Annotated in this window: 54 protein-coding genes (1 of these 54 only partly in view); 24 read left to right on the top strand and 30 right to left on the bottom strand. The window is 62.9% G+C overall.

The window, feature by feature from the left end:
- The 8 genes from ACFX5Q_RS18510 to ACFX5Q_RS18475 all read left to right on the top strand — a co-directional run.
- Positions 1-638, top strand: partial view of an ABC transporter permease gene (locus ACFX5Q_RS18510; RefSeq protein ID WP_404280384.1) — the 3' portion only. 364 nt of this gene lie to the left of the window's left edge; 638 of the gene's 1,002 nt are visible here — the last part of the coding sequence; its start codon lies beyond the left edge, outside the window; it ends in the stop codon at positions 636-638.
- A complete protein-coding gene (locus ACFX5Q_RS18505) occupies positions 638-1,456 on the top strand; it encodes an ATP-binding cassette domain-containing protein (protein ID WP_404280379.1) in 819 nt (272 codons plus the stop codon). The genes ACFX5Q_RS18510 and ACFX5Q_RS18505 overlap by 1 nt, the downstream gene beginning before the upstream one ends.
- A 110-nt stretch (positions 1,457-1,566) precedes the next feature.
- Positions 1,567-1,878 carry a MocE family 2Fe-2S type ferredoxin gene (locus ACFX5Q_RS18500; protein ID WP_006202552.1) on the top strand — a complete coding sequence of 104 codons (312 nt, stop codon included), beginning with the start codon at positions 1,567-1,569 and terminating at the stop codon, positions 1,876-1,878.
- 1 nt (position 1,879) lies between these two features.
- Entirely contained in the window at positions 1,880-2,662 is a 783-nt protein-coding gene (locus ACFX5Q_RS18495; RefSeq protein WP_404280376.1) for a TIM barrel protein, read from the top strand.
- A 10-nt stretch (positions 2,663-2,672) separates the two neighbouring features.
- On the top strand, positions 2,673-3,503 hold the full coding sequence (locus ACFX5Q_RS18490) for a 3-methyl-2-oxobutanoate hydroxymethyltransferase (RefSeq protein ID WP_404280374.1): 831 nt from the start codon (positions 2,673-2,675) through the stop codon (positions 3,501-3,503).
- 128 nt (positions 3,504-3,631) lie between these two features.
- Entirely contained in the window at positions 3,632-4,633 is a 1,002-nt protein-coding gene (iolG, locus tag ACFX5Q_RS18485) for an inositol 2-dehydrogenase (protein WP_404280372.1), read from the top strand.
- Positions 4,634-4,804: 171 nt separating this feature from the next.
- Entirely contained in the window at positions 4,805-5,689 is an 885-nt protein-coding gene (gene purU, locus ACFX5Q_RS18480) for a formyltetrahydrofolate deformylase (protein WP_404280370.1), read from the top strand.
- A 223-nt stretch (positions 5,690-5,912) separates the two neighbouring features.
- Entirely contained in the window at positions 5,913-6,119 is a 207-nt protein-coding gene (locus ACFX5Q_RS18475) for a transcriptional regulator (RefSeq protein WP_404280368.1), read from the top strand.
- Between the two features lie 325 nt (positions 6,120-6,444).
- On the opposite strand, the gene ACFX5Q_RS18470 is transcribed toward ACFX5Q_RS18475, so the two are convergent.
- The gene (locus ACFX5Q_RS18470; protein ID WP_404280366.1) at positions 6,445-7,674 is read right to left on the bottom strand and encodes an MFS transporter; all 1,230 of its coding nucleotides are present in this window, start codon (positions 7,672-7,674) and stop codon (positions 6,445-6,447) included.
- Positions 7,675-7,804: 130 nt separating this feature from the next.
- On the opposite strand from ACFX5Q_RS18470, the gene ACFX5Q_RS18465 reads away from it, so the two are divergent.
- Positions 7,805-8,689, top strand: coding sequence for an AraC family transcriptional regulator (locus ACFX5Q_RS18465; RefSeq protein ID WP_404280364.1), 885 nt, complete (start codon positions 7,805-7,807; stop codon positions 8,687-8,689).
- Here ACFX5Q_RS18465 and ACFX5Q_RS18460 read toward each other — a convergent pair.
- The 7 genes from ACFX5Q_RS18460 to ACFX5Q_RS18430 all read right to left on the bottom strand — a co-directional run bounded on the left by ACFX5Q_RS18460 (position 8,686) and on the right by ACFX5Q_RS18430 (position 14,766).
- Positions 8,686-9,621, bottom strand: coding sequence for a ribose-phosphate pyrophosphokinase (locus tag ACFX5Q_RS18460; protein ID WP_006202540.1), 936 nt, complete (start codon positions 9,619-9,621; stop codon positions 8,686-8,688). The genes ACFX5Q_RS18465 and ACFX5Q_RS18460 overlap by 4 nt on opposite strands.
- 156 nt (positions 9,622-9,777) lie before the next feature.
- On the bottom strand, positions 9,778-10,404 hold the full coding sequence (locus ACFX5Q_RS18455) for a hypothetical protein (protein WP_404280362.1): 627 nt from the start codon (positions 10,402-10,404) through the stop codon (positions 9,778-9,780).
- A gap of 61 nt (positions 10,405-10,465) precedes the next feature.
- Entirely contained in the window at positions 10,466-11,617 is a 1,152-nt protein-coding gene (locus tag ACFX5Q_RS18450; RefSeq protein WP_404280360.1) for a M24 family metallopeptidase, read from the bottom strand.
- A complete protein-coding gene (gene pgeF, locus ACFX5Q_RS18445; RefSeq protein WP_404280358.1) occupies positions 11,617-12,411 on the bottom strand; it encodes a peptidoglycan editing factor PgeF in 795 nt (264 codons plus the stop codon). The genes ACFX5Q_RS18450 and pgeF overlap by 1 nt, the downstream gene beginning before the upstream one ends.
- Positions 12,412-12,502: 91 nt before the next feature.
- On the bottom strand, positions 12,503-13,570 hold the full coding sequence (locus ACFX5Q_RS18440) for a class I SAM-dependent methyltransferase (RefSeq protein WP_404280355.1): 1,068 nt from the start codon (positions 13,568-13,570) through the stop codon (positions 12,503-12,505).
- Positions 13,567-14,421 carry a prolipoprotein diacylglyceryl transferase gene (gene lgt, locus ACFX5Q_RS18435; RefSeq protein WP_404280353.1) on the bottom strand — a complete coding sequence of 285 codons (855 nt, stop codon included), beginning with the start codon at positions 14,419-14,421 and terminating at the stop codon, positions 13,567-13,569. The genes ACFX5Q_RS18440 and lgt overlap by 4 nt, the downstream gene beginning before the upstream one ends.
- 105 nt (positions 14,422-14,526) lie before the next feature.
- A complete protein-coding gene (locus tag ACFX5Q_RS18430; RefSeq protein WP_404280351.1) occupies positions 14,527-14,766 on the bottom strand; it encodes a BrnA antitoxin family protein in 240 nt (79 codons plus the stop codon).
- A gap of 184 nt (positions 14,767-14,950) precedes the next feature.
- On the opposite strand from ACFX5Q_RS18430, the gene ACFX5Q_RS18425 reads away from it, so the two are divergent.
- The 3 genes from ACFX5Q_RS18425 to ACFX5Q_RS18415 all read left to right on the top strand — a co-directional run bounded on the left by ACFX5Q_RS18425 (position 14,951) and on the right by ACFX5Q_RS18415 (position 16,442).
- Entirely contained in the window at positions 14,951-15,253 is a 303-nt protein-coding gene (locus ACFX5Q_RS18425; protein WP_404280349.1) for an accessory factor UbiK family protein, read from the top strand.
- A 323-nt stretch (positions 15,254-15,576) separates the two neighbouring features.
- Complete coding sequence (locus ACFX5Q_RS18420; RefSeq protein WP_006202532.1) at positions 15,577-16,077, top strand: YbjN domain-containing protein; 501 nt, start codon at positions 15,577-15,579, stop codon at positions 16,075-16,077.
- A 5-nt stretch (positions 16,078-16,082) separates the two neighbouring features.
- The gene (locus ACFX5Q_RS18415) at positions 16,083-16,442 is read left to right on the top strand and encodes a tRNA-binding protein (protein ID WP_404280346.1); all 360 of its coding nucleotides are present in this window, start codon (positions 16,083-16,085) and stop codon (positions 16,440-16,442) included.
- Here the strand turns inward: ACFX5Q_RS18415 and ACFX5Q_RS18410 are convergent.
- The 4 genes from ACFX5Q_RS18410 to ACFX5Q_RS18395 form a co-directional block, all read right to left on the bottom strand.
- A complete protein-coding gene (locus tag ACFX5Q_RS18410; RefSeq protein ID WP_192183807.1) occupies positions 16,439-17,461 on the bottom strand; it encodes a glycosyltransferase family 1 protein in 1,023 nt (340 codons plus the stop codon). The two genes, ACFX5Q_RS18415 and ACFX5Q_RS18410, sit on opposite strands and share 4 nt — an antisense overlap.
- 207 nt (positions 17,462-17,668) lie before the next feature.
- Positions 17,669-19,084: an ATP-binding protein gene (locus ACFX5Q_RS18405; protein WP_404280343.1), complete on the bottom strand. Its 1,416-nt coding sequence runs from the start codon at positions 19,082-19,084 to the stop codon at positions 17,669-17,671.
- 46 nt (positions 19,085-19,130) lie between these two features.
- Positions 19,131-19,850, bottom strand: coding sequence for a response regulator (locus tag ACFX5Q_RS18400; protein WP_006202527.1), 720 nt, complete (start codon positions 19,848-19,850; stop codon positions 19,131-19,133).
- Complete coding sequence (locus tag ACFX5Q_RS18395; RefSeq protein ID WP_006202526.1) at positions 19,837-20,370, bottom strand: MarR family winged helix-turn-helix transcriptional regulator; 534 nt, start codon at positions 20,368-20,370, stop codon at positions 19,837-19,839. The genes ACFX5Q_RS18400 and ACFX5Q_RS18395 overlap by 14 nt, the downstream gene beginning before the upstream one ends.
- A gap of 247 nt (positions 20,371-20,617) precedes the next feature.
- Between ACFX5Q_RS18395 and ACFX5Q_RS18390 the strand changes: the two genes are divergently transcribed.
- The 3 genes from ACFX5Q_RS18390 (at position 20,618) to ACFX5Q_RS18380 (ending at position 22,798) form a co-directional block, all read left to right on the top strand.
- Positions 20,618-21,511: a branched-chain amino acid aminotransferase gene (locus ACFX5Q_RS18390; protein ID WP_120014682.1), complete on the top strand. Its 894-nt coding sequence runs from the start codon at positions 20,618-20,620 to the stop codon at positions 21,509-21,511.
- A gap of 145 nt (positions 21,512-21,656) precedes the next feature.
- Positions 21,657-21,971 (top strand): hypothetical protein, encoded by a 315-nt coding sequence (locus tag ACFX5Q_RS18385; protein WP_404280497.1) that lies wholly within the window; start codon positions 21,657-21,659, stop codon positions 21,969-21,971.
- Positions 21,972-22,156: 185 nt separating this feature from the next.
- Positions 22,157-22,798, top strand: a complete 642-nt coding sequence (locus tag ACFX5Q_RS18380) for an MBL fold metallo-hydrolase (protein WP_404280340.1) — start codon at positions 22,157-22,159, stop codon at positions 22,796-22,798.
- Between the two features lie 76 nt (positions 22,799-22,874).
- On the opposite strand, the gene ACFX5Q_RS18375 is transcribed toward ACFX5Q_RS18380, so the two are convergent.
- From ACFX5Q_RS18375 to ACFX5Q_RS18365, 3 genes are all read right to left on the bottom strand, one after another.
- Complete coding sequence (locus tag ACFX5Q_RS18375; protein ID WP_404280338.1) at positions 22,875-23,294, bottom strand: BA14K family protein; 420 nt, start codon at positions 23,292-23,294, stop codon at positions 22,875-22,877.
- Positions 23,295-23,488: 194 nt separating this feature from the next.
- Positions 23,489-23,701, bottom strand: a complete 213-nt coding sequence (locus ACFX5Q_RS18370; RefSeq protein ID WP_006202521.1) for a cold-shock protein — start codon at positions 23,699-23,701, stop codon at positions 23,489-23,491.
- A gap of 246 nt (positions 23,702-23,947) precedes the next feature.
- The gene (locus ACFX5Q_RS18365; RefSeq protein WP_006202520.1) at positions 23,948-24,160 is read right to left on the bottom strand and encodes a cold-shock protein; all 213 of its coding nucleotides are present in this window, start codon (positions 24,158-24,160) and stop codon (positions 23,948-23,950) included.
- Between the two features lie 537 nt (positions 24,161-24,697).
- Here ACFX5Q_RS18365 and ACFX5Q_RS18360 point away from each other — a divergent pair.
- Both ACFX5Q_RS18360 and ACFX5Q_RS18355 read left to right on the top strand, forming a co-directional pair.
- Positions 24,698-25,105, top strand: coding sequence for a Kazal-type serine protease inhibitor family protein (locus tag ACFX5Q_RS18360; RefSeq protein ID WP_404280320.1), 408 nt, complete (start codon positions 24,698-24,700; stop codon positions 25,103-25,105).
- 267 nt (positions 25,106-25,372) lie between these two features.
- On the top strand, positions 25,373-27,007 hold the full coding sequence (locus ACFX5Q_RS18355; protein ID WP_404280496.1) for a tetratricopeptide repeat-containing sulfotransferase family protein: 1,635 nt from the start codon (positions 25,373-25,375) through the stop codon (positions 27,005-27,007).
- A gap of 35 nt (positions 27,008-27,042) precedes the next feature.
- Here the strand turns inward: ACFX5Q_RS18355 and ACFX5Q_RS18350 are convergent, their stop codons facing one another.
- The 6 genes from ACFX5Q_RS18350 to ACFX5Q_RS18325 form a co-directional block, all read right to left on the bottom strand.
- Positions 27,043-27,396 carry a DUF1428 domain-containing protein gene (locus tag ACFX5Q_RS18350; protein WP_404280318.1) on the bottom strand — a complete coding sequence of 118 codons (354 nt, stop codon included), beginning with the start codon at positions 27,394-27,396 and terminating at the stop codon, positions 27,043-27,045.
- A gap of 74 nt (positions 27,397-27,470) precedes the next feature.
- Positions 27,471-27,896, bottom strand: coding sequence for a VOC family protein (locus ACFX5Q_RS18345; protein ID WP_404280316.1), 426 nt, complete (start codon positions 27,894-27,896; stop codon positions 27,471-27,473).
- Positions 27,897-28,089: 193 nt separating this feature from the next.
- A complete protein-coding gene (locus ACFX5Q_RS18340) occupies positions 28,090-28,263 on the bottom strand; it encodes a hypothetical protein (protein ID WP_404280314.1) in 174 nt (57 codons plus the stop codon).
- 128 nt (positions 28,264-28,391) lie between these two features.
- The gene (locus tag ACFX5Q_RS18335) at positions 28,392-29,918 is read right to left on the bottom strand and encodes an ABC-F family ATP-binding cassette domain-containing protein (protein WP_404280312.1); all 1,527 of its coding nucleotides are present in this window, start codon (positions 29,916-29,918) and stop codon (positions 28,392-28,394) included.
- Between the two features lie 396 nt (positions 29,919-30,314).
- Positions 30,315-33,455, bottom strand: a complete 3,141-nt coding sequence (gene uvrB / locus ACFX5Q_RS18330) for an excinuclease ABC subunit UvrB (protein WP_404280310.1) — start codon at positions 33,453-33,455, stop codon at positions 30,315-30,317.
- A 119-nt stretch (positions 33,456-33,574) separates the two neighbouring features.
- Positions 33,575-34,825, bottom strand: a complete 1,251-nt coding sequence (locus ACFX5Q_RS18325; RefSeq protein WP_404280308.1) for a hypothetical protein — start codon at positions 34,823-34,825, stop codon at positions 33,575-33,577.
- Positions 34,826-34,990: 165 nt separating this feature from the next.
- Here ACFX5Q_RS18325 and ACFX5Q_RS18320 point away from each other — a divergent pair, with 165 nt between their 5' ends.
- On the top strand, positions 34,991-36,046 hold the full coding sequence (locus ACFX5Q_RS18320; protein WP_404280306.1) for a CapA family protein: 1,056 nt from the start codon (positions 34,991-34,993) through the stop codon (positions 36,044-36,046).
- A 73-nt stretch (positions 36,047-36,119) separates the two neighbouring features.
- Positions 36,120-37,091, top strand: coding sequence for a hypothetical protein (locus ACFX5Q_RS18315; RefSeq protein WP_404280304.1), 972 nt, complete (start codon positions 36,120-36,122; stop codon positions 37,089-37,091).
- Here the strand turns inward: ACFX5Q_RS18315 and ACFX5Q_RS18310 are convergent.
- On the bottom strand, positions 37,088-37,387 hold the full coding sequence (locus tag ACFX5Q_RS18310) for a SemiSWEET family sugar transporter (RefSeq protein WP_404280301.1): 300 nt from the start codon (positions 37,385-37,387) through the stop codon (positions 37,088-37,090). The two genes, ACFX5Q_RS18315 and ACFX5Q_RS18310, sit on opposite strands and share 4 nt — an antisense overlap.
- Positions 37,388-37,656: 269 nt before the next feature.
- Here ACFX5Q_RS18310 and ACFX5Q_RS18305 point away from each other — a divergent pair, with 269 nt between their 5' ends.
- Positions 37,657-38,283: a hypothetical protein gene (locus ACFX5Q_RS18305; RefSeq protein ID WP_404280299.1), complete on the top strand. Its 627-nt coding sequence runs from the start codon at positions 37,657-37,659 to the stop codon at positions 38,281-38,283.
- On the opposite strand, the gene ACFX5Q_RS18300 is transcribed toward ACFX5Q_RS18305, so the two are convergent.
- Entirely contained in the window at positions 38,273-38,806 is a 534-nt protein-coding gene (locus ACFX5Q_RS18300) for a hypothetical protein (RefSeq protein ID WP_404280297.1), read from the bottom strand. The genes ACFX5Q_RS18305 and ACFX5Q_RS18300 overlap by 11 nt on opposite strands.
- Positions 38,807-39,699: 893 nt before the next feature.
- Between ACFX5Q_RS18300 and ACFX5Q_RS18295 the strand changes: the two genes are divergently transcribed.
- Positions 39,700-40,638: a diacylglycerol/lipid kinase family protein gene (locus ACFX5Q_RS18295; RefSeq protein ID WP_404280295.1), complete on the top strand. Its 939-nt coding sequence runs from the start codon at positions 39,700-39,702 to the stop codon at positions 40,636-40,638.
- A gap of 92 nt (positions 40,639-40,730) precedes the next feature.
- Here ACFX5Q_RS18295 and ACFX5Q_RS18290 read toward each other — a convergent pair whose 3' ends face one another.
- Genes ACFX5Q_RS18290 through ACFX5Q_RS18280 form a run of 3 tightly spaced genes read right to left on the bottom strand, consistent with a single transcriptional unit; the run spans position 40,731 to position 44,469 of the window.
- On the bottom strand, positions 40,731-41,648 hold the full coding sequence (locus ACFX5Q_RS18290) for an NAD(P)-dependent oxidoreductase (protein ID WP_404280293.1): 918 nt from the start codon (positions 41,646-41,648) through the stop codon (positions 40,731-40,733).
- Complete coding sequence (locus ACFX5Q_RS18285) at positions 41,645-42,856, bottom strand: mandelate racemase/muconate lactonizing enzyme family protein (RefSeq protein WP_404280291.1); 1,212 nt, start codon at positions 42,854-42,856, stop codon at positions 41,645-41,647. The genes ACFX5Q_RS18290 and ACFX5Q_RS18285 overlap by 4 nt, the downstream gene beginning before the upstream one ends.
- A complete protein-coding gene (locus ACFX5Q_RS18280) occupies positions 42,853-44,469 on the bottom strand; it encodes a GMC family oxidoreductase (protein ID WP_404280289.1) in 1,617 nt (538 codons plus the stop codon). The genes ACFX5Q_RS18285 and ACFX5Q_RS18280 overlap by 4 nt, the downstream gene beginning before the upstream one ends.
- A gap of 211 nt (positions 44,470-44,680) precedes the next feature.
- Here ACFX5Q_RS18280 and ACFX5Q_RS18275 point away from each other — a divergent pair, with 211 nt between their 5' ends.
- Entirely contained in the window at positions 44,681-45,076 is a 396-nt protein-coding gene (locus ACFX5Q_RS18275; protein WP_404280287.1) for an acyl-CoA thioesterase, read from the top strand.
- Positions 45,077-45,577: 501 nt separating this feature from the next.
- On the opposite strand, the gene ACFX5Q_RS18270 is transcribed toward ACFX5Q_RS18275, so the two are convergent.
- A complete protein-coding gene (locus ACFX5Q_RS18270; RefSeq protein WP_404280285.1) occupies positions 45,578-45,946 on the bottom strand; it encodes a winged helix-turn-helix transcriptional regulator in 369 nt (122 codons plus the stop codon).
- A gap of 93 nt (positions 45,947-46,039) precedes the next feature.
- Here ACFX5Q_RS18270 and ACFX5Q_RS18265 point away from each other — a divergent pair, with 93 nt between their 5' ends.
- Positions 46,040-46,645 carry an NADPH-dependent FMN reductase gene (locus tag ACFX5Q_RS18265; RefSeq protein WP_404280282.1) on the top strand — a complete coding sequence of 202 codons (606 nt, stop codon included), beginning with the start codon at positions 46,040-46,042 and terminating at the stop codon, positions 46,643-46,645.
- 54 nt (positions 46,646-46,699) lie between these two features.
- Here ACFX5Q_RS18265 and ACFX5Q_RS18260 read toward each other — a convergent pair whose 3' ends face one another.
- Positions 46,700-47,101: a winged helix-turn-helix transcriptional regulator gene (locus ACFX5Q_RS18260; RefSeq protein ID WP_404280279.1), complete on the bottom strand. Its 402-nt coding sequence runs from the start codon at positions 47,099-47,101 to the stop codon at positions 46,700-46,702.
- A gap of 92 nt (positions 47,102-47,193) precedes the next feature.
- Between ACFX5Q_RS18260 and ACFX5Q_RS18255 the strand changes: the two genes are divergently transcribed.
- Positions 47,194-48,174, top strand: coding sequence for a zinc-binding alcohol dehydrogenase family protein (locus tag ACFX5Q_RS18255; RefSeq protein WP_404280277.1), 981 nt, complete (start codon positions 47,194-47,196; stop codon positions 48,172-48,174).
- Between the two features lie 69 nt (positions 48,175-48,243).
- On the opposite strand, the gene ACFX5Q_RS18250 is transcribed toward ACFX5Q_RS18255, so the two are convergent.
- Entirely contained in the window at positions 48,244-49,545 is a 1,302-nt protein-coding gene (locus ACFX5Q_RS18250; RefSeq protein WP_404280275.1) for a glucoamylase family protein, read from the bottom strand.
- A 541-nt stretch (positions 49,546-50,086) separates the two neighbouring features.
- Entirely contained in the window at positions 50,087-54,688 is a 4,602-nt protein-coding gene (locus ACFX5Q_RS18245) for an AAA family ATPase (protein ID WP_404280273.1), read from the bottom strand.
- Positions 54,689-55,233 lie beyond the last annotated feature (545 nt).

Genomic DNA, 55,233 nt, shown 5'->3' with positions numbered 1-55,233 from the left:
TCGTCGTCACCCTGGCAACGCTGTTCGCGCTGGCCGGCCTGACGCTCGGGCTTTCGATCATCCTGTCCGGCAGCACGAGTGTCGCGCTAAAGGGCGGACCGATCGCCAAGCTTGTGTTCGGCGACTATCTCGGCGGCAAGTTCCAGGTGACCCTGTTCTGGTGGATCGCGATCGTCCTGATCGTCGGCTTCATCCTGAATTTCTCCCGCTTCGGCAACTGGATCCTGGCCATGGGCGGCGACGCCGTCAGCGCCCGCAATGCCGGCATCCCGACGGACCGCGTCACCATCGCACTGTTCATGAGCAGCAGCCTGTGCGCAGCCTTCGTCGGCATGTCGCAGGCGATCCTCTACAACAGCGCCCAGGTGGCCGCCGGGCAGTCCTTCATCTTCAACTCGATCATTGCGGTGGTCATCGGCGGCGTGCTGCTCACCGGCGGATATGGTTCGGTGGTCGGCATCGTGTTGGGCACGCTGACCTTCGCAATCGTCAACCAGGGTATCTTCTACACCGGCTTCGACGCCAACTGGGCGAGCCTGATCATCGGCGTCCTGCTGCTCGCCGCCGTGCTGATGAACAACACCTTCCGCACCATGGCGCTGACCTACGCGCCGCGCACCAAGACGAGGGCCCGCTGATGACAACGCCCTTGCTCAGACTGACTGGGATCAACAAGTCGTTCGGTCCCATCGACGTGCTCCATGACATTTCCCTCGAGGTCAACAGAGGCGAGGTGCTGTGCCTGCTCGGCGACAATGGCGCGGGAAAATCCACGCTGATCAAGATCCTCTCCGGCGTCCACAAGCCGACATCGGGCAGGTTGGAAATGGACGGCAAGGCCGTTGAGTTCGGCAGCCCGCGCGACGCCAGCGATCATGGCATCGCGACGGTCCACCAATTCGGCGGGACGTTCCCGCTGATGAGCATCGGCCGCTCCTTCTTCGTCGGCGCCGAGCCGACGCGGCGATGGGGGCCGCTCACCATCTACGACCGCAAGCGGGCCAACGAGATCGCCGTCACCGAGATGCGCCAGCTCGGCATCACCCGCATCGACGACGGCGACCGCCTCGTCGGCGGACTGTCCGGGGGCGAGCGTCAGGCGCTGGCGATCGCCCGTGCCGTCCATTTCGGCGCCAGCGTGCTGATCCTCGACGAGCCGACGGCCGCGCTCGGCGTCAAGGAGGCGGCGCACGTCCTGCGCATCGTCCTGCAGGCGCGCCGCAAGGGCATCGCGGTCATCTTCATCACCCACAATGTCGTCCATGCGCTGACCGTCGGAGACCACTTCGCCGTCCTTATCAGAGGCTCCAAGGCCGCCGATTTCCGCAAGGGTGAGAAGAGCCGCGAGGCGATCACCGACCTGATGGCCGGCGGCGAGCAGATGGCCGAGCTCGAAGCCGAGATCGAGAGCTTCTCCGCGACCAACGATGCGCCGCGCGACGGAGCACATGCGTAACCCAGTGAGGATGCCTTCCACACGGGCATCTTCCCTCCCGGGGCGGCCGGCGGACATGTGTTCCGCCGGCCGACTTTTCGACCAACCGAGGACCAGGCTGCAGGAAGACAATGGCAAAGTGGATTGATGCATGTGCGACGGATGATATCGATGAAGAGGACGTCATCCGCTTCGATCACGAAGGCCGGACATTCGCCATCTATCGGAGTCCCGACGATGCGTTCTTCTGTACCGACGGCCTGTGCACGCATGAGAAGGTGCATCTGAGCGACGGGCTGGTCATGGAATACAGGATCGAATGCCCGAAGCACAACGGCGTCTTCGATTACCGGACCGGCGAAGCGGTGCGCGCACCGGTCTGCGTGAATCTCAAAGCCTACAAGACAAAGGTCGAAGACGGCCGCGTGTACATCGAGGTCTGACATGTCCGATACCTTCACCCTTGCGGCCTGCGCCGAGATGCTGTGGCGCGACCGGCCGATGGAATTCCGCGTCAAGCGCCTGACCGAAATGGGTTTTCAGGTCGGCCTCTGGAACTGGCCCGAGCATGACCTCGCAATGCTGGAGAAATCCGGCGCCACCTTCTCGATCATGAACGGCTATCTGCGGGGCCGGCTTGCCGATGACGAGGGTGCCGCCGAACTTTTGAAGACGGCGAAGGAGACGGCGGACGTCGGCAAGCGCCTCGGCGTGGCGCGGCTCAATCTACACGGGACGGGACTGGGCGAGGGCGGCCTGCCGGTCACGCCTTGCGGGACCGTCACCGGTGCGATGTGGCTCAAGGCGCGCGACACGCTGAACCGCATTGCGGACCTCGCCGAGGCGGAGGGCGTGACCTTCACGCTGGAGAATTTGAACCTGCCGGTCGATCATCCCGGCGTGCCGTTCGCGCGCGCCGAGGACACGCTTGCGCTGGTTTCCAGCGTGAACCGGCCGGGGCTGCGCCTCAACCTCGATCTCTACCATGCGCAAATCGGCGAGGGGAATTTGATCGAGCTCTGCCGCGCCTGCCTGCCGTGGATCGGCGAGGTCCAGGTGGCCAACGTGCCTGGTCGAATGGAGCCCGGCACCGGCGAGATCAACTACAAGGGCATCGCCCGTGCGCTGAAGGACATGGGCTACCGCGGGCCGGTCGGCATGGAGGCGTTCGCCTCCGGCGATCCCGAGGCGGCACTGCAGGCCTTCCGCGACGCTTTCACTGTCTGAGGGAACAAGAATGGTCACGAAAAACACCCGGCCCACCGTCGCAGACATTCGCGCCATGAAGAGCCGCGGACAAAAGATTTCCATGCTCTACGTCACCACGCTCGAAGAGGCGGCGGCAGCGGACGCGGCCGGTGTCGACATGCTGTCGATCGAGGGCCGCTTCTTCTCGCCCGAGATGCGCGAGGCGGCCGGCAGATGCTTCGTCCAGGTCGGGCTGCCTTATGGCGGTTGGGGAACCTTTGAGGGCCGGCCTCTCGCAACTGCCGAGGATTATCTGCGGGCAGCTTTCCATTTCGCAGCGATGGGAGGTGACTGCTTCTATTGCGCTGCCTCTTATGACATCCAAAAGACATTATGCGACAACCACGTGCCAATCGTCGCGCATGTCGGCCTCATTCCTTCCTACATCACCTGGACAGGCTTTCGCGCGGTGGGCAAGACCGGGCAGGAAGCCCTGAAAGTCTGGCAGCAGGTGAAGCGGCTTGAGGCCATCGGCTGCTTCGGAGCCGAGCTCGAAGTTGTCCCTGACAAAGTCGGTGCATTCATTTCGAAGAACACTTCGATGATCATGCTCGGCATGGGAGCCGGGCCGGGTGCTGACGCCCAGTATCTCTTCGCCGAAGACGTATTGGGCCATACCCAGGGTCACAAGCCACGGCATGCGCGTACCTATCGCAATTTTGCAATCGAATACGAGCGGCTCCAGAACGAGCGGGTTGCGGCCTTCAAGGAGTTCATCGCCGACGTCAATTCTGGCGCCTATCCGGCGCCGGAACACAACGTTCCGATCGCCGACGAGGAATTCGCTCGCTTCGTCAATCAAGCCGAAGCCGGATCCTAGACCTCGGCGGATGGGCCACCACGATGTACGGCGCAAGAAAGAACACGAACGCCTGCGGATGTGGATCGTCTCAGAGCAGCGAAAGCTGACCCCTATCAATTCAATGTCGTACGGAGCTTTGGAAACTGATGCTTAATGTTGGACTTCTCGGGGCCGGGCGGATTGCCGGCGTTCATGCGACGGCGATCGCGTCGCACCCTGGCAGCAAACTCGTCGCCGTGTCGGACATCAATACGGCGGCCGCCGAAAAGCTCGCTGCCCAATACCGGGCTGAGGTACGAACTACAGAAGCCGTCCTAAATGATCCCGCCATCGATGCGGTTTTGATTGCCACCTCGACAGACACTCATTCTGATTTGATCGAGCGGGCGACAGCTGCTGGCAAAGCTGTTCTTTGCGAGAAGCCGGTGGACCTCAGTCTTGCGCGCGCGCTGGAATGCCGCAAGGCAGTTGCCGCCACGAAGCGTCCGGTAATGATCGGCTTCAACCGCCGCTTCGACCCAAATTTCGCGGCGCTGAAGGCTGCTGCCGACAGAGGCGAGATCGGCAAGACCGAACTCCTGTCAATCACATCCTTCGACCCCGCGCCGCCGCCCGTTGCCTACATCAAGGTCTCGGGTGGACTGTTCCGCGACATGATGATCCACGACTTCGACATGGCGAATTTCATCATGGGTGCCGCACCCATGGCGGTGACCGCCGTCGGATCCTCGATCGTCGATCCTGAAATCGGCGCAGCGGGCGATGTCGACACTGCTGTGGTCACGCTCACCTACGATGATGGCCGGATTGCTGTCATCAAGAACAGCCGGCGCGCGGTTTATGGCTATGACCAGCGGTTGGAACTGCTGGGTTCGCAAGGGCTACTGCAGGCGCGGAACATGCTGGAAAACTCGGTGGTGAAGTCCACCACCACCGGCGTGACGGGGGCCAAGCCGACCTACTTCTTCCTGGAGCGCTACATGCCGGCCTATGCCGCCGAATGGGCCGGTTTTGTCGAGGCAGTTAATGGCGGTAAGGCGGTTCCCGTCACCCTGGACGATGGCATTGCCGCGCTGGCGATGGCAGAGGCAGCATCGGTGTCGGCGAAGACCGGGGCTCCTGTGAGACTCGCCAGCGTGCTTGGCTGACGGTCCTTGCGAGCAGGCGCCAAGCGCCTGGCCGCATAGTGTTGCAATTGACGGAAACCAGAAACGGCCTGGTCACAGGGCGGGCGGTTATTGTGTGTGCGCCGCCAAACTTTGCGACATGCCCATCGTTTTGGCTCACGAAGCATTTCGAAAGACCAACGGAAGAAATTCATGTCCAGCTTCGCCCTCAGAGTCAAATGCCGCTCAACCAGGGGAATTGTTGCAGCGATCTCGACCTTCCTTGCAGATCAGACCTGCAACATTGCCGATAGCGCACAATTCGATGACGCCGACACCGGCAACTTCTTCATGCGGATAAGCTTCCGCTCCGAGGGCGGCTGTGACCTCGAGCAACTACGTGCAGGTTTCGGTGCGATCGCCACGCGTTTTGGCATGGAGGCCGAGTTTTTCGACGAAGCGGTGAAGCGCAAGGTGATCATCATGGTCTCACGCTTCGGACACTGCCTCAACGATCTCCTGTACCGCTGGCAGATCGGCGCGCTTCCGATCGACATCGTCGCCGTGATTTCCAATCATATGGATTATCAGAAGGTTGTGGTGAACCACGACATCCCGTTTTACGGGATCACGGTGACGAAGGAGAACAAGGTCAAAGCTGAAGCGCAGCAGATGCGCATTGTGGAGGAGACCGGGGCCGAGCTGATCGTGCTGGCACGCTACATGCAGGTGTTGTCCGACGAGATATGCCGGACGATGTCAGGGCGCATCATCAATATCCACCATTCATTTCTGCCGTCTTTCAAGGGTGCCAACCCCTACAAACAGGCCTACGAGCGCGGCGTAAAACTGATTGGTGCAACATCCCACTACGTGACTGGCGATTTGGACGAAGGCCCAATTATCGAGCAGGACACGATCCGTGTGACGCATGCGCAATCAGCTGAGGACTATGTCAGCCTCGGTCGCGATGTCGAGGCGCAGGTCTTAGCCCGCGCCATCCATGCGCACATTTACGGACGGGTTTTCTTGAACGGAAACAAGACGGTTGTTTTTCCTGCGTCGCCGGGCTCCTACGCATCGGAACGAATGGGATGATCTCACAAATCAAGCGGCCGTTGGAGGATCCGGCTCCATGTAGTCCGATGATCGCAATCCGATTTCAAAGCTCAAGCGACTTAGCCGAATTTGCAACATGACAGTCATGGTGTCGAACGTCTTCTTCGCATTCTTCAAGAGCTAGAACGATGAACAAACCTCGAACTCTCGATGAAATCAAAGTAGCTATCGCCAAACGCGAGCTGGTCTTGCCAAGGGCGATGTGGCGCGACAAATTCTTGAGAAGCCCGAGATTGCCGCTTTCGATAGTACATCTGTTGTCGCTTGCCGCTGCCAAGTGGGAACCTCGACGGTTTCCCGGCTTGCTCGTCACTTGGGGTTCGCGAATTATCGGGAACTCAGACGGGTGTTCCAAGATCATCTTCGAACTCGGTCCCAGACGTCAAACGTGCGCATGCCTGCATTTTGAGATAGGTCGACGTTCGTGGCGACACTGGTGACCTTACACACCATCGCGCAGCTGCCGGCTACTGGCTTGTAGATCGGTCTTTGACGCGGAAAAGCGGGCCGTTCGAAAATCTCCCGGGCACTCAGGACGGCTTTCCTGCAGTCGCCGACGACGGCAACCACGATCCGTCGAAAGCTCGAGCCTTCGGCGCTATAGCGGACTAGCGCTCTGCAAATATTTCTGCCGTGCTCCCGGGCCGATCGAGCTTCCAGACACGTGCTATGCAGCGGCGCATCATGCAAGCGTGTTGCTGCGCACTTTTCCTGGAATTGCTCGCGGCCTCCGTCTAGACCCTTCTCGCTTCCTTCGTGTTGGGCAAAAACACGGTCAGCAGGCCGAGCAGCGGCAGGTAGGAACAGATCTGGTAGACGAAGTCGATGCCCTTCATGTCGGCGACGACGCCGAGCACGGCTGCGGCGATGCCGCCCATGCCGAAGGCGAAGCCGAAGAAGATGCCGGCGATCATGCCGACCCGGCCCGGCACCAGCTCCTGCGCGAAGACGACGATGTTGGAAAAGGCCGAGGACAGGATCAGGCCGATCAGCACGGTGAGCACCATCGTCCATTCGAAATTGGCATAGGGCAAAGCCAGCGTGAAGGGCAGCACGCCAACGATCGAGAACCAGATCATCGCCTTCTGTCCGTAGCGGTCGCCAAACGGGCCGCCGAGCAGGATGCCCAGCGCCGAGGCGCCGAGGAACAGGAACAGCATGACCTGCGACATCTGCACCGAAACACCGAATTTATGGATGGCGTAGAAGGTGTAGTAGCTGGAGATCGAGGCGATGTAAGCGTTCTTGGTCAGCACCAGCAGGGTCAGCACCGCCAGCGCCCCCATCACCTTGCGGCGCGGGAAGGGCGAGACGAAGCTTGCCGCCTTGCGGTTGGCGAGCGTGGCGCGCAGCCGGCTGTACCAGCCGCCGACCCGCCACAGAACGATGATGCCGATCAGCGAGCCGACGGCGAACCAGGAAATGCTGGTCTGGCCGAACGGCACGACGATGAAAGCGGCGAGCAGCGGCCCCATTGCCTGGCCGAAATTGCCGCCGACCTGGAACAGCGATTGCGCAAGGCCGAAGCGGCCGCCAGAGGCGAAGCGGGCGATGCGGGAGGATTCCGGATGGAAGATGGCCGAGCCGATGCCGATCAGCGAGGCGCCAATCAGCAGCAGCCAGTAGTGGCCGGCATGGGCGAGCACGATCAGGCCGATCAGCGACGAGGCCATGCCGTAGGGCAGCGAATAGGGCATCGGCCGCTTGTCGGTGACCGCGCCGATCATCGGCTGCAGCAAGGATGCCGTCACCTGGAAGGTGAAGGTCAAAAGGCCGATCTGCCAGAAATCGAGACCGTAATTCTCCTTCAGCAACGGATAGATGGCCGACAGCAGCGACTGCATGATGTCGTTGATGCAGTGGCAGAAGCTTACCGCAAGGATGACGGTGAAGGCCGTCGCTTGCGCCGAAGTGTGGCTGGCCGTCGCAGGTGTGGCGACGGCGGTGGCTGTCGTGTCGGTCAAGGCATGCTCCGTGGTCTTCCAGCGGGCTCACCCGCAAAGGCGGCCCCATAGGTCGGTTGCCTTATAATCCGGTTGATCGGCGACTTCTTTCGTGGTTTGGTCCAATAGTTTCGCAAGTGGGCCATAGCCGATGCCGCATGGCAGGGAGATATTCAGGGGCGACGCCGCCGAATTGGGGCGCCTGCACCAGAGCCGCTGGCAGTGGCTGGAGCAGGCCGTCGGGCCGGCGGTGGCGCTGCCGACCGAGTATCCCGACGGCTACCACGTGCCGCAGCATTCCCACAGCCGCAGCCAGCTCTTGCATGCGCTGGTCGGCGTCGTGCTGGTGACGACCAGGCATGGGCGCTGGATGGTGCCGCCCGACCATGCCATGTGGATCCCGGCCGGCATCGAGCATTCCGTCGAGATGCTGGGCGATGTCTCGATGCGCTCGGTCTATGTCATGCCCGACGCGATAGCCGGGCTGCCGGATGGACTGCGCGTCGTCGGCATCACCGATCTGATGCACAGCCTGATCGTGGAATCCGAAAAGCTGCCGCAAGGTGCTGAGCTGGAAGGGCGCGGCGGGCTGATCATGGGCCTGTTGCTGCACGAGATCCCCAACCTGCCGGAACGGCCGCTCGGCTTGCCTTTTCCGTCGGACCCGAAGCTGGCCGCACTGTGCCGGCGTTTCGTCGCGGCACCCTCGCCACACGCGACGATCGACGAATGGGCCGACATCGTCGGCATGAGCCGGCGCTCCTTTACCCGCGCCTTCCATCGCCAAACCGGGCTGTCGCTGTCGACCTGGCGCCAGCAGGCCTGCCTGTTCGCGGCGTTGCCGCGGCTCGCCGACGGCGAGCCGATCACCAGGGTGGCGCTCGATCTCGGCTATGACAGCGTGCCGGCCTTCATCACCATGTTCAAGCGCATGCTGGGCGCCTCGCCGCGCGGCTACATGCGCGGCGCGCGCGATGCCGGCGAAGGTATGAAGCGGCTAAGCGGTCCCGCCAGGCCGGAGAGTGCGACGGTTTAGTCGAACAGGCTCGATACCGATTCCTCGGTCGCCGTGCGCGAGATCGCTTCGCCCATCAGGTCGGCGATCGAGATGACGCGGATGTTGGGAGCGTCGAGCACGCCTTGCGTCGGCTGGATGGAATCGGTGATCACCAGTTCCTGCAGTTTCGAGCCGCTGATGCGGGCGACGGCGCCGCCGGACAAGACGCCGTGGGTGATGTAGGCGGTGACGCTGGTGGCGCCATTGGCAAGCAGCGCATCGGCTGCATTGCACAGCGTGCCGCCGGAATCGACGATGTCGTCGATCAACAGGCAATCCTTGCCGGCGACCGCGCCGATGATGTTCATGACCTCGGATTCGCCGGGACGTTCGCGGCGCTTGTCGACGATGGCGAGCTGGGCGTCGAAACGCTTGGCCAGCGCGCGGGCCCGCACCACGCCGCCGATATCGGGCGACACGACGACGACATTGGCGAGCTGCTTGTATTTCGCCTTCACGTCGCGGGCCATCACCGGCACCGAGAACAGATTGTCGGTCGGGATATCGAAGAAGCCCTGGATCTGGCCGGCATGAAGATCGAGCGTCAGCACGCGGTCGACGCCGGCGCGGGTGATCATGTTGGCGACCAGCTTGGCCGAGATCGGCGTGCGGCCGGAGGCGCGGCGGTCCTGCCTGGCGTAGCCGAAATAGGGGATGACCGCCGTGATGCGCTTGGCCGAGGAGCGCATGAAGGCGTCGATCATGATGAGTAGTTCCATCAAATGATCGTTGGTCGGGAAGGAGGTCGACTGCAGGATGAAGACATCCTCGCCGCGCACGTTCTCCTGGATCTCGACGAAGATTTCCTGATCGGCGAAGCGCCTGACGCTGGCCTTGCCCAGCGGGATGTTGAGATAGCGAGCGACCGCTTCGGCCAGCACCCTGTTGGAATTGCCCGCGAAGAGCTTCATGCACCGTTCCTGGCGAAGGATGGAGAGACCCGACAGACTCTCATGAGCCTCTTAAGCGGGCTTTTAGCGGCCCGTGCCGGTATTGCAAGTCTCGTGATCGGGAATCCGCCGGCTAATCTCAAGAAAGACCTGCCCCCGAGGAAAGCCTGCAACAGCTCACCCGGCTTGTCCGCCGAGCCACGCGGCAAACTGGTCGATCGTCTGGTCGGCGATCCCCTGCATGGTCGCCGGAGCCACCGCCGCCCAGCCTTCGCCACCCTTGATCGAGGGCGCCTTCTGCTGGCCGTTGATGCGATGCAGCCGGTTGCCGGCGGGATCATAGACGTCCCAGACATAGATGACGGTGGTGTCGCTGCCTTCCGACATTGTCGAGAAGTAGCCCTTCAACACATGCGTGGCGGTCTGGTCGGTGCTGCCGGCGAGTGTGATGCCGCGCTGCCTGGCGCGCGCCTGAAGCTCCGCCGTCAGCGGCGTCGCGGCCTCGACGGAGGCGCCGACGATTGGTGCGACCTGTAGCCGCGTCTTCGACAGGGCGGCGCTCTGGGCCGGCGAGACAGGCGACGATCCAGCCGGAGCAGCCGGAGTTGACGAAGGTGGTGCCGGGGCAGGGGCGGCGGCCGTGGTGCTGCCCGATGTGGCCGGCCCCGATGTGCCTGGCAGCGTCTGCGCCGATGTCGTCGGTGGGGTGATGGCCGAGGGTTCGAGCACGTCCTTGGCATTGGTGCAGGCAGACAGCGCCAACGCCAAAAGCAATGACACGGTCGTCACATGCGATCGTCTCATTTGCCTGACAACTCCTTGGCGACGTTTAACCTGATGAACGCGCCTCCCTCTCATTATGGATTCACTGCACGATCAAGTCGAGATCATGGCGGGAGAGCGGCTTTGGCTGGGATTCGGTGGTTAGGTAGGTGCGGCCAAGCGTCATCGCCGTCTCGGTTTCGGAGTCCATGATGATGATGTGGGAAAACAGCGTCATGTTGGGCGCGATCGGCTCGGGATTGCCCTGGTAGAACATCGGCATGTCCATCCAGGACGGGGTGAAGCGCGCGCCGACGGAGTAGCCGCAGGCGTTCAACCGGTGCTTGGTCAGATTGTGCGCCTCGAGCGTGCGGGCGTGCGCGTCGAAGACGTCGCCGAAGCTGTTGCCGGGCGTCATTGCCTTCTCCACCGCCAGAAGTGCGGCATGCGCGGCATCGAACAGCTCCTGATGGCGCTTCGACACCTTGCCGGTCAGCACTGTGCGCATCATCGGGGCATGGTAGTGGTGGAAGACGCCGGCCCATTCGAGCGTCAGCTGGTCGTTCTTGGTCAGCTTGCGGCGCCCGGACTTGTAGCGGCAGAGCAGGGCGTCGATACCCGAGCCGATGATGAACTCATTGGCCGGATAATCACCACCGCCGGCAAAGATCGCGCCTTGCATGGCGGCGAGGATTAGCGCCTCGTCGCCGCCCTGCTTGATCAGCGGCAGGGCCGCATCGAGCGCGTCGTCAGACAGGTTCGCGGCCTTTTCCGCCTTGGCGATTTCGGCCGGGCTCTTGAACAGGCGCAACCGGCTGACGATGCCCGAGGCATCGGCGATCTGGCCGAAGGTCTGCAGCTGCTCGTCGAGGCGCCGGCCATTGTAGGCGGTCAGGCCATGAGTATCGTATTCGACGCCGATGCGGGCGCCGAGCAGGTCGAGTTCGTTGAGCAGGTTGCGCAGGTCGATCGCCGGATTGGCGCCGTCGCGGTCGGTCCATAGCACGATGTTGTCTATGATCGAGGTGTGGCGCGCCTGGCGCAGGTCGGCCGAGCGGGTGAGCAACACCATCGAGCCGTCGGCCTTCACCACCAGGCACTGGAAGAAGCAGAAACCGAACGTGTCGTAGCCGGTGAGCCAGTACATGCTCTCCTGCGCGAACAGGAGCACGGCGTCGAGCTTCTTCTCGGCGAGCTCGATCATCAGCCGGTCACGCCGGGCGTCAAATTCCGAGCGTTCGAAATGCAACGCCATCACTCATTCTCCAAGACAATTGCTGAAACCTGTCGTCCGTAATCCGCTTCCTTGCGGTGCGTGGTGCGCCGGTAGGAGTAGAAAAGGTCTTCCTCGGCGTAAGTGCAGCGGCCGAGCCCCTCGGCCTGCACGCCGGCCTTGCCCAGCCGGTCGACCGTGTAGAGGTTGAGGTCGAACATCGCATGGCCAGTCTTTGCCGAAGGTGCGAAATAGCGCGCATTGCCGACGTCTGCGTCGACGAAGCGGGCGACGAATTCCGGCCCGACCTCGTAGTTTTCCGGACCGATGGAGGGGCCGAGGACAGCGACGATGCGTTCGCGGCGAGCCCCTAAGCCCTCCATCGCGGAAATCGTGTTTTCGAGCACGCCGGTGAAGGCGCCTTTCCAGCCGGCATGCGCGGCGCCGATAATTCTTGCCTCGGCGTCGGCGAACAGGATCGGTCCGCAGTCCGCCGTCGAGGCGCCGACGGCGATGCCCGGCCGGTCGGTGACGACGGCATCGGCCTTGGGCCGCTCGCCGGGGAAGGGCTCCCTGGCGATGACGACATCGGGCGAGTGGATTTGATGCGCGGTCAACAGATGGTTCGCCGGCACGCCCATCCAGTCGGCGACGCGACGGCGGTTTTCACGCACCAGCGCCTGGTCGTCGTTCGAACCCGTGCCGATGTTGAGGCCGCGGTAGATGCCGCTAGAGACACCGCCAATGCGGGTGAAATAGCCGTGGCGGATGCCTTGCGCTTTCGCCTCGTCCAGCAAGGGCGACCGAACGGGATCCGGTTTGGTCTGATTCAGCATGGATGGGTTTGTTGTCCGCGCGGGCGATTTCGTCAAGGCGAAGTTCGGACAGGTGGCATGACCCAGATGCCGGCTATGAGCCGTATCCTGGTCAGCAAGCGCTCGTTTTCGGCTGAATTTTCAACACTTTGAACAGCCCGCCCATCGCGTCCGGTCCGGCCAGGCGTTCGACGGCGTCGGAAATCGCCTGCCGCGCCTGCTCATCGGCGTTGGCGCCAAGCTGGCCGGCGCGCTCGACAAGGCCCATGCCGAGCAGGAAGTCGCCCTGCGTCGTCATCTGCGCATCGAGGCCGTGCGCCCGAACCGTCGCGGCAAGGGCGGCGAAGTCGACATGGGCGGTGAGGTCAGCCTCGCCCGGATTGGCCAGCACATTGTCGTGATCATGCTTGCGCAAGGCCTGCAGCGTGTCGCCGACGCCGGGTCTGAGATGGCCATAGTCGATGAACAGGCCGGCGCCGCCCTGTCCGGCGATTCTTTCGGCGATGGCCGCCATCAGCGCGATGCGGGCCGGCGCCACCTCGACAACAGATCCTTCCGGCGCATCGGCGGCGTCACCCGGCAGCAAGGACGGGTCGATGGAGCCGGCGCCGGCGAAGAAGCGCAAAACATCCGCCTCGTCGAGGCCAACCATCCGTTCGCGCCAGCCTGCGCCGGCGCGGATGAATTGCCGGATGGGAACGGCATCGAACAGTTCATTGCCGACGATGAGCAGGGGCGCCTTCGGCAGCGTATCGATGGTTTCGTGCCAACCCAGCCTCACCGATTGGCCTGAAAGTGTCTGTTTCTGGATGCCGGTCAGGCGCGGGCTGGTTTCGATCATGGCGAAGGAGGCGTCGGCTACGAGTGCCGCATCGAGTCGCGAAAAGGCCCGCAGCATGTCCTTCATCAGCGTGCCGCGGCCGGGGCCGATTTCAGCGATGGTGACCGGCATTGGCCGGCCGGTCGCCTGCCAGGCCTGGTAGAGCCAGACAGCGACCAGTTCGCCGAACATCTGGCTGATTTCCGGCGCGGTGACGAAGTCGCCGCCCGCACCGAAAGGTTCGCGTGTCGTGTAGTAGCCGTCCGCAGGGTCGAACAGGCAAAGCGCCATGTATTCGTTGACGGGGATCGGCCCCAGCGCGCCGATCAGGTCGACGATGCGGGCCTTCAGCCGCGTCATGCCGGCTGCGGCTGCGTGACCGGCTTTGCGGTTACCATCGCCCAGATGCCAGCCAACACCATGGGCGTGGAAAGGATCATGCCCATGGTCAGCCAGTTGGTGCCCAAGAGATAGCCGAGCTGCTGGTCGGGTTCGCGGAAGAATTCGACGAAGATGCGCGACAGGCCGTAACCGCAGATGAAAGCGCCACCGACGAAGCGCGGCGTCTTCAGTTTGAGCCTGGAATGGGTGAGGATGCGCAGAACGAGGAACAGCACCAGGCCTTCGAGCAGCGCTTCGTAGAGCTGACTAGGATGGCGCGAAAACGGCCCGCCATTGGGAAATTCGACCGCCCACGGCACGTCTGTCGGCCGGCCCCAGAGTTCGGAGTTGATGAAGTTTGCGACGCGCACCAGGCCGAGGCCGACCGGCACGCCGGCCGCCACGACGTCGAACAGCGACCAGGTGCGGATGCCGCGCTTGAGCGAAAACAGGGTCATGGCGAGGATGACGCCGAGCAGGCCGCCATGGAACGACATGCCGCCTTGCCAAACCGCAAAGATGTCGAGCGGGTGGGCGATGTAGCGCGCCAGGTCGTAAAACAGCACATAGCCGGTACGGCCGCCAAGCACCACGCCGATGGCTGCCCAGACAATGAAATCGTCGAGATCTTCGGGCTTCATCGGCAAGACGCCGTCCGGCCACAATCTGGCATTGGTGGCCAGCCGCTTAGCGTACCACCAGGCGAAGAGAATGCCGACGATATAGCCGACGCCATACCAATGCACCGCCAGCGGCCCGATCTGGACGATGACCGGGTTGATGTTGGGAAAGGGCAGGGAGGCCAGCGGCAGCAGGAAATATTCGCTCAACAGGGTCTCCAAGGGTGTGGTCACGTTTGGGCGCGGACCATGCGGCAGGGTTTTGGCAGGGTCAAGGCAAGGTGGAGGTTGCCCTAGTCGTCGCCGATGGCGGACTCAACCCTGCGGCTTGCCGGCGACCATTTGCCTGAGGGCGTCATTGATCCTGTCCTGCCACCCGGGACCATCTTCCTGAAAATGGTCGAGCACGGCTCGATCGATCCTGATCGAAACAAGCTCCCTGACGTTCGGTGCAGCCGCGGGCTCGCGAATTGGCGGCGTCGGCTTTTTGATCGGCTTGAAGGCGGCCTCTGCGGCTGCCATCGGATTTGTCGGTCGGCGCGGAGGCGTTGCCATTGGTTGAACCCTGATTGAGAGCGACTCGTTGCTTGACGCAAGTCGACTTGAAAGAACTACAATAGGCGACGTGGCGCCATCACGTACAGGCCAGCCTATCGAGGTGCAATGCCGCACCAGCTTCAACGTCCTTGCATTCCACGCGCGGCGCCACTACGTCAAACCAAGCAAGCGAGGATTTGCCATGTCGACCGGACCGAACCGCATTCTCGATGAATTCGCCAAGCTGATGACGGACGCCGCCGGCGCCGCTCAAGGGGTTCGACGCGAAGTGGAGACCGCCTTCAAGGGGCAGGCCGAGCGCATCCTGAACTCGATGGACGTGGTGCAACGCGAGGAATTCGAAGCCGCGCGCGAGATGGCTGCAAAGGCGCGGGAAGAGAACACCCGCCTTGCTGCGCGCATCGAAGCACTGGAGGCGAAGCTTGCCGAATTGACCGGACATGCCGCACCGGCGGCGGCGGCAAAGCCCAGATCAAAAAAATAATCTTAAACTTTTCCACAAAGCACAATCCGAAAAAGCGCTTTGCCGTGAATCGCTTACCGGCATTGCATGAATCTTTGTGACAGCGCCTTTCCACATGCGAATGACGCAGTGCGAAAAATTGGGCTGTTCACGCGACTCCCGATCAATAGACTGAATTTGTTGCATGATTCGGAGCAGGGTCATGCGCCGGGCGGTGGGGTCCGGTCTGGGGTCTTTGCGTTTGAGACAGTCCTGGCCGTCCGAGTTCTAGACAAGATTGTTCGTTGTGTGTGCCTCTCCCGCGGAGCGTGTGGTGGCGCTCCCAGAACGACAGGAAGCATTCCATGGAACTTCTCGAACTCGAATTTTCCCGCGAAATCCACCCGGTGGACGTCATCGAACAGGTGGCGCATAACAATGACTGGTCGTTCGAGCGGGCAGGCGACGACGAGATTTCGATTTCGGTAGCCGGCAGCTGGACCGACTATCATGTTTCATTCTCCTGGATGGAGGATTTCGAGGCGCTGCATCTGGCCTGCGCCTTCGATATCAAGGTGCCGGAGGCACGCGCGCTCGAAGTGATGCGGCTGTTGTCGCTGATCAACGAGCAGATGCTGTTCGGCCATTTCGACCTCTGGGAGCAGGAAGGCGCGATCATGTTCCGCCAGTCGCTGCTGCTGGCCGGCGGAGTCGAGCCGTCGAGCCAGCAGGTCGAAGTGCTTTTGTCGTCGGCGCTGGAAGCCTGCGAATGCTATTTCCAGGCGTTCCAGTTCGTCGTCTGGTCGGGAACCTCGGCCAAGGACGCGCTCGCTGGCGTGTTGTTCGAGACCTACGGAAACGCCTGAGCCGAATGAGTTCGAGCAACGCACGCAAGCCCGAGATCAGTTTTGCCGATTTCGACCGTGTCGACATCCGCGCCGGCACGATCATCGAGGCCGAGCCGTTTCCCGAAGCACGCAAGCCGGCGTTCAAGCTGAAGATCGATTTCGGTCCGGCGATCGGGGTGAAGAAATCCTCGGCGCAGATTACCAAATACTATACGCCGGAAACGCTGATCGGCCGGCAGGTGTTCGCGGTGGTCAATTTCCCACCGCGCCAGATCGGCCCGTTCATGTCGGAAGTCCTGACGCTCGGCTTTCCCGACGAAGAGGGAGCCGTGGTACTCGGTGCGATCGAGCGCAAGGTGCCGGACGGCGGCAGGTTGTTTTAGGCGGCCAGCTTCCGCGTCGTCCCCAGTGCTTCCTCGACCGTATCGAGAAACATTTCCGCGCAGGCCTTCCAACTGTAACGCATGGCGCGTTCGCGCGCTTCGGCGCGGTCGACATTGAGGGCGGCGAGTGACGCCTCGCGCAGGTCGTTCGACACCGCGCCGCCGACGCCGTCGCCGACGATGTCGATTGGCCCGGTAACCGGATAGGCGGCGACCGGCGTGCCGCTGGCTAAAGCTTCGATGATGACGTTGCCGAACGTGTCGGTGCGGCTCGGAAAGACGAAGACATCGGCCGAGGCATAGATCTCGGCCAGTTCGTCATTCGGGCGGTGGCCGAGGAAATGCGCGTTCGGATAGCGCGCCTTGAGCTTGGCCAGTTCCGGCCCCTCGCCGACGACGACCTTGCTGCCGGGCAGTTCGAGGTCGAGGAAGGCGGTCAGGTTCTTTTCGATCGCGACGCGGCCGACGCAGAGGAACACCGGACCGGGAAAGCCCAGATCCTTGCGCTTTTCCGGCCGGAAATGATCGGTGTCGACGCCGCGCGTCCAGGGCCTCAGCTTGTTGAAGCCGCGTGCCGCCAGATCATCGGCAAGCGACTGGGTGGCGACCAGGGTGCCTTGTCCTGAATTGTGGAAATCGCGCAGCCAGCGATAGGTCCAGCTTTCCGGGACAGGCAAGCGCGCGCTGAGATATTCGGGAAAGCGCGTGTGATAGCTGGTGGTGAAGGGACGGCCGGCATTGCGGCAATAGCGGCGGGCCATGATGCCCAGCGGACCTTCGGTGACGATGTGGATGTGGTCGGCCTTGCGGGCCTCGATCAGGCGCGCGACATGGCCGGGAGTCGTCAGCGCCAGCCTTATGTCGGGATAGGTCGGCAGCGGCAAGGTGCGGAAGATGTTCGGCGTCAGGAAGCCGACCTCGACGTCGAAGGATTTCAACGTTTCGGTGAGCCGCTCCAGCGTGTGGACGACGCCGTTGACTTGCGGGCGCCAGGCGTCGGTGACCATCAATATGCGCATGGTGGCCCTTTGCTGGAAAGGTCGTCTTTTGCCTTGACACGATGCCGGAACGGCGACCATGCGGCAGCCCTCACTTCGCTCCAGCGCACCCGGGCGGGCACGGCGTCGAAGTGAGGCGTCAGAGCCGAATCAAATGAAATCGCGCGCTTCATGCGCGCTCTTCAGCATGGTTTCATGACGGGCGGATGAAGCCCCCTTGCCTGCAGATCATGCGGGAACCGTTATGATGGCGCGCAGACCGCCGAGCGGACTGTCTTCCAGCGTGATGTCGCCGCCATGGCTGCGGGCGATGTCGCGGGCGATGGAAAGACCGAGGCCGGTGCCGCTGGCGTCGAGGTTGCGCGCCTGGTCAAGCCGCACGAAAGGCTTGAACACGTCCTCGCGCTTGCCCGGCGGAATGCCCGGCCCATTGTCGTCGATGGTGACGACCAGCGAGCCGCGGCCATGGTTGGCATTGATCTCGACGGTTTTGGCGTAGCGGAAGGCATTGCCAATGACGTTGGACAGCAAGCGGGCAAAGGCATTGGGCCGTACATGCACGTCGGGATCGCCGACAAGCGTGGTCGACAGCTTGCATTTGCGCAGCGCGGCCTCCTCGCCGAGCTTCTGGAAATAGGCATCGAGATCGAAACGGCCGGGGTCTTCCGAGGCCTCGCCGCGGGCAAAGGCGAGATAGCCTTCGAGCATCGACTGCATGTCGTCGATGTCCTGGTCGAGGGCTGCCTTGGTTTCAGTCTTGCCGCCGGCCAGCGCCAGTTGCAGCTTGAAGCGGGTGAGGATGGTCCTGAGATCGTGGCTGACGCCGGTCAGCATGGCGGTGCGTTGCTCGATCTGGCGTTCGATGCGCTCGCGCATCTGGATGAAGGCAAAGCCGGCGCGGCGGACTTCTTCGGCGCCACGGGGGCGGAAGTCGCGCGGCATCGGCCGGCCCTTGCCGAAGCTTTCCGCGGCCTCGGCGAGTGTCAGGATCGGCCGGATCTGGTTGCGCAGGAAGGGAATGGCGATCATCAGCAGCACCAGCGAGGTGCCGACCATCCAGATCAGGAAAATGTGGGTGTTCGAGGCGTAGGCCTGGCTGCGACGCACGAAGACACGCAGCACCTTGCCCTCGAGCTGGATGCGCACCTCGACGATGTTGGAATTGCCGACGGTGTCGATCCAGTACGGACGGTTGATCTGCCTTGTGATCTCGGCCGAGAGGATCTCGTCGAGGATCGAGAAGAACGGTTTCGGGCCAGGGGGCGGCAGCGGATCTGGCGGCAGCAGGTCGACCTTCAGCTGCATCCTGTCCTGGGCGATGCGGATGATGTTGGCGTAGTCGGCATCGTGCGGATAGGTCTCCATCATGTCGATGATGGCGGCGATGTCGCGCACGGTCGCCTGCGACAGGCGCTGCGTCACGGTCTGCCAGTGGCGCTCCATGAAGACGAAGGCGACCACCGATTGCAGGAGGATCATCGGCGCAATGACGATGATCAGCGAGCGGGCATAGAGCCGCTTCGGCATGTACAGCGCAACCAGGCGCCAGAACCTGTTCCAGGCGCGCGGCATGGCTTTCAGTTTTCGCATCAAGCGATCACTCAAGCCGCCATTTCCCGGCCTGTCCAGCTGCGTAGTCGCCATTCGCCCTTTTCACTCGTCCGCAGCCATTCGGGCCGCTGGCGGCACTCTATTCCACGCTGAGCCGATACCCAATACCGCGCACCGTCTGCAGCCAGACCGGGTTGGACGGGTCGCGCTCGATCTTGCGGCGCAGGCGGTTGATCTGGACGTCGATGGTGCGCTCGCCGACTTCCGAATCGTCGCCGACCAGTTCATGGCGCGGGATCGTCTCGCCGGCCCGCGCCGCGAAGATCGCCAGGATCTCCTGCTCGCGGTCGGTCAGTTTCAGCGCCTCGCCGCCACGCTTCAATTCGCGCCTGGCGATCTGGAACGTATAGGGGCCGAACACCAGTTGCTCGACCTTGGGCGTCGTCGCCGGGCCGCCGCGGCGCAGGATGTTGTTGATGCGCAGGATCAGCTCGCGCGGGTCGAACGGCTTCGGCAGATAATCGTCGGCGCCGGCCTCGAGCCCGGTGATGCGGCTGTCGGTCTCGGACAGCGCGGTGAGCATGAGGATCGGCACGTTTTTTTCCGCCCGCAGCGCCTTGGTGAGATCGACGCCGGTTTCGCCCGGCATCATGACGTCGAGCACAAGCAGGTCGAAATCGAGACCGGCAAGCTTTCGCCTGGCCTCGCCGGAGTTTCCGGCGACGGTGACGCGAAAGCCGTTCTCGGACAGGTACTGCTTCAGCAGGTTGCGGATACGGGTGTCGTCATCGACCACAAGCAGATGCGGTGCGTCATCGTCCGGTGCAGTCGGATGATCAACCCTCTCAATGGTCTCCATGGCTCTTCCCCGATATTTTCGCAGGCACAATGTCAATCTGCGCTCTTAATTCCGGATTGACCATCGCTTCCAGGAAGCGTTCGATCGAGGCGCGTTCGTTGGTTCCGGAATCCTCCAATGCAGCACGGATGCGGCGTGACTGTGGCCGCGCCAGCGCCAGCGCCAGCGCGCGGCCCTTGGCCGTCGGGTAGAGTTCGCGCTGGCGGCGGTCGCGAGGGCCCTGCAACTGGACGATGTGGTCGGTGTCGATCAGCTGCTTGAGCACGCGCGCCAGGCTCTGCTTGGTGATCTTCAGCACGTCGAGAAGCTCGGCCACCGTCAGGCCCGGCCTGCGGTTGACGAAGTGCAGGACGCGGTGATGGGCGCGGCCAAAGCCATAGTCGGCCAGGATCTGATCAGGATCGGAGGTAAAGTCGCGATAGGCAAAGAAAAACAGTTCGATGATAGCGAAGTCAATACCGTCCTCGTCGGTGATCGCCGTCCTGATCGGTTTTCCGGCTGCGGGGCTTCGATCCGTCATCTCGTCTCCATGCGAAGGGGAATTATGTCAGTACTATTGACGCAATTTCCCGGCAATGGTAATTTTTGACAAGCTTTTCGGCGGATTGCGAACGAAAAGGCAAGAGGATGCCGTTTTTCCGGAACTTCCTGAGTTTGCCAGAGCTTAAATATCCGCTTACGCTTTGAGAACCCGGTCGCCCGGTGCGGCTGACACGAAACATACAACGATACAACGATATGCGGGGTGGCACCCGCGGGAGGTTATCATGGCATCCGTTCCTTTTGACCAGCTGGACGGCTTCATCTGGATGAACGGCGAGTTCGTCAAGTGGGCCGACGCCAAGGTCCATGTGCTGACCCATGGCCTGCATTATGCCAGCGCCGTTTTCGAGGGCGAGCGCGCCTATGGCGGCGAGATCTTCAAGCTTACCGAACATACCGAGCGCCTGCATGAATCGGCGCGTCTGCTCGGCTTCAAGATACCCTATTCGGTCGCCGAACTCGACGACGCGTGCCGCACGCTCTTGAAGAAGCAAGGATTCCAGGACGCCTATGTGCGCCCGATCGCCTGGCGCGGCAGCGAGCAGATGGGCGTCTCGGCGCAGAACAACCGCATCAACTGCGCCATCGCCATCTGGCAGTGGCCGAGCTATTTCGACCCGGCGCAGAAGCTGAAGGGCATCCGCCTCGACATGGCGGAATGGCGCCGCCCCGACCCGCGCACCGCGCCGTCGAAATCGAAGGCCTCCGGCCTGTACATGATCTGCACCATGTCCAAGCATGCAGCCGAGGCCAAGGGCTATGCCGACGCCATGATGCTCGACTGGCGCGGCCAGGTCGCCGAAGCAACCGGCGCCAACATCTTCTTCGTCAAGGACGGCAAGATCCACACGCCGAAGCCCGATTGCTTCCTCGACGGCATCACCCGGCGCACGGTCATCGGCCTTGCCAAGGATCGTGGGATCGAGGTGATCGAGCGCGTCATCATGCCGGAAGAACTCGAAGGCTTCGAGCAGTGCTTCCTCACCGGGACGGCGGCTGAAGTAACGCCCGTGGCGGAGATCGGACCCTACCGATTCGAGGTCGGCGAGATCGCCAAGTCATTGATGAATGACTATTCTGCTGCAGTGCAACCAAAGCATGCGATTGCTGCAGAATAACGAAAGTCACAGCTTTTTTGTCAAGCAGGGGCGGTTTTCGAGCCGCCCCTTTTATTTCAGCATCTCTGCATTTGACTTTCACCCAATTCAGCGTCTCATGATGGCGTCGGCCCGGGAGGCTGGCAGTCATGGAGGGACTGGAAATATGGACATGAACACGCTTCTTCCGATCATTGTTCAGGTGATTACGGGTATCATCGGTGGTCAGGCGGTGGGCGCGGCGCTCAAGCAAGCGGCGTTGGGTCAGCTTCCCAAAATCCTGGGCGGCGCCATTGGCGGTGTCGGCGGCGCGGCCATCCTCGGCAGCCTGCTGGGCGGCGGTACGGTCGATCCGGCAACGGCGGCGGCAGCGGGTGGATTGGGCAGCGCGTTGAACCTGGAGAACATCGTCGGCGGCGCTGGCGGCGGCGCCATCCTGACCGGCATCATCGGCGCGGTCATGAATGCGATGAAGAAGTAAGCATCGAGACATCAGGCTTTTCGCATGGGCGGCTTCGGCCGCCCATTTGTTTTTCGGCCAATCGAGATGGCCGCCGGCGGTGGACGCGGTTCGCATGTGGCTCTACATCAGAGCCGGTTTCACAAAGCTGGAGCTTGTTGCGCGTCCGAGAGGACGCCGCGCTCCAATGCAGCGAAAGGACAGACATGGGTCAGCTCAATGCCGGTATCGTGCCGGTGACGCCCTTCCAGCAGAACTGCACGATCCTGTTCGACATGGACGACAAACAAGGTGTCGTCGTCGACCCGGGCGGCGACATCGACAAGGTGTTGGCGGTTTTGCAGGACAATGCGATCACCGCTGCTGCGATCTGGATCACGCACGGCCATATCGATCACGCCGGCGGTGCGATGGAGCTGAAGGAGGCGCTCGGCGTCGACATCATCGGCCCACATGAGGCCGACCGGCCGCTGCTCGCCAATCTGGAGAACCAGGCAAAGCGCTTCGGCATCACCGATGCCGTGCGCAATTGCATTCCCGACCGTTTCCTCACCGAAGGCGAGACCGTGTCATTCGGAGCGCATTCGTTCGAAGTCCTACACTGTCCGGGTCATGCGCCGGGGCACGTCGTCTACTACAACCGGGCGGCCAAGTTCGCCCATGTCGGCGACGTGTTGTTTCGCGGCTCGGTCGGGCGCACCGATCTGCCCGGCGGCGACCATGCGGCGCTGATCGCCTCGATCAAGGAGAAGCTTCTGCCGCTCGGCGACGACATCGGCTTCATCTGCGGCCATGGTCCGGGTGGCCGCTTCGGCGAGGAGCGGCGGACCAATCCGTTCCTGACCTGACGGCAGATACCATCGCCGTTGAACAAAAAAGCGCCACCCCATGGGCGGCGCTTTGGTACGAAACAGAAAATCCGCCTCAGTTGGCGACGCAGAAATGCTGATCGCCGTCATTGCCGATGAAGGTGCCCGTGCGGGCATTGAAGGTCCGGTAACGGTCCGAGCAGTATTCGTACCAGGCGCGGGTCCACGGTTCCGCGTAGCGGTCGGCATAGACGACACGCGGCTGCTCCACATAGTAGCGACGAACCGGCGCCGGCCGCACATAACGATAGTCATAATCGTCGTCGTAGTAGCTGTAGCGGGGCTGCGGATTGCTCAGCGCGCCCGCGATCAGGGCGCCGGCCGCAAGGCCGACAACGCCGGCGGCGAGGGCGTCGCCATGGTTATGGTGATGACGGCGCCAGCGCCAGTCATCGGCATTGGCCGCAGGCAAGGTGGCCAAAGTGGTCGCGGCGATGCCCGCGGACAGGATGGCGGTCTTGAGAATTCGGTTCATTTCGGTCTCCTTCGTGCCGGCCCGGGTAATTTCAGGGGATGCGGACCGGTTTTAGCGAAGATTAGTAGAAGACCGTGGCTGAACGGGGGCTGAACGAAAATTCGCCGGATGGATCAAAACGCACGCGTCAAACCACATGTCGGGCGGGACTGGACCCGCCTCATCAGCCTCCGTCCGATCTGTCCTGAGCCGGCTTAGCCGATCGACAGATTGACGGCCTTCGGACCCTTGCCGCGCTTGTCCGGCTCGGTGTCGAATGTCACTTTCTGCCCATCCTCCAGACCGGGAAGACCCGACGCCTGCACGGCCGAAATATGGACGAAGACATCCTTCGCGCCATCGTCCGGCGTGATGAAGCCGAAGCCTTTGGCATGATTGAAGAATTTGACGGTGCCGGTCTGCGGCATGGGAAGCTCCCTTTGATCCCATAAACTCCAGTCTCGGGCCGGCAAATGCCCGAATGGAAATTTGTCCTTTATTTTAGCGCTATCGGCAAGAGAAAGTTTTTGCACGCGCCGGCAAGCATTTAGCGGCATGGAAAAGGCGCGACGGGTGACCGTCGCGCCTTCAAAAACTCAATCCCGGCCTGGAAGCCGGTTCATGACCTTGCAGCTTGCTTCGCTGGTCCGCGTGGACGAACGCGGTCAGACGGATCAGGCAGCGCGGAGATTGACCGCCTTCGGGCCCTTGCCCATGCGGTCGGGCTCGACGTCGAAAGTGACCTTCTGGCCGTCGACCAGCGTGCGCAGGCCCGAAGCCTCGATCGCCGAAATGTGGACGAACACGTCCTTGGCGCCGCCATCGGGCGTGATGAAGCCGAAGCCTTTGGTCGCGTTGAAGAATTTAACGGTGCCGGTCTGGGCCATTGGGGAAACTCCTTCACCCGTGTCAGTCTTGTGGTTTGCCCGCCGCCTGGCGCCGTGGGCAAGTCCCGGTGGTTGCTTCGGCAGTCATGCATTGGCGCATAGTCAAACCCCCCGCCGAAAACGGGGCCGTCAGAGATTCACAGTATCGGGGAAAGGTCGTCCAAAACGTTCCGCTCTCCGGGTCGCAAATGCCCGAACACAAAATTTATCGCACGGAAACGTGATGGTTGCAAGATAGGGGCCGCGAGGCACCCCGATGGGCGCATCGCAACGCAAGGCTTCGATAGACCTGGCCTCCGGTCCGGTCATCGGCCAGAGCTTGTTCGCGCATGGTCCAGCGCGAGCGCCATGGTGCCTGGGGCTCCACGAACGACGCTCCATGCGTTCGCGACTTCCGACAAACGGGGGTTGCATTTGGCAGGGGAATGACGAGGATCGGCAGGCGTGTTTTGCGTCGTGACGGGGGCTTTGGGACTCTGATTTTGCACATGATGCTTTCCGAACCTCCGGTTCGGGGGCATGCGCCGGGAGATATTCATGAAATTTCTTGCGACATTGTTCTCGCGACACGGTTTTGCTCTCCTGTTCCTGTCGGCACTTCTGGCGGCCTGCACCGTGGTGGTGGACGAGGGGCCTGGTCCGCGCCCGCGCCCACCAAGGCCGGAGCCGCAATTCTGCACCAGGGAATATGAGCCGGTCTGCGCCCGTCGTGGCGGCGACCGCCAGACCTTCGCCAATGCCTGCCTTGCCGATCGGGCCGGATACCGCATCGTGCGAGATGGCCCATGCCGCGACGGCGGCGGCGGCGGTGGTGACGAGCAGACATTCTGCACCCGCGAATACGCTCCGGTCTGTGCCCGCCGCCGTGGCGAACTGCGTACCTTCCCGAACGAATGCGAGGCTCGCGCGGCGGACTATCGCATCGTCGGCGACGGCCCGTGCTGAACGACGCAGGATCTCGCCATCCTGCAAGCGTCCACAAACAGGCGTCCCCATCTCTCCGTTTGGCGGGAGATGGGCGCGACGTGCCCGCCAGGTGTCATGACCCGCGCGGCAATGTCCGTGCGTCTTGAAACTGACGGCCGTATGGCTTAGGTCCGGCTGGCGGACAAACACGGCAGGTTTCCCATTAACAGAGATCAGAGAAGAGCGGCGGGGGCGGGCGCCAGATCGGGTTCCGGAGGGCAGCCGCCCACGGTGCTCGACCGGTATGTGCAGCAGGCGCTGCAACTGCACCAGACCGGGCGCCGGCAAGAGGCCGAGACGCTCTATCGGCAGGTGCTGGCGCAGAAGCCGAACCATGCCGCCGCGCTGCATTTCCTCGGGCTTTTGCTGCATCAGATCGGGCGAAGCGAGGAAGGGCTCGATCTCATCGAGCAGTCGGTGACCCTGCAGCCGAAGAATGCCGACTTCCTCAACAATTTCGGCACGGTCATGCGCGACCTTGGCCGTGTCGCTGCTGCCGTCGATTTCTTCCGTGGCGCAGTGGACATCCGGCCGGACCAGCTTGCGGCGCGCGACAATCTCGGCTCGGCGCTGAAGCAGCTCGGCCAGTTCGAGGGCGCGGAGGAGATCTATCGCGGCACAATCGGCCGCAACCCGTTCCATGTCCGTGCCCGCATCGGGCTTGCCGAAACGCTGCAGGAAGCGGGCCGGCTGGACGGGGCGCTCGCCGTCTTCCGCGAGGCGCTGACGTTCCGGCCGAAGGATGCCGAACTTCTGTATGGGCTGGGCGTCGGCATGATGGAAAAAGGCAAGCTTGGCGAGTCTGCCGATCTCGCCCGGCAGGCGCTGGCGATCGATCCCGGCATGGCGAAGGCCTGGCTGCTGCTGACGCAGGTCAAGCGTCAGCAGGAGCGCGACGCCGAGCTTGCCGGCATGGAGGCCCAGCATACCAAGGCGCCGGCAGGCAGCCTGGCGCGCATGCAGCTTTCGTTCGGCCTCGGCAAGGCGAATGACGATCTGAAGGATTATGGCCGCGCCTTCGATTATTTCGCCGAAGGCAACGCCATCCGACGCCAAGGCATCGCCTACGATGCGGCGAGGACGCGCGACGAATTCGAAGCGATGAAGGCGGTCTTCGACAAGGCCTTCTTCGACAAGCATAAGCCAAGCGAAATCGCCGGCGATACGCCGATCTTCGTCGTCGGCATGCCGCGCTCAGGCACCACGCTGGTCGAGCAGATCATCGCCAGCCACCCCCAGGTCTATGGCGCCGGCGAGCTCAGCATCCTGAAGACGGCGGTCGGCAAGCAGTTTCCGATGAGCATGCAAGGCGGCTTTCCATGGGGGATCGCCGACATGCCCGACAAGGCCTTCGCCGAGGCGGGCCAAGCCTATCTCGATATGCTGCACGCCCGCTATCCCGGCTTCCGGCACGTCACCGACAAGATGCCAGGCAACTTCCTGCTGGTCGGCTTCATCCATCTGATGCTGCCCAAGGCGAAGATCATCCATTGCGCGCGAGATGCTGCGGCGACCTGCCTGTCGATCTACAAGGTGCATTTCCGCGGCGACAGCCATCGCTATGGCTACGACCTTGGCGAGCTTGCCGACTTCCACAATCTCTACACCGACATCATGGCGCATTGGCGCACCGTGCTGCCGGGCGTCGTGCATGATGTGCGCTACGAGGATTTCGTCGCCGACCAGGAAGGCCAGACGCGGGCGCTGATCGCCCATCTCGGCCTGCCTTGGGACGATGCGGTGCTGTCGTTCCACGAGACCGACCGTCCCGTGCGCACGGCCTCTGCAGCGCAGGTGCGCCAGCCGATGTACCAGGGGTCAGTCGACCTGTGGAAGCGCTATGGCGACAGGCTGAAGCCGCTGCTGGACAAACTCAATTAGGGTGCTTCGATCTCGACCCACCCTAATTGAGACGCCTACAGCTCTATGAAGGGCTGGAAGCCACCGAAGATCATGCGCTTGACGTCGAAGGGCATAGTGGACCAGTCACCCTTCAGTCGCTCATCAGCCATCACCTTTGCCATCACTGCGTCGCGGCTCTGCCTGGATTCATAGACGACCCATGCGAAGATGACGATTTCGTCGTCCGTAGCCTGCACGGCGCGCGGGAACGAAGTAAGTTCGCCATAGGGCACGTCGTCGCCGGCGCATTCGACATAGGCAAGCGCGCCATGCTCCTTCCAGACGACACCGGCGGTGTTGGCCAGCTTCTTGTAGTCGTCGAGTCTTGCCTTGGGTACGGCAAGCAAGAAACCATCGACATAGGACATGGGGGTCTCCTTGATTGGTGCTTCGAGGCCGGCGGCAAAATCGCCGCCGGACGGGTGCTACCGGTGAAGAAGCCTCAGGCTTTCACGGGCGCGTTCATCGCCCATTCGACGCCGAAGGGATCGCGCATATTGCCCCAGCGATCGCCCCAGAACATCACTTGCAACGGCATGACAACTTCGCAGCCGGCATCGACGGCGCGCTGCCACCAGGCTTCGATTTCGTCGCTGCCGAGATGGAGCTGCATGGTGTAGCCCTGCGGTTTGACCGAGGACATGCCGTGCTCGGGATAGAAATCGGAAATCATCAGCGTCGAGCCGTTGATGTGAAGGTGGATGTGCATGGTGCGGCCCTGCTCATCCGGCGGATAGAAGAAGACCTGCTCGGCGCCGAAGGCCTTCTGGTAGAATTCGGCGGCCTTGAAGGCGCCGTCCAGCTGAAGGTAGGGCGTCAATCCGCCGAGGACTTTCGCGGCAGGCTGGGTTTGCGGCTGATCGTTCATCTTTTGCTCCTCTTTGCATTTGATTGGCCTTGCGAACCGTAGGACGAATGAAGTGGCGGCGATCCTACATGGCCGACGGGATTTTTTCAGTGCCGCGACCGAGGCGCCGGCCGTCGGCGGTTGAAGTGGCCCTGGAGCCTGTCAATGGCACGCCTGCCGCAATGGGCCGGGCAGCCGCTTTCATCTCGCTCGCTCAGGGAGCCCTGCAAATCCGAGGGCCGTTTTGCGGGTCGACGATGATTTCCGGCCAGCCGATATCCTTGCGCAATTCGATCGGCAGTGAAAGGAGCGCGCGCTCGCTGCGGTAACGGGCGCGGTTCGCCGCGTAGCGGGCCGCCATGCGGCCTATGGATGACAGAATGGACATGATGCTTTCTCCTCGATTGAAGCCGGCATCATCGTGTCGGCATCCCAAGGACGTGGCAGGCAAATGCGATCCTACAGATCGTCGAAAATTTTGGCCTGCCCACGACAGGCCGGCCCCTGGGCCTGTCGTCAGCTGACTGTCTCGGCCACCGAACGAAAGAAATCCTCGGGGCTGTCGACCTCCGTCAGCCGGCGCTTCTCGATCAGCCAGAAGCGGTTGCCGATGGCGCGGATGAAGGAGCGGTCGTGCGAGGCAAGCATGCAGCTTGCCTGATGAGCCAGCAGTTCCGCTTCCAGTGCTTCCTGGCCATCGATGTCGAGATGGTTGGTCGGCTCGTCGAGCAGATAGAAGTTGGGATTGGCAAGCCGAAGCGCCAGCATCATCAGCCGCGCCTTCTGGCCGCCGGACAGCATGCCGATCCTGCGCTCCTGCATGTCGATGGCGACACCGGCGCCGGCGAGCAGCGAGCGGGCGCGTTGCTCGCCGACATCGTATTTTCGCGAGACCATCGCCAGCGGCGTGTCGTTAGCGCTCATGCCCGACAGCGCCTGGTCGCTGTAGCCGAGCACCGTCGACGGCGTCACCTTCACGCTCTGCACGGTTTCGGGTTCGGCAATGGCATTGCGGATCAGGGTGACGAAACGGGACTTGCCGACGCCATTGCGGCCGAGCAGGACAATGCGGTCGCCTTGGCAGATATGGCGCTTGCCAGTCCTGAACAGCAACGTGCCGTCGGGTGTTTCGATCGCCGCATCTTCGAGCGTGATCAGCACTTTTGCGTGCGTCCCGCGATTGGCGAGCCTGATCGCGCCGGCCGATTTCTCGCGATGCGCGGGTGCTGCCGCCTCCTCCAGGCGCTCCGCCCGCTGGTTGAGTTGCTTGGTCTTGACCGTCAGCAGGTCGCTGCCCGAATTGATGCCGATATTGTTCAGCTTTGCCACCTGCCGGCGCAATTGCTGAGCCACCTTGATGTCGCGCTGGAATTTACGCTCCGTCGAGGCGTCAACGTCATCCAGCGCGTCGCGTGCCCGTGAATAGGGCAGGGAAAACACCGGCGACTGTTCGGGCCGTAGGAACAGCGTGCGGTTGGTGATGGCGTCGAGGAAGGCACGGTCATGGCTGGCGATGACGACAGGCACTTCGCGTGGCAGCGCGTTCAGCCAGGTTTCCAGCTGGCTGATTTTCGCGAGGTCGAGATGGTTGGTCGGCTCGTCGAGCAGCAGCACGTCCGGGTCGGTGACCCAGACGCGAGCGATCAGCGCCAGCCTCTGCCAGCCACCGCTCAAGGCCGACATCGGTCGCTCGCGCATTGGCTCGGGCACGTCGAGCGAATCCAGCACCACGTCGACGCGCCACAGTTCGCTCTCAGCCTGCTCGGCGGGCAAGGCGTCGGCCACGGCCTGATGAAAGCTGTAATCGAGGAGAGCGTCCGGGATGGATTGTTCGACATGGCCGATGCGCAGGCCACGCGTGCGGGTGATGTCGCCAAAGGTCGGTTCCATCGCGCCGGTCAGGCATTTGAGCAAGGTCGACTTGCCGCGGCCATTGGCGGCAACGATGCCGAGCCGGTCGCCTGTGCCGATGGTGAGGTCGAGGTTGGAGAAGAGCGGCGCACTCATGGTGACGCCGAGGGATTTGAGGCTGATCAGGGCCATATCGATTTCTCTGGTCTGCCGGATAGTACCGGCTCAATGCACTTTGACGGTGCGCCCGCAGGCCATCAGGCCAAGCATTGCAGCACCACGAAGGGCAGACCAAAAATCGAAGCGGGAAAAACCCGGACCGTCCTGGTCAGCCCTGCAAGCTTGCTCGCAGGGCACAGACAGGGCCGCGCTGACGGTGGTGATCGATAAACACGCAGCCCTCCTTTCTGGACGTTGAGTGTGGCGAATGGCTACACCAAGGGCAGGGCAGATGGCAAGGGGGCGATGCAGGAGGGAGCGGGCGTTGAACCTGGCAATCTCCCCCCGTGTGGGGGAGATGTCCGGCAGGACAGAGGGGTCGCCGTCCCGCCAGCGTTTCGAACGATTTCGTGGCGCGGAGACCTGAAACTACCGCCCCGGCCTGCCGGTCTTGCCCGGCCGGCGCTTCTCGCGCCGGGCGTCGCCTGGGTCCTCGTAAGAACCAATGCCGGCGCGCTGACGAACAGTTGGTTTGTCGCCGCGTTCCTTCGCGCCCCCCTCTGTCCTGCCGGACATCTCCCCCACTTGGGGGGAGATCGGCTGGGGCTTTGCCGGCACCTTTCCTTCGACCGGCTTTTCCGTCCGACGCACCGTCATCTCGTCAAGCGAGTTCTTATTGAACAGCGGTTTGACCGGCTCGCCGGGAATGCCGAAGTCGGAGCCGTGCGCCTCGGCCGCCGACTGCTTCTTGAACAGTGAGCGCGAAACTGCGCCCGCCGGCGTCGGCATGTCGGTGCCCGGGCCCATGTCGTCAATCGACGGCTTGGCGAACAGTGGCTTCTTCACCGGTACGGTGCCATCGGCGCCCATCTCGTCGAGATTAGGCTTGCGGAAGAGGTTGGACCGGGCAGCCTTGGCCGCCTCTTCGGCGGCACGTGCCTCGTCGAGCTTGCGGAAACGCTCCTGTTCCTCTGATGTACGATGTTTGGCCACGCCCTTGTTGTGCTTGCCCTTTTCGCGGCCCGAAACCGGGCTTTCCATGTCGGCATATTTGGCCAGCGGATCGTCGGAGATCGACAGTTCCATCTCGCGCAGCCGCTTGATCTCGTCGCGGATGCGGGCTGCCTTCTCGAAGTCGAGGTTGGTGGCGGCGTCGCGCATCTGTTTCTCCATGGCGTCGAGATGGGCCTTGAGATTGTTGCCCATCATGGCGCCGGCGCTGTCGGTGAACTGCGAGATGTCGGCGCGGACATGGTCCTTCTCGTAGACCGAGTCCAGGATGTCGGAGATGCGCGACTTGACCGATTCCGGCGTGATGCCGTTGGCCGCGTTCCACTCCATCTGCTTTTCGCGGCGGCGGTTGGTCTCGGCCATTGCCCGCTCCATCGAGCCGGTGACCTGGTCGGCATAGAGGATGACCTTGCCGTCGACGTTTCTGGCGGCGCGGCCGATGGTCTGGATCAGCGAGGTTTCCGAACGCAGAAAACCTTCCTTGTCGGCATCGAGGATGGCGACGAAACCGCATTCGGGAATGTCAAGGCCCTCGCGCAAAAGGTTGATGCCGACCAGCACGTCGAAGGCGCCGAGGCGCAGGTCGCGCAGGATCTCGATGCGCTCCAGCGTGTCGATGTCGGAATGCATGTAGCGGACGCGGATGCCCTGTTCGTGCAGGTATTCGGTCAGGTCCTCGGCCATGCGCTTGGTCAGCACGGTAACCAGCGTGCGGTAGCCGGCCCTGGTGGTGTCGCGGATCTCGCCGACGACGTCGTCGACCTGGGTCTTGGCGGGACGCACCTCAACCGGCGGGTCAATCAAGCCGGTCGGGCGAATGACCTGCTCGGCGAAGACGCCGCCGGATTGCTCCAGTTCCCAGCCGCCGGGCGTTGCCGAAACGGCGACGGAAAGCGGGCGCATGGCATCCCATTCTTCGAAGCGCAGCGGCCGGTTGTCCATGCAGGAGGGCAGCCGGAATCCATACTCGGCCAGCGTCGCCTTGCGGCGAAAGTCGCCGCGATACATGCCGCCGATCTGCGGCACGGTGACGTGGCTTTCGTCGATGAAGACCAGCGCATTGTCGGGAATGTATTCGAACAGAGTCGGCGGCGGATCGCCTGGCTGGCGGCCGGTCAGATAGCGCGAATAATTCTCGATGCCGGCGCAGGAGCCGGTCGCTTCCAGCATCTCGAGGTCGAAGCGGGTACGCTGCTCCAGCCGCTGCGCTTCCAGCAGGCGGCCAGCCTTTTCAAGCTCTTGCAGCCGGTGCTTCAGTTCTTCCTTGATCGACTTGATGGCTTGATTCAAGGTCGGGCGCGGCGTCACGTAGTGCGAGTTGGCGTAGATCTTGACGCTCTTCAGCTCGCCGGTCTTCTGGCCGGTCAGCGGGTCGAACTCGGTGATCGACTCGATCTCGTCGCCGAACATCGAGATGCGCCAGGCGCGGTCTTCCAAGTGGGCCGGAAAGATCTCGATCGTGTCGCCGCGCACGCGGAACGAGCCGCGGACGAAATTGACGTCCTGGCGCTTGTATTGCTGGGCGACGAGATCGGCGAGCAAGGCGCGCTGGTCGAGCCGGTCGCCGATCTGCATCTGGAAGGTCATCGCCGTGTAGGTCTCGACCGAACCGATACCGTAGATGCAGGAGACCGAGGCGACGATGATGACGTCGTCGCGCTCGAGCAGCGAGCGCGTCGCCGAGTGGCGCATGCGGTCGATCTGCTCGTTGATCGAGGATTCCTTCTCGATGAAGGTGTCGGTGCGCGGCACGTAGGCTTCCGGCTGGTAATAGTCGTAGTAGGAGACGAAATACTCGACGGCGTTTTCCGGGAAGAATTTCTTGAACTCGGAATAGAGCTGCGCGGCCAGCGTCTTGTTGGGCGCCAGGATCAAGGCGGGGCGTTGCGTCTCCTCGATCACCTTGGCCATGGTGAAGGTCTTGCCGGAGCCGGTGACGCCGAGCAGTACCTGGGTGCGGTCGTTGCCGTCGACGCCCTCGACGAGATCCTTGATCGCCGTCGGCTGATCGCCTGCCGGCTCGAAATCCGATACCATCTTGATGGTGATGCCGCCTTCGGATTTTTCCGGGCGGGCAGGGCGGTGCGGCGTCCACAGCACGCCGTCCTTGTGGAGGGGATTGCCGGATTCAATGAGCGCGGAGAGCGCGGCCACCGTGGCGGTGACGCCGCTGGACGTCATCGTCTCGGCTTCTTCCAGCGAGATGTCGAGCCCGGCAACCGGGTTGAGACCGGCCGCGGTGCGCTCCCTGGCCGTCGCCGCGCCACCCATCGAGGTGCCACGCGCCGTCCGGCCAGGAGAGGCGGAGCGCTCGGGGATTTTCTTTGCGGCTTTCGGTTTCGGCTGCTGCTCGGCCTCGCGCTCGATCTGTTCGGCCCAGTCGGCGATCGAGCCGGTCAGCGGCGTACCGGAGAATTCGGTCTGCGGCGCCTCGGCAAAGCCGCCCTTGTGCAGCGGCTCCGAGGCATCGAGGAAATCGGTCAACGGGCTGCGCCGCTTCGGCGCGCCACGGTCGTCTTGCGCCGCCGAGGGCGTTTTCTTGTCGGGAAGTTTGGCCATGACCCGAATATGGGAGGACTCGGCCAAAATGGAAAGAGCGGAGTGAGGAGGGCTGCAAGGCCAGGTCAAGCTGCTGACAGAAGGCTGTCAGGAGCGGTGGCGTGCCGAGATGTACCCGCTCAGTTGAACCAAAGCGCGAAAGTCAAAAAGCCGGCGCCGCCGAACTGACGCTGGATCTGGTCGAACTCCTCGCCGGTCAGGATCTTGCCGCTTTCGAGATAGGGCGCGATGGCCGGGCCGGTGATCGACAGTACGAGGTCGAAGGGTTTCGGCTCGTCGAAGAAGCGCTTCATGTTGATGCCCTTGTCGGCGATGCGGAAGTGCGGCAGCAGCAAACGGCCTTCGAGCAGGTCCTCGGCTATGGTCAGCGCTGCCAACCAGGCTTGAACCTGTTCCTCGCCGACCTCGAGGCCGGTGAGCGGGTTGGCGCCCTTCTGCTGCGGGCCGGGCAGCCATTCTCGGTCATTGTCGGTCTCGGCGCGGATCGCCTTCCAGTCCTCGCGCGACAGCCGGATCATCTCGAGCAAATGGCGGCGCGCCGCTTGCCGCCGCTCCGGCTCGACCACCTGCCAGTTGATGAGATGCACCAGCGAAATGAAATCGGCAAAGCGCCATTCGGACGAAAAGATGCTGCCGTTCATGCCGCCGTCGAGCGGAACGAGCGTGTCTTGCAGCGGCAGTTTGGCGCGCGGAAACAGCATGTGGAACGAGCCGTCGAACATGCTCCTGAAATCATGCGCCAGCCAGAAATCGGCCTGCGCCATCAGGAACTCGGCATAGCCCTGCAGCCAGTAGCCGTCGGCACGATCGAAGCGGAAGGTGAGGGCGGGAGCGGCGGTGTCTTGCACACTGCCGCGCGACAGGGCCGCCATGATAGCGACGGCGCTTTCGTCCGGCGCGATCTGGCCATCCTCGTTGAGATCGATGCCGAGGCGGCCGAGGTCGATGGCCATGCCGATATCCGCATCGGCAGGCACCGAGCCCAGCGTGGCGGCGGATTTCTCCAGCCGGTCGCGGAAGGCGGTCAGGATGGCGCGGAATTCTTCGTAGGTCAGGGGCTCCGGGTTGGGATTGTCGGGCACGGGGAGCCGCATCAGCGGCAGCATGAAGGATTGCGGGCTGTCGAAACCGTGGCGGTGCAGGCCGCCTGCCAGGATCTCCAGCGCGGTGAAGAATTCGCCGGCGCCGGCGGCATAGGCCGACGCGGGATCACTGGGGGCGGCAGCTTCGAGCGCGGCGAGCGCGCCATTGCGGTCGGCCACGGTCTTGGCCTCGAACAGGGCTGCCGGATCGGGGGCGGCGGCGCTGGCGGAAACAAGCGGCAGCAGCAGGATGACGGCGGAGGCCATCAGGCTCGACAATCGCTTCATTGGGGTCCCTCCCGTTGCGATCCTGCCGCAACATACACGCATTCGGATCGCCGCGCCTGCCGGTCTTCAACCGCAACGATGCGACGGCGCGGGAGCCGACTGCCGACAGACGCGCTTCAACCGATCGGGCAGACAGTCTACACAAGGCAAACAACTGGGCGCCGCGTGTCGAACTATCCGCTCTCCTACAAATTGTCCTGGCTGCCGCGTTTCCTCCGGCCGTCGCTCAGTGGCGACGTAGGCGGTTTCGCACCGGCGGCCGGGATGCTGATCGAACCGCCGCCGGCGCGCATGGTGCAGCTGGCGTTCGTCGGCGATATTTCGGCCGTCGCCAATCGCAGTGCACCGGACTGCGATCCGGCGATCAAGGCGTTGCTTGCCTCCGCCGATCTGGTGGTCGGCAATTGCGAAAGCCCCATCGTCGAGCGGCCGAGCGCGGTGATGGGCACGCGGCTCGGCACGCATCATGCGATGACCGAACGCTTCCTCGCCGAGGCATTGGCGGCTGCCGGCATTGCGCGCGAAAAGCTCGTTCTGTCGCTGGCCAACAACCATGTGCTCGACCAGGGCGTCGCGGGTTTCGATGAGACGGTCGCTGCGTTGAAGCGACTGGGCATCCGCAGCATCGGCACGCTCGCCAAAGGTCCGGTCGAGCGGCTTGCGGTCGGGCCGCTGACCATAGGCTTTGCCGCCTTCACGCTATGGCGCAATGCCGATGCCGAAAAGTTCTCGGGCCGCGTGTCCATGCAAGGCGACCCGGCGCTGTGGCCGCCTGCTACGGCCAAGGGCGTCGATCTTGTCTGCGCGGTACCGCATTGGGACTGGGAGTTCCGGCATTTTCCGCGCGCCGAAACGCGGGCGCTGGCCAGGCAGTTGGCCGGGCACGGCGTCGGGCTGATCGCCGGGCACCACGCCCATGTCGTGCAGCCGGTCGAGCGGATCGGCGACACGCTTGTCGCCTACGGGCTTGGCGATTTTCTCGGTACCGCCTTTGCCCGCCAGCCATGGCCGGGCCGTATCGGCTCCATCTTCACCGTCGATGTCAGCGCCGACCTCGGCATGCGCGGCAAGATCGCCGCCTATCGAATGCATCCGTTCATGCGGCTGCGCGCCAGCGACCATGAGCGGCTGGTTCCGGTTAAGGCGCTGGAGGGTGGCATCCGCGACAAGGTCGACGCCCGGCTGAAGGCGATTTTTGGCGAGCAATTCGCAGGCGTGTGAAAGCCGCAGGCTGGCGACTTTCCGGCAAAAGCGGCTATCATACGACGGCAGAGGCAGGCTTGCGGGGGTGGCGGTGGAAACAACGGATTTCATGCCGAGCGAGGCGGTGATCGCCGGCATCAGGAAGGATATCGAGGACTATGAGGCCAGGCGGGCGTCGGCCTACCGGCAGGTGCGCTGGCGGGTGCCGGTGTTCATCGGCCTGGCGGTGGTCTTCATGGTGCTTGTCGCCTGGCTCTTCAACAAGGTCGCCGACCCCTACGAGCAATGGTTCTCGACTCCGCACGTGTTCCTTTATTTCGGCAGTTTCGTTGCGGCGCTGCTGCTTTACTTCCAGGCGGTGAAGCCAGCGACCAGATTGCAGCAATCCTTCCGCGAGACGCTGCTGCCGATGATCTTCGGCTTCATCCAGGACATACGCTACCAGCATGGCGTTCGCCCGAATTCCTTCGACCGGCTGCCACGCGAGACGGTTGGCCCCTTCAACCGGCAATCATTCGACGATGTCTTTTCCGGCCGCTACGAGGGATTTGCGTTCGAGCTTTATGAGGCAGAGCTGCGCGAAGGGACCGGTAAGGGCTCGTCAACGGCATTCAGAGGCGTCATCGTCGCCTTCGAGACGATCACACCATTCCCCGGCACGCTGGTGGCGACGCGCCGGGCCAATGTGGTCGTCGGCTTTTTCCGCGGCATGTTCGCCAGCAGGATGGAAGAGCTGTCCTCCGGCGTTTCGGAACTCGATGCCGCCTACGAATTCCGCACCGACAATGTCGAAGCGGCGCGGCCGCTGGTGAGCGGCCGGCTGGCGCAGGCGCTGAAATGGCTCGGTGAAACCTGGCCCGACGATCCGGCGCGCGTGGCGCTCGATGGCAGCGACGGGTTCCTGCTGCTGCCGCAGCCGAAGGACTTCTTCGAGCTGCCCGATATTTCGGTGCCGCTCGACTACCAGACCCATGTCGCGCCGATGATTGCGGATATGGGCGCGATGCTGGCGACGGCGGCACTGGTGCGCAAGATCGGCGCGAAGGATGGAGAGGCTAGTTAGCCGAAGCGCAGCTTCATGCCGAGGATGGCGATTACGAACAGGAAGGTGACGCCGTTGGCCAGGATGAGCGGCCACGAGCCGATCAACAGGCCGTAGAGCGTCCACAGGAAAACGCCGGTGGCGATCGAGCCGGTGGCGAACAGCGAGATGTCGCCGGCCCGGCGTTCGCGCGCCACCTTGGCGACCTGCGGAATCCAGCCAAGCGTGGTGATAAGCGCGGCAAACGCGCCGATAATTTCGATTGTGGGATGCAAGATGGCGACTTTCGACGAGGCACGGATTGTGCGGTGCACCATATGCCAGATCGGTCGAACCCTGGGAAGAAGCCAGTTTCGGCTGGCCCAATGAACAGACCAATCCGGGCGGATCGCATCGCGGATCAACTCCAGGCTACCGGTTCTGGACCAAGCAGTCCGTGTTCCAAGGACGGGTGAGGGCACGCCGTTTCGGCAACGGCCTATGGTTTTCGCCAGGCGGCCACGCTATCCGTCACGAGGGGATGCTATGTGGTTGAACGAAAATGAAGGCGTTTAGCCAAACCGCTTTGAAGAGAAGAGGACAAGCCATGCGAACGAGTCTTGCGGCTGCAGCGCTTGCCGTGATCGTGTCTTGCGCCGGGCTGGCCCGCGCCGATGACCTGAAAGCCTTCAAGCTGACGATCGATGGCGTGGTGGTCGACATCGACCCCGGCGAGGACGTGGACGTGACCTTGCCCGGCGGCAAGACGAGCAAGGTGCGGATCGACCGCAATGACTTCGCCACCTTCTCCGGCGCCACTTTTTCCTTCGTTCATCCAAGCAACATTTCGATCACTAAGAGCGATCTCAGCGACAGCATCACCCAATATCTCATGGCTTCGGCCCTCGGCACGATCGCCTTGGTGCAGGAATATGACAAGATGAACCCGGTGTCTCTCAACCAGCTGATGCTGCAGGAGATGACGAGGGAATCCGTTCAGGCGGGCGGAACTCTGACGCAGGAACCGACGACCCGCAAGCTCGCCGACGGCAAGGAACTGACCGGCGTCAAGGCCACCGTGAAGACACGTACCGACAGCGCCGACTTTGAGATCGTCGGCTTCGGCCTTGCCGATCAGGGGCTGCTGTTCATCACACGAATAGGCGATCAGGACGTTGCAACCGAAAAGCCGCTGATCGACAAGTTCTGGGAGAACCTCAAGGTCAAGCTGTAGGAAGGACTACAGTCCCGCTCGGCATCATCCCCGCTAGCCAGTTTGCCGATCGCTTCGCCACGTCGACGGTCGCGGATGCGGCGCGGCTGAGATCGGTCTTGACCACGGCGTAGCCGGCCTTGGTGCGGTAGAGCACGGCGCGGCCGCCATCGACCGCCGCTTCATAGGCGACGGGCCTTGCGGCTTCCGTTTCCATCGCCGTCGCCGGCGATCCGACGGGAATGCTCGGCCTGTGACTGAGTTCAGGCGGCAGCGGGTCGCTCGCGGCTTGCCTCGGCGTCGTCAACTCGAGCCCCGAGGCTATCGCCGCCAACTCGGAGGACGGTACCGAACCCTTGGTGCGGCAAATGCCCGAGACCAGCGGATAGTTGAAATTCTTCTGGTGCAGCATCTGGCTTTTCATCGCCGCCTCGCAGTCGGCGATGGTCGCCCACTTGGCCGGCGTCTCGCCGATATATTCGCAAAGCTTGGCGTCGCAGTCGCAGCCGACGATGGTCATGGCGACAAGGGCGGTCTTGATCACGGTCTTGTCCCTTTATGTTGCCTTCCCCACAGCACCAATCGCTGCGGAACAAGGCGGGATTTGGCCGCGATTGTGAAATGTGCGTGACGGAATGTTTCTAAGATGCCGGCTGTGACCGAAAAACGTCAGTCGTCGTAGACGCGCTCCTGGCGCCGACCTCGATCAGCGCCGACAGAACCGTGTGCAGCTTGCGCATGGCGACGGTTAGCCCGGTGCGGCGCGTGGCTGAACAATGTGCGTGGGGATAGCCCAAAAAACAGTCGGCGCTGGGATTTCTCCCAGCGCCTCCCTGTCAGATCAGGACACGGTCACGGCAGCAACTTCCGCAAAGTCGTCGCGCCAAGCCGGCCTTGATTTTGACGGTCCTGCCAGTCACCACCCGAGGGTAGTGTCCGTTCCGGACCACGCCGATCTCCACCCTTGCGAGCTTCGCCCAGCGTGCGATCGAAGGTCTTTGCCGTCCTTCATGGCAGCATCGGTCCGCCGTCGGCGTTCGCACGCTTTCCGCGGCCCCGTAGGTCTCGGCTTCCGTCCCTCTAGCAGGCAAGCCTGCTATCGCTCAGGGCCGTACGGGCCTCAGGAAATCCGCCTTTTCGCTTTGCCTTTCGGCTTGGCGATCGGTAGCCGCCTGAGATGGGTTCAATGTACGCCGGGTAAGTGTCCGGGGAAACCGCCCCGGGCCTGTGGATAGCGGGATTATCGGGGACCAAGCGCGGCGGCGAGGCATTTTCTCGATGGATCGCCGTGATCGGCGAAACCCGGCCTTGTTTTGCCCTGATCGCGCGTTGCCGGACATTCGGCGCTTGCTCCGCAAGGCAGCGCGGGCTTCAATGCCGGCAAAGTAGTTGAGACGCAAGCACTGAAGCGTCTCCGATGGCCTTTGGGGAGGTTGCTTGAAAGTCGGGGTGGTTCTCAATCCGATAGCCGGCGGCGGCAGGCTGAAGCGGCATTGGGCGGAGGTCGCGGCATCGCTGAAAAAGCATTTCGGCGATTTCGAGCTGCGCGAAACCCAGGCCGAGGGCGATGCCGAAAGGCTGGCGCTCGACCTCGCCGCCAGCGGCTTCGATCTGGTGATCGCGGCTGGCGGCGACGGCACCGCCAGCGAAGTGGCCGATGGCCTGTTGCAGGCGTTCGACGAAACCGGCCGCACGACCGAGCTTGGCCTGCTGCCCTGCGGCACCGGTATCGATTTCGCCCGCGGGCTCGGCCTGCCGCGCGAGGTCGATGCGACGCTCAAGCTGATTGCCGAGGCCAAGCCGCGCAAGGTCGATGCCGGGCGCATCTGCTACATCGACGATCATGGCGCGCTGGCCAGCCGCCATTTCATTAACATCGCCAGCCTCGGCATGTCGGGCGCTACCGACCGCGCGGTCAACGCCGATAAGCGCAAGGGCAGGGTCTCGGCCAAGGCGCTGTTCTTCTGGCGCACCGTGGTGGAGTTCGTCCGCTATCGGTTCCAGGATGTCAGGATCACCGTCGACGATGGCACTCCGGTCGAGGCGCGCATGGCGCTGGTGGCGGTGGCCAACGGCAAGTTCTTCGGCGGCGGGATGATGATCGCGCCGGATGCCGAACTGGACGATGCGCAGTTCGACATCGTCATCCTGCGGGCGGCGGGCAAGCTGAAGCTGATCTGGGACATTCGCTTGCTCTATGGCGGACGGCACCGTAACCATCCGGCAATTACCATCCTGCGCGGCAAGAAAGTGGTTGTCGAACCGCTCGGCGATGTGGAAAAGAACGGCGCGCTAGTCGACATAGACGGCGAGTCGCCGGGGCGCATACCCGCCACCTTCGAGATCCTGCCCGGGGCGCTGACCTTAAGGTATTGAGTCAGGCGGTTAAGCAATTGATTCAGGCCGTTGCGGGCACGAATCCGGCGACCCGCTCAATGCTCTGAAATCGCTTGTAAAACTTAGCCGCCTCAGATTTCCAGCTTGGCGGGAAAACCGGGGGCGCGCAGGTTGGTGCCGACCGCATCCTCAAGCAGTTTGACGATCATGGTCGACCAGGCGCTGCCGCCATAGGCTTGCTTGCCCTGCTCGAAAATTGCGTTGACGCGCGTGGCGAGGTCGAGCGGCACGCCGGATTGTTCGGCCATGGCAAGCGCGAAGCCGAGGTCCTTCAGCGCCAGATCCATGGTGAAGCCGATGTCGTAGGAGCCATTCAGGACGAGCTGGCTTTCGGTCTCGTGGACGAAGCTGTTGCCGGAGGAAGCAACGATGGCGTGGTAGGACTGGGCGAGGTCGAGCCCGCCCTGCTTGGCCAGCATCAACGCCTCGCCGGCGGCGACAAGGTGGATGAAGGCCAGCATGTTGGTGATGACCTTGATGACTGCCGCCGAGCCGATCGGCCCCATCAGAAACGACTTCGCGCACATCGCCTCGATGGCCGGTCGGTGGCGCGCGTAGAGTGCTGGATCGCCGCCGACCAGCGCAGTGATCTTGCCGACGGCGGCCAGATGCACGCCGCCGGTGACCGGGCACTCCAGCGTCTCGACGCCCTTTGCCGAAGCGAGCGCTGCCAGACGCACGATCTCGTCGCGGCCATTGGTCGACATCTCGATCCAGGTGCCGTTTTTGGGCAGACCTTCGAGCAATCCGCCGGGGCCTGAGAGCACTGCTTCACTGACCTTGGGCGAGGGCAGGCATGTGATGGCGTTGCCGGCGCGAGCGGCGGCCTCTGCGGGGCTCTTGGCGGCAACGGCGCCGAGGGTCACGAGGCGCTCGACGGCGGCCGGATCGCGGTCGAAGACGGTGACGGCGAAGCCGTTGCGCAGAAGGCTGGCGGCAAGATTGCCGCCGAGATGGCCGAGGCCGATGAAGGCGTAGCTTTCGTTCACGGCATCAACGGCGTCTGCATCATCTGCAGATGCAGGTCCTTGCCGCCATAGGGATGCGCCTCGCAGACCGCCTCGTCGAGCTCGACGCCGAGACCGGGCTCCTTCGACGGGATGACGTTGCCATCCTGCCATTCGATCTTCTTCTTCAGCAACGTGGCGTGAAAACCGTCCCACTGCTTCAGCGATTCCAGGATGAGGAAGTTGGGCAGCGTCACGGCGAGCTGGATGTTGGCGGCGCCGACGATTGGCCCGCAATAGCAGTGCGGCGCGACCTGGATGTGGTAGGCCTCGGCCATGGCGGCGATCTTCTTGGTTTCGAGAATGCCGCCGGAGCGGCCGAGGTCGGGCTGCAGGATGGTGGCGGCGCGGTTCTCGATGACGCGGGCGAATTCGAACTTGGTCGTCAGCCGCTCGCCAGTGGCGATCGGGATGGAGGTGCCGCGAGCGACCTGCGCCATCACCTCGGGCATGTCCGGCGGCACCGGCTCTTCGAACCAGAGGGGATCGTAGGGTTCGATGGCGCGGGCGAGCCGCAGCGCGCCCGAGGCGGTGAACTGGCCGTGCGTCCCGAACAGGATGTCGGCGCGCGTGCCGACCGCCTCGCGGATCGCCTTGATCATGCGGGCGGAGAGATCGATGTCGACGAGGCGCGGCTGGTGGCCGTCGAAGGCGGTGTAGGGACCGGCCGGGTCGAGCTTGACCGCGTTGAAGCCCTGCTCGACATATTCGAGCGCGCAGGCGGCGGCCAGGTCCGGATCGTTGTAGACGTTCTTGCCGCGCGCATCCTCGGAATGGACGCTGCCGGTGTGCGGATAGAGGTAGGTGTAGGAGCGCAGCGTCTCGTGCACCTGGCCGCCAAGCAGCTTGTAGACCGGCTTGTTGGCCTCCTTGCCAATGATGTCCCAGCAGGCCATTTCGAGCGCCGAGCAACAGCCCATGCCGGACACGTCGGGGCGCTGGGTGAAGCCGGACGAATAGGCGCGCCGGAAGAAATTCTCGATGTCGTGCGGATCGCGGCCGACGAGATAGCGCTCGGCCATGTCCTCGATCATCTTCGCCGTCACATGGCCGGAGAAGGTGGCGTTGTAGGCCTCGCCATAGCCGACGACGCCGCCATCGGTGGTGAGCTTGACGAAGATGAAATATTTGCCGCCGATGCCGGGCGGTGGGTTGCCGACAACCCAGGTCTTGACGTCGGTGATCTTCATTTCTGATCCTCCAGAACAAGTTCGGCGCCCTTCCATCCGGTCAGGATGGAGGCGGCGTTGGTGTTGCCGGTGATGTTGTCGGGAAATATCGAGGCGTCGATGACGCGCAAGCCTTCGATCCCATGCACCTTGAGGCGCGGGTCGACCACGGCGCGCGCGGCGTCCGGCCCCATGCGGCAGGTCGAGACCGGGTGATAGACGGTGCCCGAGCGCTTCCGGAAATCGGCGATCAGATCGGCGTCCGAAGTGATTGATGGACCGGGCAAAACCTCTTCCTCGATGATCTCGGCCATCGCCGGCATCGAGGCGATTTTGCGGACGAATTTCACCGCCGCCAGCATTTCGTCGACATCGGCATTGGTCGAATAGGCGTTGGCCGTGATCCGCGGATAGTCGCGCGGATTCTTCGAACGGATCATGATCTCGCCGCGGCTCGACGGACGGCAGTTGGACAGGCCGATGGAAAAGCCCGGCCAAGGGTCGGGCGTCAGGATCGGGCGCTCGCCGCTCTTCGGAATGACGGTCGAGAAGGCCTGGAAATAGAGCTGCATGTTGGGGCGTGTAGCGATCGGGTCGGTGCGGAAGAAGCCGCCGGCATTGTTCATAGACAGCGACAGCGGTCCGGAGCGCAACAGGATGTATTGCATGCCGACCATGAGCTTGCCCCACCATGGGCGCAGGACTTGGTTGAGCGTCGGCTGCCTGCCCTTGAAAGTGTAGTTGATGCCGACATGGTCCTGCAGGTTCGCGCCGACATTCTCGTTGGCGTGAACGATCGGAATGCCCAGTCCCTTGAGCAGGGCAGAGGGGCCGACGCCTGAGAGCTGCAGCAATTGCGGCGAGTTGACCGAACCGCCCGACAGGATCACTTCGCGGCCGGCGCGCGCAGTCCTGGTCTCGCCGTTCTGCTGATATTCGACGCCGACGGCGCACTTGCCCTCAAACAGGATCCTGGTCACCAGCGCATTCGTCTCGACACCGACGTTCTTGCGCTTCATTGCCGGGCGCAGGAAGGCGCGGGCGGCCGACATGCGGCGTCCGTTCCTTGTGGTGATCTGATAGATGCCGACGCCTTCCTGGGCAGCACCGTTGAAATCCGGATTGAGTGGCAGGCCGGCCTGCTGGCCAGCGGCGAGATAGCGCCGGGTCAGAGGGTGGACTGCGTTCGTGCAGTCGGTGATATGCAGCGGGCCGCCGACGCCGCGCCATTTGTCGGCGCCGGCCTCATTGTCTTCCAGTGCCTTGAAGGCCGGCAGCAGATCGTCATAGCCCCAGCCCGGGTTGCCCGCCGCCGCCCAGGCGTCGAAATCCTCGCGGGCGCCCCTGATATAGACCATGGCGTTGATCGAGCTGGAGCCGCCCAAAAGCTTACCGCGCGGCCAGTGGTCGGCACTGCCGGCGAGGCCCGGGTCGGGTTCGGCCTTGTAGTTCCAATTGACCGCCGGGTCGAAGAAGGTCTTGCCGTAGCCAAGCGGCATCTGCACGTAGAAGCGCCTATCGGTGCCGCCGGCCTCGAGCACCAGCACCGAGAAGCGGCCCGAAGCCGACAGTTTCTCCGCCAAGACCGAGCCGGCCGAGCCGGAGCCGACGATGATGAAGTCATAGGTCTGCATGATGAGTTGGGCGGCTCCGGAATCTCAGGCCGCAGCCTAGACGTGGCGGCGTTCCAAAGTCGCCGGGCGTTCCGGCATTCCTTGTGAAAAAAGCGACCGCTACCGGGACGTGCTTTTCGCAATGACTGGCACTTGCGACATTTCGAGCGCGTTGACGCCTCGATGGCATGCCGATACGTGATTGGACCTGTCGATATCGAGGGGATTCCGCATGGTGCATTACGCTGAAGGACGGCCGATTGGCGATCTGACGCTGAGGACGCTGGCCATGCCTTCGGACGCCAATGCTGCCGGTGATATCTTCGGCGGCTGGGTGATGGCGCAGATGGACCTTGCCTGCGGCATCCGCGCCGCCGAGCGCGCCAAGGGGCGCGTGGTGACGGCGGCGGTGAAGGAGATGTCGTTCGCCAAGCCGATGAAGATCGGCGACACGCTGTGCATCTACACCCATGTCGAACGTGTCGGCCGCACTTCGATGACGCTCAAGGTCGAGGCCTGGGCGCAACGCTACCTTTCCGACCTGATGGAGAAGGTCACCCACGCCGATTTCGTCATGGTGGCGCTGGACGGCGAGGGCAAGCCGAAGGCGGTTCCTGCGGAAGGCTGACCGGCGCGATTTCGCAGATTCCCGACGATGGCAAGCTCCTGCCGGCCGTCGCCAATGGCGACCTCCGTGCGAGTCCTGGCGTGCTGCCTGCGAATGCGGCGACAGCAGGGCGGCGCGGCCGGAAGACAATGCGTCAACACATGCTGAACGGTGCTGTTGTGGGTGCGCTTTTGCGATCCCGGCCCGACGGCGTGGTGTGATCTCCGTAGGCGAGCCCACGGCGGCATTGCGGGCGCAAACTGGACATCGGAAAACCGCGCTACATTCGGTAGCCGGCCAAGAGCCGGACCTGCATTCGGAATGCCGTCTGACGCATCTGCGGACCCCCTATGCAGTCGCCCTGATCAGACAGCCATGCCTCTGCCGGTCCACGGAAATTGATCGGTCCGAAATCGATCCAGGAGCCGGCCGGTTCAAAAAAATTCCGCAGCGACAGACGCGACTGCAGCAGCAGGGTGCATCACTTGAATAGGGTGGAGAACGTCTTGCAATGCAAGGGTTTCAGGCGTGCATCCTGTCGAACTTTTCGCGTGCCGCCCTGACGCGATCGGTGTTCCTGCGTGCCCATTCGCCGAGCGCGCTGACTGGGACAAGCAGCTCGTGGCCAAGCTCGGTCAGCTCGTAGTCGACACGCGGCGGGATGGTCGGAAACACGGTGCGGGTGACGAAGCCGTCGCGCTCCAGCCCGCGCAAAGTGGTGGTCAGCATCTTCTGCGAAATGCCCCCCACGGCGCTGCGCAATTCGTTGAAGCGCAGCGGTCCGTCGCCGAGCTTGCCGACGACGAGCACGGTCCATTTGTCGCCGACACGCTGCAGGAGTTCCGAGATGGCGCGGCAATCCTCGGAGCGGTGTGGGTGCCTTGGTAACAAAAAAGTGCCTCCTTGCGCTTGGCGTGGACAGTCACTCATATATCGCAGGTATCCAAACGATACCACTATTTCCTGCATGGAGAGCCTCCCAACATGTCCAAGCCCAAAATCGCTATCGTCGTCGGTTCGACCCGCGCCGCGCGTTTCGCCGACGTGCCCACCCAGTGGATCGCCAAGATCGCCAAGTCGCATGCCGACATCGACGTCGAAGTCGTCGATCTGCGCGATTTCCCGCTGCCGTTCTTCGACGAGGTCGCGTCCTCCGCCTGGGCGCCGTCGCAGAACGAAGTTGCGCAGCGCTGGCAGAAGAAGGTCGCCGGGTTCGACGGCTTCATCTTCACCGCCGCCGAATACAATCACGGCCCAACGGCCGTGCTGAAGAACGCCATCGATTACGCCGCCAATGAGTGGAACAAGAAGCCCGCCGGCTTCGTCGGCTATGGCAGCGTCGGCGGCGCGCGCGCCGTCGAGCAGCTGCGCCTGCATGCGGTCGAACTGCAGATGGCGCCGGTCAAGTCGGCGGTTCACATCGCCTGGGGCGATTTCCTCGCCGTCCGTCAAGGTGAGAAGAAGCTCGAGGAGCTGGAACACCTGAACCAGGCCGCCACCGCGCTCGTCAACGACGTCGCCTGGTGGGCCAAGGTCCTGAAGGCAGCGCGCAACGCCGATGCGATCGACCAGGAAGCCAAGGCGGCCTGATCGCCTTTCGAACTATCCTCCCAAGGATATGGGGCGGCGCTTGCGCCGCCCTTTTCAATTTCTGGAAGCTGCTGGTGCGTGCTGCGCCTGCCTTGGCCTGATGATGCAGTCGGCCAGGCGATCCTGTTCGTCCAGCTCGTCGGCATGGTGCTGTCCCCATTCGCAGAGCGCCAGCAGGATGGGCTCGAGGCTGAGGCCAAGCGGCGTCGCGGAATATTCGACGCGCGAGGGGATTTCGGCGAAGATTTCACGGCTGACGAGGCCGTGCTCTTCCATTTCGCGCAACTGCTGGATCAGCACCTTCTGGGTGATAGTGGGCACTTGCGATTTCAGCGCCGACAGCCGCCTAGGTCCATCGAAGAGGTGATAGAGGATCACAGCTTTCCAGCGGCCCGAGATCACTTTCAGGGCGCGTTCCGCCGGCAGCATCGGCAGTCTCTTGATCGGTCCGGTCATGGTCACCTTCCGGTCAGCAGGGGAGAAATGAGTGTGTAGTCCGAGCCTCGCAGATAGTGGCAATCAGCAGCCGTTGCCATAGCGAGGTTGCCATGAGAGCCATTCAACTCACCCGTTTCGGCGGTCCCGACGTTCTTGATGTCGTCGGCATGCCGAAGCCCGAGCCGCAAGGCGGCGAGGTGCTGGTCCGCGTCCATGCGGCTGGCGTGAATTTCTTCGAGGCGCTGATGCGCGCCGATCGCTACGCGGTCACGCCGCAGTTGCCCATGATCCTCGGGGTGGAGGCTGCCGGGGTTGTAGAGACCATTGGGCAAGGGGTCGATGCAACGCTGCTTGGCGCACGCGTCGCGGCACCGCTCTTTGCGTCAAGCCACCCCTTCGGCGGCTATGCCGAGTATGTGACGATCGATGCGGGCCTGGCGGTGCCTTTGCCTGAAACGCTCTCCTTTGAGGATGCGACGGCGTTGATGGTGCAGGGGCTGACAGCCCTGCATCTGTTGCGCCAAAGCCCGCCAGCCGGCAAATCAGTACTGATCGGGGCCGCTGCCGGTGGCGTTGGTTCTCTGCTTGTCCAGCTTGCCAAACGAGGCGGCGCAAGCCGCATCGTCGCGGCTGCTGGTAGCAAGTCCAAGCTTGATCTTGCCGTGTCGCTCGGGGCCGATGGCGCGGTCGACTACAGCCAGGCCGATTGGGTCGCCGCAGTCCGGGAAGCAACGGGCGGCGCCGGCGTCGACATCGTCTACGATACCGTCGGCGGCTCGCTAACGGCGGCAGCGCTCGCCGCACTCGCGCCTTGCGGCGAGTTGGTGTTTGCCGCGCTCGGCAGATACGCGCTGAGCACAGCTGACCTGGAAGCGATGATCGGCCGCAACCAGTCGCTCAGGAGGTTCGCGTTGCTGCCGCTGCTTTCGCCCGCGGGGCTGCGAGAGAACCTGTCGGAACTTTTCCAGCTTGCCGCCGGCGGCGCGCTTCTCGTGACGACAGGCGCACGCTTTCCGCTCGGCCAGGCCAGCGAAGCGCATCGTCTGCTGGACGATCGCCGCTCGACCGGCAAGGTCGTGCTGGCGCCTTGAGTATCGCGGTTGCTCAAATCGTCCAGAGTCCGGTCGCGGACCCTGTCCACACCGCCGGGAGCGGACTTGCTATAGCCAACCGCCCGAAAAGCCGGCACGGCGCAGTCCCGCGGCGATGGCCGGCACGCGGCGCATCAGTCGCCACAGGAAGTCCGATCGGTAGTTCTCGATCATCAGAGCGATCGGTCCCTGATTGATGCCGACATGGTCCGGCGATACCCAGCCGCAGGGCCGCCCGTCGGCGGCCGCGATTGTCGGATTGAAGCTTGCTGTGAAGCCGTAAGGGTTGCCCTGGTGCAGGTCGATCTCGTGGAAATGGCGCAGTGCCGGCAGGACGATCTCCGGCGCAAAGGGCAGTGAAGTAATCGCCGCCCATGGCGACAGCGTGCCGTCATCGGGACCGAAAGGCGCGCCGCGCGCCAGGTAGCCGAAGAAGCGGCGGCCGCCGAGCGTCATATGACGTTTCGTCGGGCCTGGGCCGTCGCTGGCGGTGATGCCCCAGCAATTCTCGCCATAACCGCTAAAACCCTTCGGATTGCGGACGGCATAGTCGCGCTGCAGATAGGCCGCCTGGCGGCTGTTCTCGAAATAGTCGCTGCCGTGATTGCGCATGAAAGCATCACGGATGCCGCGAAAATCGATCCAGATATGCGAGAACTGGTGGACGAAGAGAGGACCGGCATAAACCAGCTCCCGGCCATAGATCTTTTTCCACTTGTAGGTGGACAGCCAGGCCGCATAGCTCTCGGGCGGCAGCGGATGGGTCGGCGAGCCGAGGCCTAGCACATAAAGGATCACCGCCTCGTCGTAGCCTTGCCAGCGGTAGCGCAGGAAGCCTTTTTCGGGCCGCCAGCCATGGGTGACGGTGGAGCCGCCGTTCTGCGCCCAGCGCCAGTCGGCGCGGCGGTAGAGCGCATCGGCGAGCCGACGGATTTCCAGCTCGGATTCGTCCTCCGCATCAAAATAGGCGCCGGCCGCCAGCATGCCGGCGAGCAGGAGCGCCGTGTCGACCGTGGACAGCTCACACTTCCAGACGCGGCGGCCGGTCTTCATGTCGAGGAAATGATAGTAGAAGCCGTTGTAGCCGGTGGCGTCAGGCTCCGGCCCGTGCGGCGCATTCCAGAAGAAGCGAAGTGTGGCGAGCGTGCGTGCAGCGGCGGCGGCGCGAGTCATGAAACCGCGCTCGACACCGACGGGATAGGCCGACAAAGCGAGCCCGACGGCGGCTATGCTGGCGGGCGATCCTGGCGTGTTGCGGTCGGCGACCAGGCCATTGGCCGGGTTGGCCTCGTTGAGGAAATAGTCGAAGGACAGGCGCTGGGTGTTCGAGAGAAGCGCGGCGTTCAGCTGGTGTTCGCTCGATGCATCCATGGCTGCCGATATAGAGGCTTTCGCTGTGCTTCGCACTTTTTAGGCTGGTCAATCATTGGTGAGGAAGGTGAAGGCGGATAGCGACAGGGGTTAACGGCGCCAAAATTCACACTGAGACACTCCTCCTTCTGCAGCAAAGCATGCCGAGCCAATCATCACTGCTGAGCACTTGGCGACGTGCGTCAGTGGCGCGAGCACGCCGCGGTCCGAAAGTCAGACAAGCACCAGAAGCAGCTGTTCTGAACGCGATCCTTGAGTGACCGTAGTGGGCCGGAAGCGGAATGGCAGCTTCGGGCCATGGATATTCAATAGCGGACCTTCGCGCCCGGTGCGAGCGTAGTCTTTTAGCTGACCCTCTGCTGCCGTTCACCCTAAGTCTCGGAACGTCCCAATTGGGGCGAAACGCGACCCTCGGATAGGCGTTCACGAATTCAGCAAAGGCTGGGTTTGACCGCCATAAACTGACATTCGCTCTAGGGTCGGAATGGTTGACGCCGACCATCGCATCGCGACGTTACCCGCGGAGCGCTTTGGAGCGATATCAGCTCGGACAGTTCCGGCCGTCGCCTTTTTCAGGAAGGAAGAAACGTCGCCGCTCGCAAGCGGTCAGTTCGCGTGGAACAGTGTGCTTGGCGTAGTCGATGAGGTCTTGGGGGGTGTGGAAGACGCGGATAATTCGGACGCTTTCTTCACCGGACACGATTGCGATCCTCATTCCATCAGGATTGAAGGCCGCGCGCACCAGCGCCGGTCGGTTGGCTTTGTCCTCCCGGCTGGCAAGCACTGCAATCTCGCGCCCCGACTGCGCCGCCCAGAGCCTGACCGTGCGATCCTGAGACGACGCCGTCACGATATACAAACCGTTAGGACTGAATTGCGCGCTGTCCACTGCGCCGCTGTGTCCCCTGAGAGCGACCCTTTCTGTTCCTGCCGGAACGCTCCAGATTCGACCGGTTCCATCGCGTGAGGCAGTCAGCAGAGACTGACCGTCCTGGCTGAACGTTACTGCTGTCAGCTCGTCGCTGTGGCCCTTCAACGTCGCGACACTGTTTCCGTCCTTGATCGACCAGATCCGCACCGTTTGGTCGAGCGAACCCGTGGCAACCAGTTGGCCGTCCGGACTGAAAGCCGCCGCGGCGATTGGACTATGATGGCCCACGAGAATTTTGAATTCTGAGCCGTCCCTTCTCAAAAGGTGCGCCGCGTTGTCGCTCCTCGCGGCGAGGACGAGATTCCCGTCCGGGCTGAAGACAACGTTCGGTAACGCTCCACTTGTCTTGATGGCGGCAACTTCGACGCCGGTCGCCGTGTCCCACAACTGTGCGGCACCGCGAATCGAACTCGAGCCCAACAGGTCTCCCCGCGGACTGAACTGAACTTGAAGTAGCCCGTCACGCGCGTTGAACTGAGCGATCGCTCGTCTGCTCGCAACGTCCCAAACAAGAACTCGGCCCGGAAGAGATGCGGTTGCAACGCGACTGCCATCAGGGCTGAACGTCGCGCTATGGACAATTTCTTTTGTGTCAAGCTGGGCTATCTCACGTCCGCTTACAACATCCCACAGGTGCGCTGCGCTATCCCCACCTCCAGTCAAAAGGTGCACCTTATCGGGACTGAAGACCGCAAAGGTCGGCGGATATTCGTGGTGGAGCGCAGTCGTCAGAACCCCGTCGATATCCCAGAGCCGAGCGGTGCCATCGTGCGATGCAGTGAGAAGAACGCTGTTGTCAATTGGGCTGAATTCCACGTGCTCGACCAAGGCATCGTGGCCGATGATGGTGGTGAGCAGCGACGCGCGCTCGACGTCCCAGATACGAATCGTGTTATCGATAGAAGCGGTAGCCAAGAAGCGATCGTCCGGGCTGAAGACGCTGTTCATCTCCTGATCGTGTTCATCCGGACCGATGTCAAATAGTTTGAGCCCCGGGGACTCCCGGCCGAGCACATCACGCGATCTTCCCGAGACTCCGTCCCAGAGTCGTGCGGTACCATCGAGTGATACTGTCGCAATCACCCGTCCGTCGTGACTGAACGTCACGCCTTGCAATTGTGTGTCACTCTTGTGGCCGGCCAACGTTGCTATTTGAACTTCGTTCGACACGTCCCAAAGAATATCCTTTCTGGTTGGTTGCCACGTGCTTATGAGCATCCGGCTTCCGTCCGGGCTGAATGCGACGCTGTCTGCCCAAGTGTGGATCTGCAGTGCGCGGGTCAGCCTGCCATCTTCTACATTCCAGATAGAAACGATGCGTTGACTGCCTCTTGCCGTTGCGAAGCGGCGGCCATCCGGAACGAAGTCGGCCCAAGAATCTCCATTGCTCTTTACAGTCAGGACTTTCGTTCCGGTCTGGGCGTCCCAGAGTGACGGATCAATCCCTTCCCCCGCCGTCAGCACCCGGCTGCCGTCTGGGCTGAAAGTCGCGATAGGAAAATTGCCCAGCGGCTGAAGTACAAAAAGCTGCTCCCCTGAGGTGGTGTTCCAGATGCGCGCAGTGCCGTCTCTAGCAACTGTAATGACGCGGCTTCCGTCCGGGCTGAACTCGGCTCTCTCCACGGCGCCTTGGTGACCCCTCAAAACTGCCGTCTCGGTACCGTTCCGGACGTCCCAAATGCGTGCCGTCTTGTCGTAGGATGAGGTGACAATGCGGTCGCCGGTCCGATTGAAAGCTGCATGTGTCACACCGGCACCCTGGCGGAAGATCCGCGTTTGATGGTGTGCCAACAAAGACTTATAAAGCGCGGCCTCCGCTTCAAAGAGATACGGCCGTCCGAACGCAGATCCGCTCGTCGGCAGAGCTTCGAGCGCCAACAAGATCGCGGCCTCAGTGTTACCGCTCGCTGCGGTTTGTTGCGAAAGAAACGCAAGTGAAAGAGACTGGTTGCGGAGCGCCTGGTCGCGCGCTTCGAGAGCCTCGCTCTCGGCCGACCTGGCCTTGTCCGCACTCATTTGCGCCTGCACCGCCTGCCGCATTGCTTCCTGTTGTCCTCTGAACCCAACGAATGCGCCTGCTCCAGCCAAGAGAGCCAACACTGTCGCGACAATGGCCGCATAGCGCGTACGTCGTGCCAGCTGGATCGCAGCAGTTGCCGCAAGATCCCGACGCTCAGCCTCTCCCGCGAGCCGGTCGGCCTCGCGCTCCAAGCGTTCGCGTTTTGCTGCTTCAGCAGCCTCGATCAGTGCCCGCTCTGCTTGCCGGTCCTTCTCCTCTCTCTCCTTCTGGGCACGCGACGACGCCTCGATGTATTCAACGACTTGATCGTCGACTTCCTCGCGTCTCGACAGCAGCAATTCCTCACCCTCGGCGAGACGCTTGCCGGACGGCAACAGAAGCTCGCGGTTCTCGTTGTCCGAGTGCCATCGGTGGGCGTCAGCCTTAAGCCGAGCCCGCGTCTCAAGGAAGCTCCTATTCGCGTTGACAATGTCGCTGGCGCGCGGCCAACGGCTGAGCAGCGCTTCATGTGCCACGCGGACGAAGACATGGCCCGCAGCATCCTCATCACTGACCAGGAGCCGGGTGGCGATCAGCGCGTCGACGAGAGTCAATCGTGCCGGCGTCCCCGCGACTTTGCTGAGCAGGACTGGACTTGCCGTAACCGTTTCATCACCCGGACGCACCGTGGTGAGAGCGCGTAGCACCGCGGGCAATGCCTCCTGGATGTCGGGCGGGAGCGCGTCGACGACTTCATCGGCGCGGCGCGCGATCGCCCCTTCGAGGCCGCCAAGCGCACGATATGCAGCAAAGGTGAGGATCCGGCGCTCCCGGCCCACCTCGTACAGCGCATCGAGAACGAATTCGAGAAGCGGCAACGATCCGGGATCGGCGGCTGCCGCGTCCTGCAGCACGTCATCGAGCCGCCCGAGATCGGCGCGCTCCTCGAAGCGGAGCCCGGCAGCACGAGCTGGCTCGCGAATGATCTGGGCGATCTCAGGGCCCGTCGGCGGCAAGAGCTCATAGCTGCCAAGGCCATCCTTCAGCGCCGAGAAGCCTCGGACTTCGCCGCAGCGGTGAAAGAAATCCGACCGGATCGTCGCAATCACCCAGACCAGTCCGCTGCCGGCGAACGCCGCCAAGAGCCGCAAAAGCGCTTCGCGCGACGCCGGTTCCTTCTCCGTCGTGAACAGCTCCTCTGTCTGATCAATGGCGATCAGTAATCGTATTTGTGAGAGGGACGAGCCAGCCGCGGTGGCTGCTTTGCCGAGTGCATGGCGGATCAGAGTCAGCGCGCGATCGGGAGAACTTCGACAGAGTTGAGTGAGTTCAGCCGCCGTCAGTTCGAGAGCCAACTCGGGCAAAGCACCTTCGCAAAGCAGTCCCGCGGTCAACGAGGCGACAGCATCAGGCCCTTCGGACGGGCGGATCAGGCAACGGCGCCACAAACTGATGCCGACCACTGCGCCGGATCGGGTGATTGAAGGCATCAGCCCGGCGCGCAGAAGTGAAGACTTGCCGGAGCCGCTCATCCCGTAGATGAGCAAAAATGCTTTGCCGTTGGCTGCCAGCTGCTCCAGCCTTTCGGTGCAAGCGGCAATCGCCCGCGCTCTGCCGAAGAAGAGGTGGGCGTTTTCAAATTCGAAGACGTCGAGACCGCGAAAGGGCGACCTGACCTCTTCCTCCGAAGCGAGGGGTACGCGATAGACGTGCACAGGTCGAGCGATATTCTTCACTTTGTGATCGCCAAGATCGATGAAATCGAGCGCCAGCCGATCGCGAGCCTGTGTATAGATCGCTTCGGATACACATATCCCGCCCGGGTGAGATAACGCTTCCAGACGCGCGGCGACATTCACGCCCTCGCCCATGAGGTTGTTACCCTCTACAACGACATCGCCAAGGTTGATCCCAATGCGAAATCGCAGGCGGCCTGGCTCGGGGAAGCCGGCGTTCTGTCTATCGATCTCCAACTGGATTTCGGTGGCACACCGCAGCGCCTCGACAGGGCTTGCGAACTCAGCGATGACACTGTCTCCGGCGCTGCCGAACACCCGTCCCTCATGGTGCACAATCAGCCGGTCAATGATCTGTCGATAGGCCCTCAGGGCCGCAAGAGTACCTTCCTCATCCCTGCCTATCAGGCGGCTGTAGCCGACCACATCAGCTGCAAGGATGGCAGCCATTCTCCGCTGAACGCGATCCACGGTCATAGCCAGCTCCCGCGATACCGGAGCATCCTAGAGGAAATAGCGGCTGATGAGGAGAGAGGCCACTTGACTGTTTCAAGTGACGGTGTCGGCTTGTTTTGACATCGTCGCACAGCCTGCGGATCATTGCTGACGGAACTCGGCCCGCTTGCAAGCAGAGAGATCGGACTTGGTCGACCCTGCCATTCCGCCTCTCATCGCTGCCCTCAAGAGCTCAAAATGCCGCCTCCGATGCGCTCCGCCCTTTGTAGGTGCATTGTCGCTGGGAATGACCGCTTCGTGTGGGGCCGCGACATTGTTGCGATTGTGGCGAACGTCCACACATGGCGCGCCGGCGACTTCCAACGTAGTCGCCGTCGGTGTCTTCTGTGGATGGCTCCCGTATTGCAAGAGGTAATTCGTTGTTCTGGCGCATTGGTCGGGTGCAGTCTTCTGTCCGGCCTGTTCATGCAGCCGTTCGAAGCTGCTGGCCCTGATGGGGTCGGCGAACAAGGTCCCAATCTGCTTTGCAGGCTATGATGCCTCCGACATCGCATGGGTTATCCCTG

Origin of the sequence: Mesorhizobium sp. IMUNJ 23033 (assembly GCF_044778005.1) — a bacterium.
GTDB classification, from domain to species: domain Bacteria; phylum Pseudomonadota; class Alphaproteobacteria; order Rhizobiales; family Rhizobiaceae; genus Mesorhizobium; species Mesorhizobium amorphae_A.
This window is presented reverse-complemented; position numbering and strand designations above follow the sequence as displayed.

Coding starts and splice junctions, on each gene's coding strand:
- ACFX5Q_RS18505 (WP_404280379.1), top strand. CDS start 638: ATGACAACGCCCTTGCTCAGACTGACTGGGATCAACAAGTCGTTCGGT.
- ACFX5Q_RS18500 (WP_006202552.1), top strand. CDS start 1,567: ATGGCAAAGTGGATTGATGCATGTGCGACGGATGATATCGATGAAGAG.
- ACFX5Q_RS18495 (WP_404280376.1), top strand. CDS start 1,880: ATGTCCGATACCTTCACCCTTGCGGCCTGCGCCGAGATGCTGTGGCGC.
- ACFX5Q_RS18490 (WP_404280374.1), top strand. CDS start 2,673: ATGGTCACGAAAAACACCCGGCCCACCGTCGCAGACATTCGCGCCATG.
- iolG (WP_404280372.1), top strand. CDS start 3,632: ATGCTTAATGTTGGACTTCTCGGGGCCGGGCGGATTGCCGGCGTTCAT.
- purU (WP_404280370.1), top strand. CDS start 4,805: ATGTCCAGCTTCGCCCTCAGAGTCAAATGCCGCTCAACCAGGGGAATT.
- ACFX5Q_RS18465 (WP_404280364.1), top strand. CDS start 7,805: ATGCCGCATGGCAGGGAGATATTCAGGGGCGACGCCGCCGAATTGGGG.
- ACFX5Q_RS18460 (WP_006202540.1), bottom strand. CDS start 9,621: ATGAAGCTCTTCGCGGGCAATTCCAACAGGGTGCTGGCCGAAGCGGTC.
- ACFX5Q_RS18455 (WP_404280362.1), bottom strand. CDS start 10,404: ATGAGACGATCGCATGTGACGACCGTGTCATTGCTTTTGGCGTTGGCG.
- ACFX5Q_RS18450 (WP_404280360.1), bottom strand. CDS start 11,617: ATGGCGTTGCATTTCGAACGCTCGGAATTTGACGCCCGGCGTGACCGG.
- pgeF (WP_404280358.1), bottom strand. CDS start 12,411: ATGCTGAATCAGACCAAACCGGATCCCGTTCGGTCGCCCTTGCTGGAC.
- ACFX5Q_RS18440 (WP_404280355.1), bottom strand. CDS start 13,570: ATGACGCGGCTGAAGGCCCGCATCGTCGACCTGATCGGCGCGCTGGGG.
- ACFX5Q_RS18430 (WP_404280351.1), bottom strand. CDS start 14,766: ATGGCAACGCCTCCGCGCCGACCGACAAATCCGATGGCAGCCGCAGAG.
- ACFX5Q_RS18425 (WP_404280349.1), top strand. CDS start 14,951: ATGTCGACCGGACCGAACCGCATTCTCGATGAATTCGCCAAGCTGATG.
- ACFX5Q_RS18420 (WP_006202532.1), top strand. CDS start 15,577: ATGGAACTTCTCGAACTCGAATTTTCCCGCGAAATCCACCCGGTGGAC.
- ACFX5Q_RS18415 (WP_404280346.1), top strand. CDS start 16,083: ATGAGTTCGAGCAACGCACGCAAGCCCGAGATCAGTTTTGCCGATTTC.
- ACFX5Q_RS18410 (WP_192183807.1), bottom strand. CDS start 17,461: ATGCGCATATTGATGGTCACCGACGCCTGGCGCCCGCAAGTCAACGGC.
- ACFX5Q_RS18405 (WP_404280343.1), bottom strand. CDS start 19,084: ATGGCGACTACGCAGCTGGACAGGCCGGGAAATGGCGGCTTGAGTGAT.
- ACFX5Q_RS18400 (WP_006202527.1), bottom strand. CDS start 19,850: ATGGAGACCATTGAGAGGGTTGATCATCCGACTGCACCGGACGATGAC.
- ACFX5Q_RS18395 (WP_006202526.1), bottom strand. CDS start 20,370: ATGACGGATCGAAGCCCCGCAGCCGGAAAACCGATCAGGACGGCGATC.
- ACFX5Q_RS18390 (WP_120014682.1), top strand. CDS start 20,618: ATGGCATCCGTTCCTTTTGACCAGCTGGACGGCTTCATCTGGATGAAC.
- ACFX5Q_RS18385 (WP_404280497.1), top strand. CDS start 21,657: ATGGACATGAACACGCTTCTTCCGATCATTGTTCAGGTGATTACGGGT.
- ACFX5Q_RS18380 (WP_404280340.1), top strand. CDS start 22,157: ATGGGTCAGCTCAATGCCGGTATCGTGCCGGTGACGCCCTTCCAGCAG.
- ACFX5Q_RS18375 (WP_404280338.1), bottom strand. CDS start 23,294: ATGAACCGAATTCTCAAGACCGCCATCCTGTCCGCGGGCATCGCCGCG.
- ACFX5Q_RS18370 (WP_006202521.1), bottom strand. CDS start 23,701: ATGCCGCAGACCGGCACCGTCAAATTCTTCAATCATGCCAAAGGCTTC.
- ACFX5Q_RS18365 (WP_006202520.1), bottom strand. CDS start 24,160: ATGGCCCAGACCGGCACCGTTAAATTCTTCAACGCGACCAAAGGCTTC.
- ACFX5Q_RS18360 (WP_404280320.1), top strand. CDS start 24,698: ATGAAATTTCTTGCGACATTGTTCTCGCGACACGGTTTTGCTCTCCTG.
- ACFX5Q_RS18350 (WP_404280318.1), bottom strand. CDS start 27,396: ATGTCCTATGTCGATGGTTTCTTGCTTGCCGTACCCAAGGCAAGACTC.
- ACFX5Q_RS18345 (WP_404280316.1), bottom strand. CDS start 27,896: ATGAACGATCAGCCGCAAACCCAGCCTGCCGCGAAAGTCCTCGGCGGA.
- ACFX5Q_RS18340 (WP_404280314.1), bottom strand. CDS start 28,263: ATGTCCATTCTGTCATCCATAGGCCGCATGGCGGCCCGCTACGCGGCG.
- ACFX5Q_RS18335 (WP_404280312.1), bottom strand. CDS start 29,918: ATGGCCCTGATCAGCCTCAAATCCCTCGGCGTCACCATGAGTGCGCCG.
- uvrB (WP_404280310.1), bottom strand. CDS start 33,455: ATGGCCAAACTTCCCGACAAGAAAACGCCCTCGGCGGCGCAAGACGAC.
- ACFX5Q_RS18325 (WP_404280308.1), bottom strand. CDS start 34,825: ATGAAGCGATTGTCGAGCCTGATGGCCTCCGCCGTCATCCTGCTGCTG.
- ACFX5Q_RS18310 (WP_404280301.1), bottom strand. CDS start 37,387: ATGGTGCACCGCACAATCCGTGCCTCGTCGAAAGTCGCCATCTTGCAT.
- ACFX5Q_RS18305 (WP_404280299.1), top strand. CDS start 37,657: ATGCGAACGAGTCTTGCGGCTGCAGCGCTTGCCGTGATCGTGTCTTGC.
- ACFX5Q_RS18285 (WP_404280291.1), bottom strand. CDS start 42,856: ATGAAGATCACCGACGTCAAGACCTGGGTTGTCGGCAACCCACCGCCC.
- ACFX5Q_RS18280 (WP_404280289.1), bottom strand. CDS start 44,469: ATGCAGACCTATGACTTCATCATCGTCGGCTCCGGCTCGGCCGGCTCG.
- ACFX5Q_RS18275 (WP_404280287.1), top strand. CDS start 44,681: ATGGTGCATTACGCTGAAGGACGGCCGATTGGCGATCTGACGCTGAGG.
- ACFX5Q_RS18265 (WP_404280282.1), top strand. CDS start 46,040: ATGTCCAAGCCCAAAATCGCTATCGTCGTCGGTTCGACCCGCGCCGCG.
- ACFX5Q_RS18260 (WP_404280279.1), bottom strand. CDS start 47,101: ATGACCGGACCGATCAAGAGACTGCCGATGCTGCCGGCGGAACGCGCC.
- ACFX5Q_RS18255 (WP_404280277.1), top strand. CDS start 47,194: ATGAGAGCCATTCAACTCACCCGTTTCGGCGGTCCCGACGTTCTTGAT.
- ACFX5Q_RS18250 (WP_404280275.1), bottom strand. CDS start 49,545: ATGGATGCATCGAGCGAACACCAGCTGAACGCCGCGCTTCTCTCGAAC.
- ACFX5Q_RS18245 (WP_404280273.1), bottom strand. CDS start 54,688: ATGACCGTGGATCGCGTTCAGCGGAGAATGGCTGCCATCCTTGCAGCT.